Raw genomic sequence first — 57,671 nt, 5'->3', positions numbered from 1 at the left:
GGCGCGCATCGCCCAAGGGTAAGCCAGCCAAGGCACGCACTTGCTGCTCGAACTGGTTGGTGACACAGGCATCGATGGTGTAATGGCCTGAATTATGCGGTCTTGGCGCCATTTCGTTGACGAGTAATTGACCTTCGCTGACGAAGAATTCCACACCTAATACACCAACATAATTAAGCTTTTTCGCCACTTCAACGGCAAGCGCGCGTGCTTGTTCACGTATCGTCTCATCCCCACGGGCCGGGGCAATGCTCACGTCGAGGATGCCATTCAGGTGGGCATTTTCCGCCACTGGGAATGCAGCTACCTGACCATCTGCATCACGCGCCAATACCAGTGATACTTCGTAATCCAGCTTGAGCATACGCTCCAGCACGCAGATTTCCGCGCCGAATTTCTCAAAGGCAGCACGCGCCTCCTCGACATTGGCAACCCGGGCCTGGCCTTTGCCGTCATAACCAAAACGCGCCACCTTGAGAATGGCCGGATACAAGCCGCTGTCTGCCCCAGGAATGTCTGCCGCCTGCTGGATTACAGCATAAGGCGCTACTGGCAGGCCTGCATCACGGAAGAAATTTTTCTCGGCGACACGGTTCTGGGCAATGGCTACGGCTGAAGCTGCAGGGCGCACAGTGCGATGCTGGGCCAGGAATTCCAGCGTGGCTGCCGGCACATTCTCGAATTCAGTGGTAATGGCCGCGCATTGCTCTGCCATGCTGCGCAACGCTGCTTCATCATCATAGGCAGCACACAAGTGCACGTCTGCAATCTTGCCCGCTGGGCTGTTGCGATCCGGATCCAGCACAGCCACCTTATACCCCATTTCATGGGCTGCGATGACAAAAAAGCGACCCAACTGCCCTCCACCCAGCATCCCCAGCATGGCTGGAGGCAGAATTGTGTTTGCACGACTCACGCAAAACTCCTTAATTTTTGAGATTCAGTCTGATCAGGGCTGATCAGACAAGGACATTTCCAGCACCCGCGCCGTCTGCGTCGCACGGAAATCCGCCAGCTTCTGTGCCAAACCAGTGTCTGCAGTTGCAAGTATCGCTGCAGCAAACAAGCCTGCATTTGCCGCGCCTGCCTCTCCAATGGCAAATGTTGCCACTGGAATACCCTTGGGCATCTGCACAATGGATAGCAAAGAATCCTGCCCTTGCAAATGCCGGGAAGGCACTGGCACGCCCAGGACCGGCACTATCGTCTTGGCAGCCACCATGCCTGGCAGATGCGCAGCGCCACCAGCACCGGCAATAATGACTTTCACGCCACGTGCAACAGCAGTTTCTGCCACGTCAAACATCAGGTCTGGCGTACGATGTGCCGAGACTACCCTCGCCTCATACGCTACTCCCAGGTCTGCCAATATTTGCGCGGCAGCCCGCATGACGGGCCAGTCGCTATCGGAGCCCATGATAATATCTACCAACGGTTTGGACATGATTTTCCCTTACACCAGAATCAGGTTGTCCCGATGAATCAATTCCGCCTCATCGACATAACCCAAGATTTGTTCAATTTCATGACTGGGCTTACGCAGGATACGCGCAGTTTCCAGCGCGCTGTAATTCACCAGACCGCGCGCAATTTCCAGGCCTGCAGCGTTGACACATGCCACCACTTCTCCGCGCTCAAAGGCCCCTTCCACACCAGTCACTCCGATAGGCAGCAAACTCCTGCCACCCTGCAATAAGGCTTTCTCTGCCCCGTCATCAATCACAACCTTACCTGCCAGCCGCAAATGATCAGCCAGCCATTGCTTGCGCGCCATTGTCTTGACTTGCTTAGCCTGCAAGTGAGTACCTACCATCTCTCCTTGCGCCAGCTTGAGCAGCACATCCGGCTCACGGCCAGAAGCAATAATCGTATGGCCCCCGCTACGTGCAGCGCGTTTGGCCGCCAGGATTTTGGTCAACATGCCGCCGCTGCCAATTGCAGTCCCGGCGCCACCCGCCATCTTTTCCAGGGCTGGGTTCCCAGCGGTTTCCTGCTGGATGAATACAGCATCCGGATGCTTACGTGGATCGGCAGAATACAAACCTGGCTGGTCTGTCAGGATGACCAACGCATCAGCCTCGATCAAATTGGCAACAAGTGACCCTAGAGTATCATTGTCGCCAAACCTGATTTCATCGGTCACGACCGTATCGTTCTCATTGATCACAGGAATGACGCCGAAATCCAGCAGACTCCGCAATGTGGTACGTGCATTCAGGTAGCGTTTCCTGTCAGCCAGGTCCGCATGTGTCAGCAGGATCTGTGCGGTATGCAAGCCGTGGGAAGCAAAACAACTCTCATACATCTGCACCAGGCCCATCTGCCCGACCGCCGCAGCTGCCTGCAGCTCATTGATGGCGACAGGTCGCTTGCTCCAGCCCAGACGCTGCATGCCTTCAGCCACAGCCCCACTGGATACCAGCACTACCTGCTTTCCTGATCGCACCAGGCGGGCAATCTGGTCCGCCCAGGCGGCAATGGCATTCTTGTCCAGGCCGGTGCCATTGTTGGTCACAAGGCTGGAACCAACCTTGACTACCAGGCATTTGGCATTCAATAACAACGACGTCATGAATGTGACTCAACCCGTTCATGGCCTGCCAGCAGCTCTTCTGCCTGTACTGCCTCCACATGCTCCATGATGGCATATGTCAGCTCACGGCAGCCCTGTCCGGCAAGTGCTGATATGGCAAAATAACGTCCTTCCCAACCCAACGCCTTCACAAACTCAGCAACACGCTGCTGACTGTCTTCCAGCATATCCACTTTATTCAGTACCAACCAACGCGGTTTGTTATAAAGTTCTTCGTCATACTTGCGCAGCTCTTCAATAATCGCCTTCGCTTCACGCACGGGATCGACCGCCTCATCAAATGGAGCAAGGTCCACCAAGTGCAATAATAAGCGGGTACGGGATAGGTGTCGCAAGAACTGGTGTCCGAGGCCTGCGCCTTCAGCTGCCCCCTCAATCAAACCCGGAACGTCAGCAATCACAAAACTGCGGTTGGCATCAACACGCACCACCCCCAGATTGGGATGCAACGTGGTGAAGGGGTAATCCGCCACCTTGGGTTTGGCAGCAGACACTGAACGGATGAATGTGGACTTGCCTGCATTGGGCATACCGAGCAAACCGACATCAGCCAGTACTTTCAGCTCAAGGTACAGCTCAAACTCCTCACCAGCATCACCCTTGGTGCATTGGCGCGGCGCACGATTGACGCTGGATTTGAAATGGATATTACCCAGACCGCCATTACCGCCTTTGGCCACCATGAATTTCTGGTCATGCTCGGCCAGGTCAACCAGCACCTGCCCAGTTGCTTTATCACTGATAACCGTGCCTACCGGCACCCGCAACACCATATCCTCACCGCCGGCACCATACTGGTCGGAACCTCGTCCATTCTCGCCACGCTGCGCGCGGAAAACGCGGCTATATCGATAATCGACCAGGGTATTGATATTACGGTCAGCGATCATGTAAATTGACCCGCCACGACCGCCATCGCCACCATTCGGCCCACCCATGGCTTCATATTTCTCACGGCGGAACGTGGCAACTCCGTTGCCCCCATCACCGGCGTAGACCTTGATCGTAGCTTCGTCTATAAACTTCATGATCACTATCTAAATATTTATTAAAGCAGTCATCATACTGCCTGAAACAAAAAAGCCCTATCGATGCGATAGGGCTTTTCCCGATTCTCTTCAGAATTAAGCTGGGATGATGCTGACCAGCTTGCGGCGCAGAGCACCTTTCACAGAGAAGGCAACCTTGCCATCAACCTTGGCAAACAAGGTGTGATCCTTGCCGATACCAACATTTTCGCCAGGATGCATTTTTGTACCACGCTGACGTACGATGATGCTGCCAGCAGAAACAAACTGCTCGCCAAAAGCCTTAACACCCAGTCGCTGTGCGTTCGAATCGCGACCGTTACGGGAACTACCGCCTGCTTTTTTGTGTGCCATTTCTATTACTCCTTACTTAGCAGCAATCTTTTCAATCTGGATTTCAGTAAAACTCTGGCGATGGCCTTGAGTCTTACGATAGTGTTTGCGACGACGCATCTTGAAGATCAACACTTTGTCACCGCGGCCATGAGAAACAACCTTGGCCTGTACGCTCGCACCCTTAACCAGAGGAGCTCCGATCGTGGTATTTTCACCATCAGAAACCAACAATACCTTGTCGAGCGTGATTTCACTGCCGACATCGCCCGCCAACTTTTCTACTTTAAGCTTGTCACCAGCGGCTACGCGATATTGTTTGCCACCAGTTTTGATAACTGCATACATGGTTATGCCTCGTTTGCTACGCATTCAAATGAATCGGGCATTATACGGAAAACCATACGGAAAGCAAATGTTATTCACGCGATATTTAATAGCAGCAAATAAAAGCAAGACAGCACGCACCATACACTAGACGCCGCATTTAGGCAGTGCCTATGTTAGAATCGTCAGACTTATTTTTGGCAGCCAGATGTGTCCTTAGCTTTTATTCAATCATGTATCGCAGATGACATGCAGAAAGTTGATGCGGTCATCCGGAAATCATTACGTTCTGATGTCGTCCTGATCAATCAGGTGGCTGATTATATCGTCAATAGCGGCGGAAAACGTCTGCGACCTGCGCTGGTTTTGTTGTCTGCCGGCACTTTTGGACACATTCAGTCGCATCACCATGAGCTTGCAGCTGTCATTGAGCTCATCCACACATCGACACTACTACACGATGATGTGGTGGATGAGTCGGCCATGCGCCGTGGCAAAGCTACAGCCAATACCTTGTTTGGCAATGCCGCCAGCGTACTGGTTGGAGATTTTGTCTACTCCCGCACCTTCCAGATGATGGTGAATGTAAAGAATATGCGCGTCATGGAAGTACTCTCGGAAGCCACCAACACTATTGCCGAAGGTGAAGTGTTACAGCTACTGAACGTCCATGATGCTGATATCAGCGACGATGCCTATCTCCGCGTGATTCACTATAAAACAGCCAAACTGTTTGAAGCCGCCACCCGGCTTGGCGCCATCATCTGCAATGCCAGCACTGAGGACGAGACCGCCATGGCAGAGTACGGCATGCGTCTGGGCACAGCATTCCAGCTGATTGATGATGTATTGGACCTTAGTGGCGACAGCAATGAAATTGGCAAGAACCTGGGCGACGACCTGGCCGAAGGCAAACCCACGCTGCCACTACTTTACGCTATGCGACACGGCAATGAGGCACAAAGCAGAATAATCCGCGCAGCTATTGAAGAAGGCGGACTGGACGAGCTGCCGGCCGTACTGGAGGCTGTCAACAGCACCGGCGCACTGGAACATGTCCGCCAACTTGCCAGAACAGAAGCTGAACTCGGCTGTACAGCCATCATGCACTTACCGGATTCAGCTTACCGCCAGGCATTGCTGCAGTTGGCGCAATTTGCCGTCAACCGCAGCTTCTAGGCTCAGTTCAACGTAATCAGGTCTCCGTTGTCAGCCCGGTAATAGCTCAGATGAGCACAAGCGCTGGTAGCTGGCGTCAATGCGCCATCAAACAGTGATTCGCCATCTACGTCCACCATGGCGTAGCCGTTATGGTACAAAGTAACCTCTGCTGTTTTCCGCCCATGGCGCATGGCAAAACTCATGCAGTTTTCATCATCGGATTCATCGTAAACTTCCCAATCCGAATTGCCCGTCAACTGTTCCAGCCACCCGGATAAATCAACCTCAACGCGGCAAACAACGGGGGCATCCCATGCAGTGTGTGCTCCAGTTTCCTTCATATGCGTTTCCTTTCAGGTGATTGATGGTTTATCACTACTTACACTCGTGGTTACTCCACTATTAATTGACGGCATTTCTCCTGATTTCAAGTAGTCATGGCACACTGCCATTGCAGGTTGCCATAGTCATATAACGATGAGATGATGCAGAAAGTTTACCGTCAATCCTGCGCATGCCTGATTCAGTCTCCATATTCCTGACCTCCCTGCAAGACACACCCACTTTCTTGATTGTGCTCTCTGTCCTGCTGGGCGTGGTTGTAGGCAGCTTCCTCAATGTAGTCATTCACCGGTTGCCACGCATGATGCAGTTATCCTGGCAGCAGGAGCATCTGGCTGCCATGAACCAGCCAGCACAGGAATACCCCCGCTATAACCTGGCCCATCCACGGTCCCACTGCCCCAGATGCAAGCACACCCTCAGCACTCTTGAAAATATTCCGTTGCTCAGTTATCTGGCACTTGGGGGGAAATGCCGCACATGCAAGGCATCCATCAGCCTGCGCTACCCTGTTGTAGAAATACTTTCCGGTTTGCTGGCAGGCATGGTCAGCGTCCATTTCGGCTATTCTGCACTGACAGTGGCTGCCTGGATACTGGTTTTCGCCCTGCTTGCCCTGACATTCATTGATCTTGATACTTTTCTCCTGCCAGACAGCATCACCTTACCATTACTGTGGCTGGGATTATTGCTCAGCCTAAGTGGTCATGGCTTTACAGATATTTCCTCCGCTGTCCTGGGCGCCACACTGGGCTATCTCAGCTTATGGTCAGTATATTGGCTATTCAAACTGGCTACCGGCAAGGAAGGTATGGGGTATGGAGATTTCAAACTGTTAGCTGCACTGGGCGCCTGGTTTGGCTGGCAATTATTACCTGCCATCATCCTGATATCAGCCGCCATCGGGTCTATAATAGGACTCACCTTACTCATGTTTGCCAATTACGATCGTGAGACTCCTATCCCTTTTGGCCCATATCTGGCACTGGCTGGCCTGATCGTCATGTTTTTTGGCAAACATCTCTCGTAACACTGTACCGGAGGTTGAATCAATGTATGTAGTTGGACTCACAGGCGGCATAGGTGCCGGAAAAAGTGAAGCTGCAAGAATTTTCAGCGAACTGGGCGTCCCGGTGATTGACGTGGATGTGATCTCACGCCACCTGACCAGCGCAGGCCAACCCCTGGTTGCCAAAATCGCCGAAGTATTCGGCCCATCCTATGTTACTGCACATGGCGCCATGGATAGAAACAAGATGCGTGAGCGTGTCTTCAGCAGTACCGATGACCGACTGAGGCTCGAATCCATCCTGCATCCTGCCATTCATCGTGAAGCATTACGTGAACTGGATAGCCACAAGCAAGCCCCTTACCAGATACTCGCCATTCCGCTATTTTTTGAATCCAATCGCTACGAAGGCATTGTCAACCGCACTTTACTCATTGATTGTACAGAAGATAAACAAATCAGCCGCGTCGTGGATCGCAATAATTTCAGTGAAGAAATGGTACGCTCCATCATTGCCTCCCAGGCATCGCGCAGTTTCCGGCGTGCACTTGCAGATGACATTATCGACAATAATGGCAGCCTGGAAGATCTCAAGAATGACATTCGCCAGATGCATGAGAAATTCATTAAGACTTGCATAGTTAGCGAATAACTCTGATAATCCACAGCAACTATACTTCCCTGTCAGATCAGCCTCGAGAAGCCGTGCCTAGTTACGATTACCCTTTTAATGAACGCATTCGCACCCTGCTGCGTCTGGAAGACCTGTTTCTCAAGGTGCTGCACAATCTTGAAGGGGATCACGAGTTTCTGCACCATAATGTGCTGCTTTCCACTTTCCAGATACTGGACATCATAGAGCGGGCTGAACTCAAGATGGATCTGTTGCAGGAGCTGGATCGCCAGAAGATGGTGATGAATCATTTACGCGGCAATCCATCCATTGAAGAACAGGCGCTGGATGAGTTGATCGCCGACATTGACAATGCCGCTCATCCACTACGCAATATTGCAGGCAAGCTGGGTCAGCCCTTACGCGATAACGAGTGGCTCATGAGCATCAAACAGCGCACTGTCATTCCCGGCGGTGTATGCGAGTTTGACCTGCCGTCCTATCATTACTGGTTGGGGCTGAGCAGTGAGCGCCGTAAACATGACATCAGCATATGGATCAGCCCATTAATACCACTTTATAATGCCATACGCATTATCCTGCACATCCTACGTGGCAGCGGTGCTACTTCAAGGATGACTGCCATCAATGGCGCCTATCAGCAAATGCTGGGGGGAGCCAAACCGGCACAAATGCTGCGGGTGGAAACCAGCGATGACACGCCATGCTTCCCTGAAGTCAGCGCAAACAAATACGCCATCAACATTCGTTTCAACAGCCTGGATAACGCACAACGCCCGCGCCCGTGCGATACCGACATCGACTTCTCCCTGACCCTGTGCAACCTGTAAGCAAAAAAATGGTGCCCTGTCCGCAATGTGGCGAACAGGCAGAATATTCCAGCGAAAATCCATATCGGCCGTTTTGTTCCAAACGCTGCCGGCTGATTGACCTGGGTCAATGGGCAAGCGAGAGCTATCGTATTCCCGATACAGGCCCCAAGCCTGAAAACGATGAATAACTGGCACTGAACAACAGCCTGTCAAGGCTGTGCGCTGAACTCCAGTTGATAATGCCTGGACTGGCCTGCCTGTATTGTTTCAATCGTCATTGACCAATCGTTGCGCCCATGTGTGCATAGCGGCAATGTCACCATCGCCTGCCAGCTCCCGTCCGCTTGCGGCTGGAAGCGATATCGGTTCACTCCCATCTGCATATCCTTCATTTCAAAATTCGCCACTACCTTTTCTGCGCCTGCAGCATCAATCCGCATTTCAAACGGCTGCATGACTTTGGGAGTCGTCATGGCTCTGATGGTCAGATCGGCATTCTTACATCCTTGCTGAATGTCCTCGCACGCCAAAGGCTCAATGGCGACTGTAGCCACCGGCCTGGACCAGAAATAAGCAAATCCCGCACCTATTCCAACCACGATCACAATCAAGCCCAATACATTTCGACGCATCACTCCTCCCATGCCCTGCGCATCATGGCAATTCCGTGTGCACCATGTTGCCACGCCTTTTCAATGTCCATCGACTGCATGCCACCCAGCGCATAAACCGGCAGACTACTGCCCTGAGCCAAGGCGGAAAACCCGTCCCACCCGAGCACTTGGCTGTCTGGATGGCTCAAGGTTGGCAGCACAGGCGACAAAACCGCAAAATCCAGTGCCAGTCGCTGTGCCTGCTCCAGTTGCCGCCTATCATGGCATGATGCCGCACATAACATACCCTGCGGTCGCTCGGAAAGCGCCATCAAATGCTCTGACGATAAATGCACCCCTGCAAAACCCAGGTTTCTGGCCGTATCCACTTCTCCATTGAGTAACACTCTGGCCTGATAGGGCTGAGCCAAGGCCAGCACTTTTTCCGCCAGCGCCCTCAGCGCATCTACAGCCAATTGCTTTTCGCGCAATTGCAGCAGTTGCAAGCCTTGGTCCAGCACCCGCTGCAATGCAGCAAGAAAACGCTGCTCACCCAGCTCCAATACATTACTGATGGCATACAGCGACGGCAAATTCAACGCAGCCAGAATTGGCTCATTCGCTGGCAACATGGGCCCCACTGTCAGCAGATGCGGATTTTGCCAGCTCAAGCGTTGCCCCTCACATCCTGCTGGCTCACGCTGCCATGCACGCACAATAAAGAAATGTAACTCAACAGAACGGTCCGGATAATCGAACCGGCGCAACATCCACGGATAGGCAGTACTCACTTCAATGCCAAGCTCTTCATGCAATTCACGCACCAAGGCATGATAAGGCTCTTCACCAGCTTCGATTTTTCCACCCGGAAACTCCCACCAACCTTCCCACGGCTTTCCTGCCGGGCGCTCTGCCAATAACACTTGACCATCAGGCCGTTGGAGGATTGCCACAGCCGCGCGTACAACTTTCATAGTCATTGTTTTCCTGTCAGTGCCAGCCGCCCGACGTAGTCACGTGCAAATTGATAGGCCACCCGACCACTGCGGGCACCACGTGTATGTGAGAACAGCAGGGCAGCACTGCGTATTTCATCATCCAACTCCTCCACTCCATGCTGCTTAAGCCATTGCGCCACGACTGCCAGGTATTCATCCTGGCTAAAGGAATAGAAGGACAACCACAAGCCGAAGCGCTCAGACAATGATACCTTCTCTTCAGTAGTGTCACTGGGACGGATTTCATCGCCGTGACGGGTCACCTCGAGATTCTCCGACATATATTCCGGCATAAGATGGCGACGATTGGAAGTTGCGTAAACAACAACATTATCTGAAGTTGCAGCAATTGATCCATCCAGCACCACCTTAAGCGCCTTATAGCCAGGATCGCTGGACTCAAAGGACAGATCATCGCAGAAGATGATAAAACGCTCCTTGCGTTCACGTAACAAGGCAACAATTTCCGGCAAGGAAACCAGGTCCTGCTTGTCCACTTCGACCAGCCGCAAACCCTGGTCGGAAAATGCGCTCAGCACTGCTTTTACCAGAGATGACTTGCCAGTACCACGCGCACCGGTCAGCAATACGTTATTGGCAGGATAACCATGCACAAACTGTTCTGTATTGCGCACGATATCAGCCTTCTGCTCTTCCACGTTGCAGATATCATCCAAGCTGATATGGTGGGGATGTTCAACCGCCACCAGATGCCCACGCCCATTCAACACCTGCCAGCGCCAGGCAATGGCACTCCAGTCAGGCTCTGCTGCCGGTGGCGGCAGAAAGCTTTCCAACCGAGCCAGCACAGCCTCGGCGCGGGTAATCAATTGTTCAAAATCAGCCATGACACTCCTAGCTGCGGTAATCCGCATTGATACGGACATAGTCGTAGGAAAAATCACAGGTCCAGACCGTGGCATCGGTCTGTCCGCGGTTCAGCACCACACGCACAGTGATCTCTGCTTCTTGCATCACGGCAGCGCCCTGCTCCTCCACATAACTGACTGCCCGCCCGCCATGCTCAGCCACCAGCACATCGCCCAGGTAAAGCTGCATGGCATTCACGTCCAGGTCGTCCACACCGGCATAGCCGATAGCGGCGAGAATCCGCCCCAGATTCGGATCAGAGGCGAAGAAAGCAGTCTTGATCAAGGGCGAATGCGCAATCGCATAGGCGACCTTGCGGCACTCTTCCACATCCCGACCAGCTTCGACCTGGATCGTCATGAACTTGGTGGCGCCCTCGCCATCACGCACAATTGCCTGCGCCAGCTCAATTGCCACTTCGGTCACAGCATCTTGCAATTGGCTAAATTCTGCACTGGCAACATCGCTAATCTCGGCATTACCCGCCTTGCCAGTCGCCATGATGATGAAAGAATCGTTGGTCGAGGTATCACCATCGACAGTGATGCAATTGAATGAGCGGTTCACGGCATGATCGATCAATACTTCCAGCGCCTGTTGGCTGATCGCAGCATCCGTCGCCACATAACCCAACATCGTTGCCATGTTCGGGTGGATCATGCCTGACCCCTTGGAAATACCAGTAATCGTTACAGTCTTCCCACCCAGGGTGATTTGCCGTGAAGTACCCTTGGAAACAATGTCGGTCGTCATGATGGCTTCAGCTGCATCAAACCAGCGCTGCCCATTCAGGTCAGCCACACATTGCGGCAGGCCAGCCAGCAGGCGATCCATAGGCAATGGTTCCAGAATGACACCAGTGGAGAAAGGCAATACCTGTTCAGGTTTGAGTTGCAGCAATCTTGCCAGTTCAACACAAGTAGCACGGGCATTTTCCAGACCAGGCTCCCCGGTTCCCGCATTGGCATTCCCAGTATTGACCACCAGCGCACGGATATCACCACCAGCCTTGGCCAAATGCTCCTTGCAGACTATCACTGGCGCAGCACAGAAACGGTTCTTGGTGAACACACCTGCCACGCGCGCGCCTTCAGCCAGCTTGAGAACCAGCATATCCTTGCGGTCAGGTTTGCGGATATGGGCTTTGGCAACACCAAGTTCCACACCTGGAACCGGTAACAGGGAGTTTGCATCGGGTGCAATGAGATTGACTGGCATGATGAATAGCTTTTTCCGGAAGGCAAAAGCCTGATTCTACCGCAATCAGATAACGCTTACCTTAGCTGGTCAGGATAGCCAACAAGAAAAAAGCCGGGAAATCCCGGCTTGTATTCAATGTTTGCTGACTTGCCTGACATTGAGAAGTTGCAAGACCTGCAACTTCTCCTTATCTCCCATGCTACGCCAGGCACGAATTTCAGCGATGGTACGCAAGCATCCTGCACAGAATCCGCTTTCCTGGTCTATCCGACATACGCCGGTACATGGAGAAGTAATCCTGCTTTCAAGCTCCATCAGCTCAGCTTGCCATGGCACTGCTTGTATTTTTTGCCAGACCCACAGGGACAAGGGTCGTTACGGCCAATCTTGGCAGCCGCATTCGTTACTGTAGCCACTGCCGGCTGGGCAGCCTCGTCTTCTTCACTAATCACGGCTTCATCAAAATCAGCATGCTGATATTGCACGTTTTCCAGTTCAGCCGGCTTTTCCACCGCTTCAACATCAGCCTCGCTTTGCACCTTGACCAGCATGGTGACCTGGGTCACCTCACGCTTGATAGTATCCAGCAGGTTGGCAAACAGGGCAAATGCTTCACGCTTATACTCCTGCTTGGGGTTTTTCTGGGCATAGGAACGCAGGTGAATGCCCTGGCGCAAGTGATCCAGCGCAGCCAGATGTTCACGCCAATGGTTATCCACACTCTGCAGCATCACGGCACGCTCAAATTGGCGCATGACACTTGCAGAGGCCAGCTCCTCCTTGGCCAAGTACGCAGCATTGGCAGCGTCCACGATATGCTCGCGTATAGTTTCCTCATGCAGGTTGGCATTCTCTTCCAGCATGCTCTGCAATGGAACCTCCAGCCCGATATCTGCCTGCAACGCCCTTTCCAGCCCTGGAATATCCCACTGCTCTTCCAGACTCTCCGGCGGGATATAAGTGGCCACAAGATCATTGATCACATCCACACGCATGACTGCAATGGTTTCGCCCACATCTGCTGCTTCAAGTAGCTCATTACGCTGCTGGTAGATCACCTTGCGCTGGTCATTGGATACATCGTCATATTCCAGCAATTGCTTGCGGATATCAAAGTTACGGCCTTCCACCTTGCGCTGGGCGTTTTCAATCGCACGGGTTACCCAGGGATGCTCAATCGCCTCACCCTCTGGCATTTTCAGGCGCTCCATGATGGCAGCAACCCGATCCGATGCAAAAATACGCAGCAGCTGATCTTCGAGTGACAGGTAGAAACGGCTGGAACCCGGGTCACCCTGACGACCTGCACGACCGCGCAGCTGGTTATCCACACGACGGGACTCATGACGCTCGGTACCGATGATATGCAGGCCGCCAGCAGCCAGCACAGCATCATGCTGCACTTGCCATTCGGCCCTGATCTTGGCAATACGCGCAGCCTTGTCAGCCTCGGGAATCTCGGCATCTACTTCAATGGCGGTAATTTCGGTTTCCGGGTTACCACCCAGAACAATATCGGTACCTCGCCCAGCCATGTTGGTAGCAATGGTAATCATGCCTGCACGGCCTGCCTGGGCAATGATGTGCGCTTCACGCTCATGCTGCTTGGCATTCAGCACCTGATGCTCAAGCTTGGCTTGCGTGAGTACAGTGGAAATCAATTCGGAATTCTCGATAGACGTAGTACCCACCAGCACAGGCTGGCCGCGTTTCTGGCATTCCTTGATGTCCTCGATCACCGCCTGATACTTTTCCTTGGCGGTACGGTACACCTTGTCCATCTGGTCCTTGCGCTGCAAGCCACGATGGGTAGGGATCACCACAGTTTCCAGGCCGTAAATCTGGCTGAATTCATAAGCTTCGGTATCTGCAGTCCCAGTCATGCCGGACAGCTTGCTGTACATACGGAAGTAATTCTGGAAAGTGATGGATGCCAGTGTCTGGTTTTCCTTCTGGATCTGCACGCCTTCCTTGGCCTCGACCGCCTGATGCAATCCATCAGACCAGCGACGGCCTGCCATCATGCGCCCGGTAAACTCGTCCACAATCACAATTTCCCCATCGCGCACGACGTAGTGCTGGTCGCGGTGATAAAGTGACTGCGCACGCAAGGCCGCGTACATGTGATGTACCAAGCTGATATTGGCGGCATCGTAAAGGCTGCTGCCCTCTGCCAGCAATCCGGCTTCAGTCAGCAGAGCCTCGGCATGCTCATGCCCTTGCTCAGACAACAATACCTGGTGGGATTTCTCATCAACCCAGAAATCACCTTCGCCCTCTTCCGTTTCCTGGCGCACCAACTTGGCAGCAATGCTGTTCATCTGCAGATAGAGATCCACACTGTCATCTGCCTGGCCGGAAATGATCAATGGTGTCCGCGCTTCATCAATCAGGATGGAGTCCACTTCGTCAACCAGAGCATAGTTGAGGCTGCGCTGCACCCGCTCCTCTGCAGTGAACACCATATTGTCGCGCAGGTAGTCAAAACCGAATTCATTGTTGGTGCCGTAAGTGATGTCCGCAGCATAGGCCTTCTGCTTTTCATCATGCGGCATTTGCGAGAGGTTGATCCCGACGCTCAACCCAAGGAAATTATAGAGCTTGGCCATCCACTCGGCATCACGGCGCGCAAGGTAATCGTTGACAGTCACCACATGCACACCCTTGCCGCTCAACGCATTGAGATAGGCAGGCAATGTCGCCACCAGGGTTTTACCTTCGCCGGTACGCATTTCAGAAATCTTGCCGGCATTCAATACCATGCCGCCGATCAGCTGAACATCAAAGTGGCGCATACCCAACACACGCCGGCCACCCTCACGCACCACGGCGAACGCTTCCGGCAGTAATTTCTCAAGGGTCTCTCCTTGCTGGTATCGTTGTTTGAACTCTTCCGTCTTGGCCTTCAACTGCTCATCCGTCAAGGCCTGCATCGCATCTTCCAACGCATTGATCGCCCTGACATTCTGTGCGTACTGCTTTACCAACCGGTCATTGCGGCTACCGAAGATTTTTTTGAACAACGTGGATAACATGAAGTGGCACCAATTTTCCGACTAGACGGAAACCCTTAGCTTAGCTTTGATAATTGTTAATCTTAAAAAACCCCTGAGGATAAATCCCGGAGACTCATTTCATACTTTGCAGATATTTGCGCGGATCCAGTGCAGCACCGTTCAAGCGCACCTCAAAGTGCAGATGCGCCCCTGTAGACCGCCCGGTACTGCCCACCCTTGCAATCAATTGTCCCCGCTCCACATGCTCTCCCGGCTTAACCAGCAACTCAGAAGCATGTGCATAGCGGGTTTCCAATCCTGCGCCATGGTCAATCTTGACGATTTTACCATAGTCATGAGTCCGCTCCGCAGTGGTTACAATTCCTTCGGCAGAAGCATACACAGGTGTTCCTGTCCCGGCGACAAAATCCAGCCCTTCGTGAAAGGCCATCTGCCCGGAAAACGGGTCGACCCGCCAACCATAACTGGAAGAGTTATAGGCAACATCGGTAGGCATGGTACTTGGCAGTGTGCTTGCCTGCAGACGCTTCTGCAACATCACGGCTTCCAGCATACTGAATTTATCACTGCGCAGGTCAATGGATTGTGCCAGCTCATTCAGCTTGTCCTTCAACTCCTGCTCAGACATATGATGCGCATGGACAGCTGGCCCGCCACGACCTGGCGGCAAAGCATCAGCGGCACTTTCCTTGACACCAGCCATCGTGGCCAGCCGTGCGCTCAATGCGTCCAAACGTGTGATTCTGGCTTCCACTTCACCTAATTGCTGTGCCAATGCATCAATATGGGTCAACTCATTTGCCGACACCACATTCAAGATCGTCGGCAACTGTTTTTTTACCTCTTGGTGCTCATGTGAGCCATGTGGCACAATAAAAGCCAGAATCAATACCACAGGCAACAGAACCAACAGCCCAACAAGCAGCATGGCCGAACGCAGGGATATGCTTCTGGTCCTTGCCATGCCATCAGATACAAAAATGATGTTCATTGCTTCCCTTCGGGAGATTTATCGGCATGTTACGCGTTAGTACACTATTTACTGAAAATGCCGATCTGGCAGCCCTGTCGAAACAGGCTGAGAAACTGACCCTGTCGCAGCAGAAATGGAATGCTGTGGTACCGGCCGCTCTCAAGCCATACACACAAGCCGGGAATCTGAATCACAACCGGCTCACCGTATATGCAAACAACGGTGCTGTTGCTGCCAAAATTAAATTATTACTGCCCAGCCTGATAGTTGGGCTGCAAAAACAAGGGCTTGAAATTACTTCAATTCGCGTGGAAGTGCAAGTCAAATCTGCCCAGACACAAGCACACAGAAAGCTGCGAACATTAAGTCCTGCCGCCGCTGCCAGTCTGGAAAAGCTTGCAGCTGACCTCCAGGGCTCCCCACTGGGTGATGTTATCGCGCGACTGTCCAGCCGCCGCTGAGCCATATCAGTAGGTATTTCCGACAACAGGTTTCAGGTTTAGATTCAATATGGATTTTCTGCTTTACTTCATTGCAGGCGCAGGTGCCGGCATCCTGTCCGGGTTATTGGGCGTAGGCGGCGGCACCATCATCGTGCCCATTCTTGTATTCATCTTCACGTCACTGGCTTTTCCCGCGCAGCACATCATGCATCTGGCGCTGGGTACATCGCTGGCAACAATCATCGTCACCTCGATTTCATCTGCGCGCGCTCATCACCGGAAACAGAATGTGCATTGGCCGGTCGTCATGCTCATTGCCCCCGGCATTGTATTGGGCACACTGGTCGGTGCCTGGCTGGCCGGACAGATGGATACCTTCTTACTGAAATGCATTTTTGCGGTTTTTGTCCTGCTGATTGCCACGCAGATACTGCTGAACTTCACCCCTCCGGCCCATCGCCAACTGCCAGGGAACGTCGGGATATCGCTGATGGGAACCATTATTGGCGTCATATCCAGCCTGGTAGGCATAGGTGGGGGCTCACTTTCAGTCCCTTTCCTGATTTACTGCAATTTCAACGCACGTTATGCCATTGGTACATCTTCTGCCATTGGCCTGCCGATTGCTGTGGCAGGCACTATCGGTTTTATTGCCGCCGGCCTGTCGGCAGAGAATCTACCCGGGTTCAGCCTGGGCTATATCTACCTGCCCGCATTGCTCGGTATTGCCGTCGCCAGCATGCTGACTGCGCCAATTGGTGCTCACCTGGCGCACCGCCTCCCCGTGCCCATACTGAAAAAACTCTTTGCACTCCTGCTTTATATCGTCGGCCTGAAAATGCTGTGGAGCCTGCTATAACATGCATCCAGAATTCGTTATCGAAGTCAGTGGCCTGTATAAATATTTTGACCAGTTCTGCGCCATCAACGATCTCCAGTTCCAGGCCAGAAAAGGAGTCACGACCGCATTACTTGGCGGCAATGGTGCAGGCAAGACCACCACCATTGCCATGCTGCTGGGTTTATTGACTCCCAGCCAGGGCAAGATACATATCCTTGGTGAAGACATGCTCCAGCACCGCTATCGCCTGCTGCATCGCATGAATTTTTCCTCGCCTTATGTCGATCTGCCGCAACGACTCACCATTCGCCAGAACCTGACAGTCTATGGTCACTTGTATCGCTTGCCGAGACTAAAGGAGCGCATTGCCGAACTGGCGCAGGCATTGAATCTCGACACCCTGCTGGACAAGCGTTATGGCCAACTGTCGGCTGGGCAGAAAACACGGGTATCGCTTGCCAAATCACTACTCAACAAACCCGAGCTCCTGCTGATGGATGAGCCAACAGCCTCACTGGACCCTGATACTGCAGACTCGATCCGCAGCTACCTGGAACAATATCAGCGGGACACTGGCGCCAGCATCCTGCTTGCCTCGCACAATATGGCAGAAGTCGAGCGCATGGCCAGCGACGTCATCATGATGCGCAAAGGACAAGTCGTCGACACTGGAACACCTGACGAACTGCTTGCCAGATATGGACGGAACAACCTGGAAGAAGTCTTTATCGATATTGCCCGTCACAAGGAATCCGCCTGATGCAGGACATTCACTTCTCTCTTCGGCGTATTGGCGCAGTGGCATTGCGCCACCTCTACCTGATGCGCTCGTCATGGCCGCGCGTGCTGGAAATGGTCTATTGGCCCACGGTGCAGATGATATTGTGGGGCTTTATCACCCTCTACCTGCAAGGCAACAGTTCCCTGATCGCCCAGGCCAGTGGCCTGCTGCTGTCGGGCGTACTGCTATGGGATGTGCTGTTCCGCGGGCAGCTTGGCATTGCCCTGGTATTCATGGAGGAAATGTGGTCGCGCAACCTGGGACATTTATTTGTCAGCCCCCTGCGCCCTTATGAAATGGTCGTTTCCCTGCTGTTCATGAGTCTGTTGCGCACCCTGATCGGCATTGGTGGGGCCACGCTCATTGCCATTCCCCTGTTTCAATACAGTATTTATGACATGGGCCTGCCACTGATCGCATTCTTCCTCAACCTCATCATCATGGGCTGGGCCATCGGCCTCATGGTATCCGGTATCGTGCTGCGTTACGGCATGGGTGCCGAAAGCATTGCCTGGGTCAGTGTGTTTGCCATCCAGCCACTGTGCGCCATTTACTATCCGGTAGCCACACTTCCCAGCTGGCTGCAGCCCGTTGCGCTCGCCCTGCCCGCCAGCCATGTGTTCGAAGGCATGCGCGAACTCTTGCTGCAACACACGTTCAATGTCGCCCATATGCAATGGGCCATCGGCTTGAACATTGTCTTCCTCAGTGCCGGCATTGCTGTATTTCTTGGCTATTTCCGTGTCGCCCGCCGCCGTGGCTTATTGCTGCAGGTTGGAGAATAAGCCAATAAAAACGGCGCCTACGCGCCGTTTCTCTGACTGCATCGCAAGAAGACAAAGTTACTTGCCGTAACGCTCCACGCCAGCAACAATTTCCGCCTTGGCTTCTGCAACACCTTGCCAGCCACCGATCTTGACCCACTTGCCCTTCTCTAGGTCCTTGTAGTGCTCGAAGAAGTGAGAAATAGGCGCCAGCTGGAATTCAGGCAGATCCTGGTAACTCTGGATATCCTTGTATTGCGGGCAGATCTTGTCCACCGGCACTGCCAGCACCTTGGCATCCACGCCACCATCATCTTCCATGGTCAGCACACCAATCGCACGACAACGAATCACAACACCCGGCTGCAGAGGAATCGGGGTAATGACCAGGACATCAACCGGGTCACCATCTTCCGATAATGTTTGCGGGATATAGCCATAATTGCATGGGTAATGCATGGAGGTACCCATGAAACGGTCTACGAATACGGCGCCACTTTCCTTGTCCACTTCGAACTTGATAGGTTCGCCACGCATGGAGATTTCGATAATGACATTAAAGTCGTTAGGGACGTCTTTGCCTGCAGGCACATTAGAAAGGGACATGCGTTTATCCTTAAAATTTGATTTCAGTTGGGATTATCTTGAGATAACGCAGGATTTTAACGCAAATCAGGTGAAAAAATCATCCGTGACGTGCTTCCACTTGCCGGCGACAATCCACCATGACTTCCGACGGCACGCATTTGATACCCAGATAAAACAAAACAGGCACAATCAGTACATCATCCAGCTGCCCAATCACAGGGATGAAATCTGGAATCAGGTCAAACGGCAATAGCAAGTAACCCACTGCCAGACCTAGAAACACCCTGGCCAGCCAGGGTGTACGGGGATGATGTAACACTAGCCGATAAACATCCAGCTCTACCTTGAGCTGGCGCGCCAATCGTTTCAGCTTTTCCTTCAGAAAGGCTTTCCTGTGAGCCGCTCAAATGCTTCACGGTATTTCTCCGCAGTTCGCGTAGCCACGGTTTCAGGCAGCTCAGGACCAGGAGGAGTCTTGTTCCAGCCTGTCGATTCCAGCCAGTCGCGCACATACTGCTTGTCAAAACTAGGAGGATTGCTGCCGACCTGGTACTGATCCTGGGGCCAAAAACGTGATGAATCCGGCGTCAGCACCTCGTCGATCAAATACAGCTCGCCCGCTTCATCGAGGCCGAACTCAAATTTGGTATCGGCAATGATAATGCCGCGACTCAAGGCATACGCTGCCGCTTCCTTGTAGAGCTGCACACTGATGCGTGCCACCTTGTCCGCCAGTTCCTTGCCAAGCAATTGCGCACACTTTTCCAGCGTGATGTTTTCATCATGGTCGCCAACCTCTGCCTTGCTGGAAGGCGTGAATAAGGGTTCAGGCAATTGGGAAGCCTCTTGCAGGCCTGCCGGAAGGGAAATACCGCAAACACTTTGGCTCGCCTTGTATTCCTTCCAGCCAGATCCGGCGAGATATCCACGCACAATGGCCTCAATCGGCAACGGCTTGAGTTTCTTTACCACCAGCGCGCGCGGACCGAGTTGCGCCTGCTCCTCAGGGTCGTTCACCACTGTGTTGGGGTCGATACCGGTCAGGTGGTTGGGCACCACATGCTTGAGCTTGTCGAACCAGAAATTGGCAATCTGGGTCAGGATCGCGCCCTTGGTCGGGATAGGCGTCGGCAGGATCACGTCAAATGCGGAAAGGCGGTCGCTCGCCACCAACAGCATGTGCTTATCGTCAATATCGTAGATATCCCGCACCTTACCCTGGTTGATGAGCTTCAGGCTCTTGATGCTGGACTGCATGAGAGGAGTAGTCAAAACGCGTACCTTTATCAAACACTATGTCGAGTGATGACCCTGTTCAGGATCATCAGAATAAGAAAACTTCACATGCCGTAGCACATTTCCAGGATGGCGGTAGCTATCAGCAGGACAGAAACCGGCATGATAAAACGGGCTTTCATCCTATTTGCTTTCAGCATCCGTCAAACAAGCCGCAAGCAGCCAGAACCGGCAAATAATCTTGGCATTATACGCTGTAAATATCGCTCAACGTGCAGCGACATCCTCAGGAAACAGCATATCGCTGTGCCATCTTATTCAGCGCAACAGGCTGAATCCGCGCAGCGTGCCCGGCAGAGCCGAATGCCTCAAAACGCTCCTGACACAAGGCTTGCATACCGCTGGTCGCGGCCGCCAGTATCTTGCGTGGATCGAACTCCGCCCTGTGTTCCGACTGCCCGAGAAAGCAGCGCAACGCGCCAGTAAACGCCAACCGCAGGTCGGTATCGATATTCACCTTGCGCACCCCACTTCGGATGCCCTTGACGATTTCCTCCACCGGCACGCCGTAAGTCTCGGGAATCTCGCCGCCATATTCATTGATCACTCGCAGCCATTCCTGCGGTACAGAAGAGGAGCCATGCATCACCAGGTGCGTATTCGGCAATCGGGCATGGATCTCGCGCAGCCGACTGATGGAAAGTGTCTCCCTAGTGGGTGGACGCTTGAATTTGTAGGCGCCATGCGAAGTACCGATCGCAATCGCCAATGCATCCACACCTGTTTGCGCGACAAAATCCGCCGCCTCGTCTGGGCTGGTGAGCAACTGGCTGTGATCCAAGTGTCCTTCCGCGCCAACGCCATCTTCCTCGCCCGCCAGACCTGTTTCCAGTGAGCCAAGCACGCCCAGCTCACCCTCCACCGATACACCCACCGCATGCGCCGCCAGCACCACCTGTCGCGTCACTTCTACATTGTAGGCATAGTTGGCCGGCGTCCTGGCATCTTCCATCAGTGAGCCATCCATCATCACGCTGCTGAAGCCAGTGCTGATGGCATGCAGGCACACTGCCGGGCTGGCGCCATGGTCCTGGTGCAGCACAATGGGGATATGCGGATAAGCAGCGGCAGCGGCCTCGACCAACTTGAGCAGGAAAGCCTCGCCTGCGTATTTGCGCGCGCCGGCAGACGCCTGCAGGATCACCGGGCTATTACACGCATCCGCCGCGCGCATGATAGCCTGCACCTGCTCCAGGTTGTTGATGTTGAAGGCTGGCACGCCGTAGTCATGCTCGGCAGCGTGATCCAGCAATTGACGTAAACTGATCAGGGCCATCGTCATCCATCCTCAATATTGCTCACCGCGAATGCTGCTCGCGCTTGTGCTCACCTACCCTGACAATCTGCAGGGTATTGGTGCCACCTGCGTTGCCGATCGGCTCACCAAATGTCAGCATCATGAGATCATCACGTTGCACCGCTCCCAACCGCAGCAAAGTTTCTTCCGCATCATAGAGTATCTTACCCAGCTCCTGGCTGGGTAGCTCGATATGATAGGGATAGACTCCGCGATACAAGGTCAGCTTGCGCCGTGTATTGCGCTCCGTAGTCAATGCATAAATCGGCACATTAGTATTCGAGCGTGACAGCCAGGTGACAGACGAGCCTGAGCGAGTCAGGGCCGCAATCGCCTTCACGTTCAAATGTTCAGCCGCATACACCGACGCCATGGCAATCGCTTCATCAACAAACTCGAACTCGTCATTGATTGGCGCCTGCAAATGGTGGCTGTCGTACTCTTTTTCCGCTTCCAGACATACCCGGTGCATCGCCTGTATCGCCTCTACGGGATAATGTCCCACCGCCGTCTCGCCCGAAAGCATCACCGCATCGGTGCCATCCAGCACCGCATTTGCCACATCGGACACTTCAGCCCGGGTCGGGATAGGATTGCTGATCATGGATTCCAGCATCTGCGTCGCCGTAATCACCAGCTTGTTGCGCATGCGCGCCATGCGGATCATACGTTTCTGTAAACCTGGTACTGCGGCATCACCCACCTCGACACCGAGGTCGCCACGCGCCACCATGATCACATCGGCTGCATCGATAATTTCCTCCAGCGCGTCTATCGCTTCCGCGCGCTCAATCTTGGCCACAATTGCCGCATGTCCGCCCGCTTCCACCACTAACTGGCGTGCCAGCGCGATATCCTCGCCGCTGCGCGGGAAGGAAACAGCAATATAATCCGCCTCCAGCGCCACCGCCGTACGGATATCCTCCTGATCCTTCAAGGTCAATGCAGGTGCCGAAAGACCGCCACCTTGACGATTGATACCCTTGTTGTTCGACAGCATCCCTCCCACTGCCACCGTGCAATGCACCTCGCCACCATCCACGGCTTCGACATTGAGCACAATGCGTCCATCGTCCAGCAACAGCACTGCACCAGGCTCCACCTCGGATGGCAGGGTCTTGTAATCCAACCCCACCCGCTCCTGATTGCCCAGCTTGCACGCCGCATCGAGGATAAATTTATCACCTACCTTGAGCAGGATGCGGTCATTCTCGAACTTACCAATACGAATCTTCGGTCCTTGCAGGTCGCACAACACTCCCACCGGGCACCCACTGCGGCGTGATATGTCACGCACCAATTCAGCACGAGCAATATGATCCTGCGCAGACCCATGCGAGAAATTGAGCCGCACCACATCCATCCCGGCATCCACCAGTCGCTCGATCACCGCCTCCTCGCTAGATGCAGGCCCCAGCGTCGCCACAATCTTGGTTTTACGTAAAGCCATGACATCCTTTCCTTGCGATTGCTCTAGAACCCTTGTTTACTGACAGCACAAAAACTTGCATTCAGCTCCAAGCTTTTCTGTTACTGAGAGATTTCCAAAAACTCATGGAGTTTTCAATATTTCAGTACATAGCATTTAACACTTACATTAATTGCAAATAATGTTTTGCCCAACGACCTGACAACTCGCTCCATCAGAGCTAATAATAGTATTACCTACTCTACGATAAGTTACCGTACCAGATGCCCCATAAGGAGAAATAGGCTGTACCTGAGGCATAGTATATTGTTGGCTTTGGTTAAGAATTTGTTGTCTCGAATTTTGAAATGACTGCCCAATGTCATTAAGCTGCTGATTAATACTATGTATTTGGCTTTGCTGATTAATCAAATCAAGTTGATATGTCCTCATTTGTTCATCAGTCATAGCATATCTGGACCCAGTATGATTACCCTCTTTATCCACACAAATAGCTCTCTCACTTGAAACCGCCTTAAGACGAACACAACTTGGATCACCAGCCATATAATAATTTCCGTTAAAAAAATGTGGCGATGCAACACTTGTACACCCAGAAATTATTACCACAATTGCCGCAATAAATATGAATTTCATGCTTATTCTCTCCTAATTTTATTTAAAGACTACTATAAGTAACAATAACTGTAGCAACTATTGCCTCAATTGTCACTTATAGAGCGTCGCCTTATAGAAGCCATATCCATAGTATTTTTAATTTTGGAAATCGCTATGGATGTACAGCAGCGGTTTGGGGAAAGGCTAGCAACACTTAGAAAAGAAAAAGGGTGGAGCCAAGAGAAATTAGCGCTAGAGTCAGAAATCGCTCGTAGTTATCTGGGCGGGGTAGAAAGAGGCCAACGCAATATTTCTCTCATTAACATTTGCAAGCTAGCAAAAACTCTTGGAGTAACAACTTCTGAGTTAATGGACTTTTGAATCAAAAAACAACGCAACCATTAGCGCGAAAACGGACATTACAATAAAGATAAAGGAGCCCGCAGGCTCCTTTATTTAGTAGACCAAGCTAACAATCAACCTTTAGCACGCTGCTCCAAAATCTCCACCGCTGGCAGTTTCTTGCCTTCGAGGAATTCCAAGAATGCGCCGCCCGCTGTCGAGATATAGGACACCTTGTCATAGATGTCGTATTTCTGGATTGCGGCGATGGTGTCGCCGCCGCCAGCGAGGGTGAAGGCCTTGGTCTGAGCGATAGCATCAGCAATGGTCTTGGTGCCTGCGCCGAACTGGTCAAATTCAAATACACCGACCGGGCCATTCCAGACCACGGTGCCCGCGTTGAGGATAATCTCAGCAAGTTGCTTGGCGGATTCCGGGCCGATGTCGAAGATCATGTCGTCATCAGCCACTTCATCCGCTGACTTGAGCGCGGCAGGCTCATTCGCATCGAACTGCTTGCCGCAGACCACATCCACGGCAATAGGCACAGCTGCGCCGCGTTCTGCCATCTTGTTCATGAGGCATTGCGCGGTGGGCACCAGGTCGTCCTCGTTCAGCGAACGGCCAATCGGCTTGCCAGCCGCCTTAAGGAAAGTGTTGGCAATACCGCCACCGACCACGAGCTGATCAACTTTTTCAGCCAGGCTTTCCAGCACGGTAAGCTTGGTGGAAACCTTAGAGCCGCCGACAATGGCCACCATCGGCCGCGCAGGTTCTTCCAGGGCCTTACCCAGCGCATCTAGCTCACCAGTCAGCAGCAGACCAGCAGCGGCGACCGGGGCATATTGCGCCACGCCATAAGTAGAGGCCTCTGCGCGGTGAGCAGTGCCAAAGGCATCCATCACGAACACATCGCATAAGGCAGCGTATTGGCGCGCGGTTGCTTCAAGGTTCTTTTTCTCGCCCTTGTTGAAGCGGCAGTTTTCCAGCAAGACCACTTCGCCTTCCGCCACGTCAAAACCGCCATCCACCCAATCCTTGACCAGGCGTACGGGCTGGCCCAGTTTTTCAGCCAATACGTCAGCCACGGGCTGCAATGAGTTTTCGGCGGAGTAAATACCTTCTTCAGGACGCCCCAGATGCGATGTCACCATGACGCGCGCGCCAGCCTGCAACGCATGCTGTATGGTTGGCAGGGAAGCTGTGATGCGGGCATCCGAGGTGACCTTGCCATCGCTGACCGGTACGTTCAGGTCGGCACGAATGAATACGCGCTTGCCTTTCAGGTCCAACTCAGTCATGTGGATTACTTTCATGGCATGCTCCCTAGGTCAGCTGGCGATATGGCGCACCAGGCGCATCATATTGCAAGTGTAGCCATACTCATTGTCATACCAGGCCACGATCTTGACGAAAGTCGGGTCGAGCTGGATGCCGGCATCGGCGTCAAAAATCGATGGATAGGCATTACCGCGGAAATCCGTGGATACCACTTTTTCATCAGTGAATCCAAGTACCCCCTTGAGCGGGCCGCTCTCAGAGGCCGCCTTCATGGCAGCCACAATCTGCTCGTAAGTGGTTTCCTTGTTCAGCTCTACGGTCAGATCCACCACGGACACGTCGCTGGTCGGAATGCGGAATGCCATGCCGGTCAGCTTTTTGTTCAGCTCTGGGATCACCTTGCCCACGGCCTTGGCAGCACCAGTGGAGGAAGGAATGATGTTTTCCAGAATTCCACGGCCACCACGCCAATCCTTGTTGGATGGGCCATCCACAGTCTTCTGTGTTGCAGTGGCTGCATGCACAGTGGTCATCAGGCCACGCTTGATACCAAAGTTGTCATTCAGCACTTTGGCCACTGGCGCCAGACCATTGGTGGTGCAGGAGGCGGCAGAGACGATGGCTTGTCCCTGATATGTGTCATGATTGACGCCATAGACAAACATCGGGGTATCATCCTTGGAAGGCGCGGATTGCACCACCTTTTTCGCACCGGCATCAATGTGCTTCTGGCAGGTTTCTTCGGTAAGGAAGAAGCCAGTACATTCCACCACGACATCTACACCCGCCTCATCCCATTTCAGGTTGGCAGGATCACGCTCTGCCGTCAGGCGAATGGTCTTGCCATTCACGACCAGATTGTTGCCGCTGACGGACACTTCGCCATCAAAACGGCCATGCACAGAGTCGTGCTTAAGCATGTAAGCCAGATAGTCAGGCTCCAGCAGGTCATTGATCGCCACTACTTCGATATCAGTAAAATCCTTGATCGCGGCACGGAATGCCATGCGACCGATACGGCCAAAACCGTTGATGCCAACCTTGATTGTCATTGTGAATTCCTTTTTAAAAACAAAAAGGGAGCCAGTTCACACTGGCCCCCTTTTTTAACTTGCTACAGCGTCATTAAAGCACGGACTTGACGGTGTTCACTACATTTTCAACAGTGAAACCGAAGTGCTTGAACAATGCGCCGCCTGGAGCAGATTCACCGAAGGTGTCGATACCGACCACAGCACCTTCGAGACCTACGTACTTGCGCCAGAAATCGGTCACGCCAGCTTCAACAGCTACGCGCTTCACACCTGGAGTCAGGACGCTGTCCTTGTAAGCTTGATCTTGACGGTCAAACACGTTGGTAGATGGCATGGAAACCACACGCACCTTGGTGCCGGCAGCATTCAGTTCAGCAGCAGCCTTGATCGCCAGATCCAGCTCGGAACCTGTACCGATGATGATCACATCAGCCTTGCCTTCTACGTCGGAGAACACGTAACCACCCTTGCGGATCAGGTCGAAGTGCTTTTCGTCGTGCTTGATGCCAGGCACGTTCTGACGGCTCAGCACCAGGCTGGAAGGACCATCTTGACGCTCAACGGCAGCAACCCAGGAAATTGCGGTTTCAACGGAGTCAGCAGGACGCCATACATCCATACGAGGGATGTAACGCAGGCCAGCAGTGTTCTCGATTGGCTGGTGAGTAGGACCATCTTCGCCCTGGCCGATGGAGTCATGAGTCAGCACAGCGATAGTACGTTGCTTCATCAGTGCAGCCATACGCAGCGCGCTCTTGGCGTAGTCGGAGAACATGTGGAAGGTACCACCGAATGGCAACAGGCCGCCGTGCAGCGCCATACCGTTCATGATCGCGAACATACCGAATTCACGTACACCGTAGGAGATGTAGTTACCTGGCTTCTTGCCATCAACGTGCTTGAAACCGGAGTAGCTGGTCAGGTTAGAACCAGTCAAGTCAGCAGAACCGCCGAGGAATTCTGGCAATACTGGTGCCAGAGCAGCAATCGCGTTTTGTGAAGCCTTACGTGTAGCAACGCCTTCAGCCTTCTCGTTGGTTGCCTTGATGAATGCATCAGCGGCTTCTTTCCAGTTAGCTGGCAGATCGCCTGCCATACGACGCTTGAACTCAGCAGCCTCTGCTGGATATGCCTTGGCGTAAGCTTCAAACTTGGCATCCCAATCGCTTTCCAGCTTGGAACCCTTGGCCTTGCCATCCCAACCAGCATAGACTTCTTCAGGAATCACGAATGGCTCATGTGTCCAACCCAGCGCTTCGCGGGTTGCGGCAACTTCTTCCAGGCCCAGTGCGGAACCGTGGCAGTCGTGGGAACCACACTTGTTTGGAGAACCCTTACCAATGATAGTTTTGGCAGCAATGAAAGTTGGCTTATCAGTTACCTTTTTCGCCTCTTCAATCGCAGCGTTCACAGCATTAAAGTCGTGACCATCAACACTAATCACATGCCAGCCGTAAGCTTCAAAACGCTTAACTGTATCGTCTGTGTACCAGCCTTCGATGTGGCCATCGATAGAAATGCCGTTGTCATCCCAAATCGCGATCAGCTTGCCCAGACCCCATGTACCAGCCAACGCAGCAGCCTCGTGGGAAACACCTTCCATCAGACAGCCGTCACCAAGGAAGCAGTATGTATAGTGATCAACGATGTCGTGACCTGGCTTGTTGAACTGGTCAGCCAGCAACTTTTCAGCCATGGCAAAACCAACGGCATTGGTGATACCTTGGCCCAGAGGACCAGTAGTGGTTTCAACACCAGGTGCATAGCCGTATTCTGGGTGACCAGCGCAACGGGAATGCAGTTGACGGAAGGACTTGATGTCATCCATGTTCAGGTCATAGCCTGTCAGGTGCAGCAAGGAGTAAATCAACATAGAGCCATGGCCGTTGGACAAAATGAAACGGTCGCGGTCAGCCCAGTTAGGATTGGTTGGATTGTGACGCAGATGGTGGTTCCAGAGAACCTCTGCGATGTCTGCCATGCCCATCGGTGCACCAGGGTGTCCAGAATTTGCCTTCTGAACTGCGTCCATGGATAACACACGGATGGCATTTGCTAATTCTTGACGAGTTGCTGCCATACATATCTCCCTACGGTTGAAGAGAAAAAGGCTTCTCCAGCACACAAAGGCTGGAGGAAGCCTCACTCAAATTCTTGAAATCCCCTTGAAGTTCATGGAGCGTGGAAACTATCGCAACCGACAGCTCCGAAGAGGTATTTAGTCCGCAATTATTCCTTAGATAGGCGGTTTCAGCAATACCAACTTGGCGAATAATGTTTCCCATTACCTGCCAAACGATCCCTGAGCCCACCCTATTCCGCCGCCTCTCGCCACTTGATAGAGCAACCGATGGACGCTACTTGCTCCACTGGTCCACGTCCGGTTTGCGCCACATGCTTCATGGCATTGAAAAGGTCCCGTGTCGAACTCTCCACGGGCGTCATAACGCGCCCCTGATTATCGAACCTGCCGCGATACTGCAACTCATGGTGCGCGTTGAAGCCAAAGAAATCTGGAGTACAGACGGCACCATATGCCTTGGCAACTTCCTGGCTCTCGTCGAACAGATAGGGGAAAGGAAAATGGAACTCACGAGCAACTTCTGCCATGTGCGCAAATGAGTCTTCCGGGTATGCCACCGCATCATTCGAGGAAATCGCCACCGCATTGATGCCCAGCTCCCGCAACGCATGCATATCTGCCACCAGCCGCTCACGAATGGCCTGCACATAAGGACAATGATTGCAGATAAACATGACCAGCGTTCCGTTCACACCACTGGCTTCTTGTAGCGACCACTGCCGCCCGTCAACTCCCGGCAGATTGAAATCCGGTGCTTTCCAGCCAAAATCACATACGGGCGGATTCAGACTTGCCATAATTCATGCTCCTTACATTAGAATTCCTATTCACTCAATATTATCACTACCCAATGGCCACCCCACGCTTTTATCACCCAGCCGCCCTCCTGCCAGGACAGATGACTTCTCTGTCTGCCAATGCAGCCACGCACGCCAGCCGGGCATTGCGCATGCAGGCAGGAGACCGCGTCATCCTGTTCAATGGTGACGGCAAGCATTATCTGGGCAAGCTGGTTTCGATCAGCAAACATGAAGTCATCGCCGATATTCTGGAAGCAATTCCCTGCACCAGCGAATCACCATTAAACATCACGCTGGCACAAGCCATCTCATCGGGTGATCGCATGGATTTCACCATACAGAAAGCGGTGGAGATGGGTGTCACGGCGATTCAGCCAATCGCAAGCCAGCGCAGCATTGTGAAACTGTCTGGCGACCGCGCCGAAAAACGCCGGGAGCACTGGCAGAATGTCGTCATTTCTGCCTGCGAGCAATCCGGGCGCGCCACCATTCCTCATGTCGCCATGCCAGTCAGCCTGCATGAGTGGTTGAGCCAAACCACAGAAAAGCAAGAGACATTGATCACCTTGGCTCCCGATGCCCAGATTGCATTACCAGAAATGACAATTTCAGCACACAAAAACATTTCCCTGCTGATAGGCCCCGAAGGCGGACTCTCTGATGATGAAATCAGGCTTGCCTCCCAGCATGGATACACTTCCGTGCGCATGGGACCTCGCATTCTGCGAACAGAAACCGCAGCACTCGCCGCTATTGCCAGCATGCAAGCATTATGGGGTGATTTTGTACGCTGACACATAAAAATTGCATTTTCAGCCCACTTATTATAAAAATATGCCTTAAACGCAAAACTGGACATCGAGCATATGGCTTTAGGCAATGCAATTCGCAAACGGCGCAAAGCGCTGCACATGACTCTCCAGGAGCTTGCCCGCAGGGTCAATGCCAATAGCGGCAATCTCTCCCGCATTGAACGGGGGGCACAAGGGGTTTCGGAATCCATGCTGCGCAAGTTGTGTGCAGCACTGGATTGCACTGCGGCCCATTTATATGCTCAAAGTGAAGCGGAGAGTGGCAACAGCACCAACACATCCCGCCTGACACTGCACCAGCCACAGGAGTTTGTGCGCTGGTTCCGCGCTGCCGCACCTTACATACATGCCTTTGGCGGACGCACCTTTGTCATTGCCTTTGGTGGCGAGGTTGTGGACGATGGGCAGTTCGTTGCTCTTTCGCACGATCTCAACCTGCTTGCCAGCCTGGAAGTACGACTGGTGCTGGTACACGGCGTGCGCCCGCAAATCGATAGCCGCCTCCGGCGTGCCAAGCTACAGAACAAGCTGGTCAATGGCCTGCGCGTCACGGACGATGAAGTCATGGAGGCAGTGAAAGAAGCCAATGGCGCAGTCCGCGTCGAAATCGAGTCTTTGCTTTCCATGGGATTGATCAACTCCCCGATGGCAGGTGCAGATATCCGGGTAGCCAGCGGCAATTTCGTTACTGCAAAACCATTGGGCGTGCGTGAAGGTATAGACCTGCAACATACCGGTGAAGTGCGCAAGGTTGATGCGATCGGCATCCAGAAGCGTCTGGATGACGGCGAGCTGGTACTACTATCCCCACTGGGTTACTCGCCCACGGGAGAAGTATTCAACCTGACACTGGAAGATGTTGCCACCAGCGCCGCTATCGCCCTTGATGCCGACAAACTCATCTTCCTAATGGACTCCAACGGGGTACACAATATCCGCGGAGAATTACTGCGGGAAATGACCACCGACAAAGCGAGGAACCTGCTGCGCCATATCGGCGATAATGTTACCCAGCAGATTACCGAAGATGAATTCTATTATCTCCCCGCCGCAGTCCGCGCTTGCGGGCAGGGCGTAGCACGCACGCACCTGATCAGCCGCCATGTGGACGGAGCCATCCTGCAGGAACTCTTCACCCATGACGGCATCGGCACCATGGTGACCGAAGACTCACTGGAAGCCATGCGTCCTGCGGACATTGGCGATGTGGGCGGCATACTGCAATTGATCGAGCCGCTGGAGAACGAAGGAATATTGGTCAGGCGCGGGCGGGAACGCCTGGAAATGGAAATAGACCGGTTCCACGTCATGGAGCACGACGGAAAAATCATAGGCTGCGCCGCACTCTACCCGTTCCCTACAGAAAAAACCGCAGAACTGGCCTGCATGGCAATTCACACAGCATTCCGCCGTGGTGGCCGCGGAGACCGGCTGCTCACTTATTGCGAGGAGCAAGCACGCGGACTTGGCATGCAATCCGTATTTGTCCTGACCACCCGTACCGAACACTGGTTTCTTGAGCGCGGGTTCACGGAAACCGATGTGGAAAAACTGCCAGGAGAAAAGCAGAAACTGTATAACCTACAGCGACGCTCCAAGGTATTCAGCAAGCGGCTATAAATTCCCTGACCGGTGGCTGACAATTCTTATTGACACAATGAATGATAATAATTACGATTCAATACACCCACAGAATAATGAACAGGTTTGCATAACTTCACTCCTGTTTTGGTCAGCTCCCGCTAGTTACCCCGGTCGGCAGTCTTCATACGCAACACCCTGAAGACTGCCGCTTTATTTTTTGTTAATACAAGCCACTGATACGTCCGTCATCATCAACATCAATATTGTTGGCACAAGGGTGTGGCGGCAACCCAGGCATGGTCATGATATCGTCACAGATCATCACTACAAATTCGGCCCCGGCACACAAGCGCACCGCTCTCACTGTCACCACATGCTCATGCGGTAAACCACGTTGCGCAGCATCGGTGGAAAACGAATACTGGGTCTTGGCAATACAGATCGGATAGTGCCCGAAACCATCGGCCTGCAATTTATCGATAGTGGCCCGGATACGGCGCGGTGCATAGATATCGCTGGCTCCATAAATATTCACTGCCACCTTACGCAGCTTATCCCACAAGCCATCAGCATTTTCATAAACATAGCGCATGGTCGAGCCACCTGCTTCGGCCAGCCTGACCACCTCCCTGGCCAGGTCAATGGCTCCCTCACCACCTTTGGCCCAGTGATCAGCCAGCACCACCTTGACACCAAGCTCCTGCATGTGGCGCTGCACCAGCGCAATTTCCGCCTCCGTATCATGGCTGAAACGATTGATCGCCACCACACAGGACAGGCCATAATGGCGCGTGACATTTTCCACATGCTTTTCCAAGTTAGCCAACCCGGCCTGCAGGGCAGCAAGGTCCTCAAGGTCAAGCATTTTCACATCCGCCCCACCGTGATATTTGAGGGCCCGCATAGTCGCCACCACCACACACGCATCCGGCCTGAGCCCGGATTTTCTGCATTTGATATCAATAAATTTTTCTGCACCCAGGTCCGCACCAAAACCGGCCTCCGTCACGACATAATCTGCAAGCTTGAGTGCTGTCGTCGTTGCAATCACTGAATTACAGCCATGGGCAATATTGGCAAAAGGGCCGCCATGCAGCAATGCCGGCGTATGTTCCAGGGTCTGCACCAGATTGGGCTTGATCGCATCCTTGAGTAAGGCCGTCATGGCGCCATGCGCCCGCAAATCACGAGCAGTGATGGCCTGCCCGGCATAACTGTATCCAATGATGATATTGCCAAGCCGCTCACGCAGATCCTTGAGGGATGAGGCCAAGCAGAACACGGCCATCACCTCAGAGGCAACGACAATATCAAAGCCGTCTTCACGTGGCTGGCCATTGACCTTGCCTCCCAGGCCGATCACTACCTGGCGTAATGCGCGATCATTCATGTCCATCACCCGTTTCCAGCTGACCTGGCGCGGGTCTATCCCCAGAGCATTACCGTGATGGATATGGTTGTCTATCATGGCGGATAGCAGGTTATGCGCAAGCGCAATAGCCGCAAAATCTCCGGTGAAATGCAGATTGATATCTTCCATGGGTACCACTTGCGCATACCCGCCTCCAGCAGCGCCACCCTTCATGCCGAACACCGGCCCCATGGAAGGCTCGCGCAGACAGATCACCGTCGATCTCCCTATGCGGTTAAGGGCATCCCCCAGGCCGACCGTAGTCGTGGTCTTGCCTTCCCCAGGAGGGCTGGGGCTGATTGCCGTGACCAGGATCAGTTTGCCATCAGGCCTGGACTTTAATTCCGGGTTGGCCGCAAGATCTATCTTGGCCTTATAACGACCATAGTGCTCGATGGAGTCTTCCTGCAGCCCAAGTTTGAGGGCAACCTCCCTGATATTCAACAACTCTGCCTGTTGGGCAATCTCTATATCACTGGGCATACCAAATCCTTTTAGCAACCTGAAGGCGACATTGCAGAAATCATGCCGAAAGATAATGGCAGTCTACCTGCCGTCTCCCTGCTTTAACAGCAAGTTTGTCACGCTGACGCACGATTTTCATATCAATCAGGGTAAAATAAAGGTTTACTCATTCACGCTCAGCAGAGAGAGTCAATGCTCAACCAAACCAGTGCCGTACAGAAAGCCAAGACCCTTGCCGAAGCGCTTCCCTACATCAAGCGCTTTTTTGACAAGACCATTGTCATCAAATATGGCGGCAACGCCATGACAGACCCGTATCTCAAGGAATGCTTCGCCAGTGATGTAGTGCTGCTTAAGCTAGTCGGCATGAACCCGGTCGTAGTCCATGGCGGCGGCCCGCAGATCAATGAGTTGCTCGACAAGCTGGGTAAAAAAGGTGAATTTATCCAAGGCATGCGTGTCACCGACGAAGAAACCATGGATATTGTGGAAATGGTGCTGGGCGGCCAGGTCAACAAGGAAATCGTCAATCTGATCAACCGTAACGGCGGCAAGGCCGTTGGCCTGACCGGGCAGGATGGCAACTTCATTCATGCCCGCAAACTATTGATCCAGGACAATGAGAAACCAGACCAGATGATAGATATCGGCCAGGTTGGTGATATCAGCGGCATAGATCCGAGCCTGATTCAGTTCCTGGATAGTGGCGACTTCATTCCTGTCATTGCGCCTATCGGCGTAGGCGAGAATGGCGAAACCTATAATATCAATGCCGATGTGGTGGCGGGCAAGCTCGCAGAAATCCTCGGTGCCGAGAAACTGATCCTGCTGACCAATACGCCTGGAGTGCTGGACAAGGAAGGCAAGCTACTGACCGGCCTCACACCCAAGCAAATCGACGACCTGGTAAAAGACGGCACCTTGTCTGGCGGCATGTTACCAAAAATCAGCTCTGCCCTGGATGCTGCCCGCAGCGGCGTGAAGTCCGTTCATATCATCGATGGCCGGGTGGAGCATGCATTGCTGCTGGAAGTGCTGACCGACGCTGGTGTCGGCACCATGATTACTGCCAAGTAATTACATCCAGACATCTTTCCTATGTCTCGCAAGGTCTGGATTTTCGATCTGGATAATACGTTGCATGATGCAGATGCGGAAATCTTTCCCCATCTGCACATCGCCATGACGCGCTACATCATGAGCGAACTCAGCTTGAAAGAAGAAGCAGCCTGCTTGTTGCGGCAGCATTACTGGCGCCTCTACGGAGCCACCCTCAAAGGCCTGATGCGCCACCACCAGGTACACCCGCACCATTTCCTGCAACAGACACACCCACTGGATGAGCTTCCGCGCATGGTGAGAACTGTCAAGCGATTGCGGCATACGCTGCAACAGCTTTCTGGACGTAAGGTAGTATTCACTAACGCGCCCATGAATTATGCAAAAAGAGTGTTAGAATTACTTGCGATCGACGACTTGTACGATCAGGTTTTCAGTGTGGAATCTTCGGGATTTCACCCCAAACCTGCCATGAGAGGTTTTCAACATTTACTGCAAACCCTCAAGGTCAATGCCAGCAACTGCATTCTGCTGGAAGACAGCCTGCCGGCATTGATGACCGCCAAACGCCTGGGCATGAAGACTATCCATGTCTCATCCAGGCCAAAGCGCCCCAGCTATGTGGATGCCCGTATTTCCAGCGTATTGGAATTGCCATACACTTGGCTTTATAAAACATACAACAATGCGGAATGCGCGCCAGATTGAAAGCTTACTCCTGGCTTTCCGCCTGATCACGAGGTAAAGAAATGGCATTAAAACCCGGTGAACGCAAACAACAAATCCTGGAAACCCTGGCCAAGATGCTGGAGTCACCCAAACGCGAAAAAATCACGACAGCCTCTCTTGCCGCCAGGCTAGAAGTCAGTGAAGCCGCACTGTACCGCCACTTTCCCAGCAAGGCCAGAATGTTCGATGGTCTTATCGAATTCATTGAGCACACACTATTCGGCCTGATCAATAAAATCACATCAGAAGAAGAAGAAGGCCTGCGTCAGGCACGCCGCATCGTGACCATCCTCTTGCTGTTTGCGGAAAAAAACCATGGCATGACCCGTGTACTGACCGGTGATGCGCTCGTGAACGAAGACGCGAACCTGCAGGCCCGCGTCAACCAGTTGTTCGACCGTATCGAATCCACCCTGAAGCAAAGCCTGCGTATTGCCGAAACCCAGACCGGCCGCAAGTTTGATCCAGAATCCCAGGCCAACCTGCTGCTGTGTTTCGTCATCGGCCGCTGGCACCAGTTTGCCAAGAGCGGCTTCAAGCGCAAACCCATGGAATTTGTGCAGCAACAATTGACGCTGCTATACGGTCTGGAAGAATAGAAGCTAGCTGCATCCAGTGGCGTTAAGCCTCTCTTGCAGAGGCTTAACGCGGATGAGAGACATACTGCCGGATCGCTTCCGCCCGCGCAGCAAATACTGCATCCTTGATATTGGCTGGGTTTTCCTGACTTGCCGCAATGGCGCCTGCGTCAACCTGGCTCACCACATTCAACACATCAATCAGGAATTGGAAATGTGGCAATTCCTGCTGCTCAAAAGAGGTCCGCCCGCGCGCATCCGCCTCACACGCGGAAAGGAAATCCCGAAAACGCTGCGGCTGACGCACAGCATCAACATCAAGTAAAAAACGTAATATCGTATCAGGGCGCATTTCACTGACCTGGTGTACTTTGCCATGAAATTTCGCGACGACCTGCGCCAGCTCCCTGCAATCATTCGGCACGCGCAGGCGCGTGGCAAGCTCCTTGAGTAAACCCACACTGCGGTCTTCATGGCCGATATGGCGCGGTAACATCTCTGCAGGAGTGGTGCCTTTCCCCAGATCATGCGTCAACGCTGCAAAGCGGATAGGCAGGGAAAACCCCTGCCCTGCCGCATAATCAATCACCATCATCACATGGATGCCGGTATCAATTTCCGGGTGGTACCTGGCGGCCTGCGGTACTCCAAACAGGCGATCCAGTTCCGGCAATAAGCGTTTGAGCGCGCCACAAGCGCGCAGCACATCAAACATGCGGCTGGGTTTTGTCTCCATCAGGCCTTTTGCCAACTCCTGCCAGACCCGCTCCGGCACCAGCGCATCCACTTCACCATTTTCCACCATCTCCTGCATCAGGCTCATGGTTTCATCCGCCACGGTAAAACCAGTAAAGCGGGCTGCAAATCGTGCTGCACGCAGGATGCGGACCGGGTCTTCACTAAAGGCCGAGCTGACATGGCGCAATACCCTGGTATGAATATCTGCCACACCCCCAAAGGGATCAATCAATTCACCATGTTCATTCTCGGCAATTGCATTGATAGTCAGGTCGCGGCGGGCAAGGTCCTGCTCAAGTGTGACACCTGGGTCCGCATAAACATGAAACCCCTTGTAACCCTTGCTGATCTTGCGCTCGGTACGCGCCAGGGCATATTCTTCATGAGTGACCGGATGCAGGAATACGGGAAAATCCTTGCCTACCGGGCGGTAACCGGCTTGCACCATCTGTTCTGGTGTAGTGCCAACCACGACATAATCTCTATCCTTGACCGGCAGCCCCAGTATCTTGTCACGAACCGCTCCACCGACCTGGTAGACTTGCATGACTCAGCGCTTGCCCATCGCCCGCCCAGCCAGGCTGCGGAAGCGGTCATATGCACTTCGCGGCGTGTCACCACCGATATATTCTGGAGCAATGGCCTCCAGCGCACTGGTTGGCACACCAAATAACTCTTTCACCGGCTGGGCGCAAACGCTGTCCACTTCCATGCTGAATAAGTTGTCGCGCGTCATCAACTTGACCGGCAACTTCTCCATCACATAGGCCTGGTAATAGGAGAGCTTGTCACTCAGGGCAATAATACGGCGCTTTTTCCCCAGCAGGAAGGCAATGAAGCTGATGAGCGCCTGTAGGGTATATACCTGCGGTCCACCCAGTTCCATGCTACGTCCATAGGTGCTGACATTTTCCAATGCAGCAACACATACATGGGCCACATCTTCCACCCAGATCGGCTGGAAACGTGCGTTAGGTTTTGCAACAGCGATTACTGGCAACACTTTGACCACACTGGCAAACAAGCTCAGGAACTGATCTCCGCGCCCAAAAATAACCGAAGGACGCAATATCGTCACATCCAACTCGCTACTACGGTCCAGCACTGCCTGCTCTCCCGCCGCCTTGGAGCGCAGATATGCACTCTTGGCATCGCTGCTCGCCTTGAGTGCGCTCATATGCAACAGCCTCCGCACTCCCTGTTTACAGCAGATATCTGCAATACGGCGCGGCAACTCAACATGCAATGCTTCAAAGCTTGCATGTCTGCTTTCATTCAGGATACCCACCAAATTGACCACGGCATCTTGTCCATGAATCTGGCCTGCCAGCGCGGTATCATTAAACACATCGCACTCCACGACCTGCACATTCGGCAATAAAATCAGGTGCTTGCTACTTTCACGCCTGCGTGTCAGCACTTTGACATCATAGCCCGCTGTGCTGAGTTTTTGCACGATGGCACTACCGACAAAACCGGAGCCACCAATGACACATACTTGTCTGATACGTTGCATGTCTTCCCTCTACTGCATGCCAGATAACTGGCTTAATCTCGTTCTGGATTGACTGGAGCACCTATGCCCGGGACTACCCCTAGGCGTTGCTTCAATGTTTGCGGCTTGGAGCCCAGTTGCTGGGAATAATAAATTGAATTCCCCAGTACCTTCTTCACATAATCACGCGTCTCGCTGAATGGAATCGTCTCGGCATATACGGCACCTTCCAATGGCTTGTCAGAGGCCCAGCGCTTGGGACGCCCTGGCCCGGCATTGTAGGCTGCCGTCGCCATCAGCGGCTGCTCGTTCATCATATCCATGGTATAGCGCAGGTAATGCGTGCCAAATTTGAGATTGGTATCCAGCTGATTGATCATGGCAGGCTTGAAATCCCCCATCCCCATCCGCTTGGCAATCCATTTGGCAGTATCTGGCATGATCTGCATCAATCCCGAAGCCCCTGCCACGGATTTGGCCCAACTGACGAAACGACTCTCCTGCCGGATCAGGCCATATACCCAGGCTTCATCCAATGCATTATCCGCCGCATATCCATGCATCATATCGCGGTACGGAGTGGGATAGCGCAGAGCAAAATCATGCAGAGCCTGGGTACGATCTGCTGTATTAATGGCCACATCATACCAGCCCTCACGGAATGCCACTTCTGCCGCGGCCAGTAGTTGCTTGTCATCAAAATCACGGCTGGCCAGGCGCCATTCTTCGCGCGCCTCCCATTTCATATCCAGCCTGCGCAAAGCCAGGCCCCGCTGTATTCCCGGGTTATTCAAGGCTACGCGTATTTCTTCAGCATCTGGTTTGTAAGCAGCTGGCAGGGCGGTGACGACATCGCCAAGCTCCTCCTCCGCCAATATGCCGTAATAGGTGTTATTTTTGGATAAGGTCACCAGGATTGCATTCGCAGCAGCCACTTGCTGTTGTGCCTTGAATGCCCGGGCTTTCCAGTACTGCCAGACCTGTTCACTCTGCTGGGTTTCAGGCATGGCGGCAATGATGGATTCGAGTGCCTTCCAGTCGCCGATACGCATGGCGGCCCGTGCCTTCCATTCCTGTTGATCCTTATCCAGTGGTGTATTGCCCGCCCGCTGGAAATACGTCAATGCCGCAGGGTCATGCTTGCGCGCCGCATGCAGGGCAAAACGCCCCCATAGATAATTCCGGTCCGCGGCATCAAAGTTGCCATGCAATTTTTCCCATAAATCCAATGCCAGTGCAGGCTGACTTCGACTCAAACGTTCCAGGGCATATAGGTTCAGCTCTTTTCCCAACCTGCTCACAAAACTAATCTGACGCTTTTCCAGCACTTGCTGCGGATTCTGGTAGACGCGGTCAAGCAATTTGAGGTTGGCCTTGTCCACACCCGGCAGGCGTTGCAATACCCCTTTGGACACGGTGATACGTGACCCCTGCAACAATAACCTGACACGAGCCCAGATATCTTCTGCCCGCAGCACCCCACCTTGCTGCAAGCGATCAAAAACTGCTTCACAGTTTGCGGGTAGCTCAGTTCCTGTCATCCACAATGCCTTGCCATCCAGCACTGCGGCTTCCTGTCCTTGTTGAATACCGCCATCTGCGGCATAGCAGCTGACCGCCACATCATCACGCTTGAATTTGGGATATTCCTCGAAGAAGGTTTTCCATTCCTGTCGACGCGCCAAGGCTTTCAGCCATTCACCACGCGCCCTGTCTGCAAAAGGGAAAGCATCATATTGAGCCAGGAAGCCCTGTACAGTCTCTTTATCCGCCTGGTTCAGCACCAGCAACAATCGCCAGTACTCCGTGTATGGCGCCAGAATATAGTGTTGGGATTGCAGACTTTGCGCTGCAGCATCCAGTGCCGCGCTATTACGCTCGTTATAAGCGGCGCGAGCGCTCAGGAACAATTCATCTGCGTTATCTGCATGGGCGGAATGCCCGTATATCATGACCCCAGCCAACAGCCAGCCCACAACAGCCCGACTGAGATGACGATTGCTAATTGCGCCTGGTTTTCCCCGTTTAGCTACCAGATCAGTGTTTTTTTTTGCTGACCACATTTGTTGTACCCGAACCATGATAAAGCTTGATCAAGCATAGCATAGCCATCGCAAGATAGCGGCGGCAATCAAGCAACCTAGAAAAGAATGATACGGCCCATGGCAATGACCAGCGCGATCACGGCCAGAGCAACCACAGTGAACTTGATAAGTTGCCAGGTGAACTTGAGATAGCGCTTATCTCCCGAAACAAGATAAACGCCGAAAGACACGGCTAGTGAAATCAGCCACAGAACCAGAAGAACACGCAATATCACCATGTATGGCAACTACACATACTGTAATGCGGGAGGAAGGCCGATAGGTGTCTGGAACGCTCCAGGCGCCTCTTCGAACTTATCAAAAGTCGCGTACTCCCACGCATCACTGTCAGCCAACAATGTTCGCAGCAACTGGTTATTCATGTAGTGTCCAGCCTTGTAGGCACTGAACGCAGCAATCAGAGGGTGCCCCAGCACATATAAGTCGCCAATGGCATCCAGCATCTTGTGTTTGACGAACTCATCGTCATAGCGCAAACCGTCGCTGTTCAACACACGATATTCATCCAGCACAATGGCATTATCCAGACTACCGCCACGCGCCAGTCCCATGGATCGCAATGCCTCGACCTCATGCATGAAGCCGAAAGTGCGGGCACGGCTGATTTCCTTGATATAGGAGTTATCCGCGAAATCAATACTGATCTGCTGCCCAGTATGCTCAACGGCAGGATGGTCAAAATCAATGGTAAAGTCGAGCCTGAAGCCAAAATAAGGGTCAAATCTCACCCATTTATCGCCTTCGTGGTACTCAACCGTTTTCTTGATGCGAATGAATTTCTTCATCGCAGGTTGTTCGACAACGCCAGCCTGTTGCAGAAGGAAAACAAAAGGTCCGGCGCTACCGTCCATAATAGGTACTTCACCAGCATTGAGCTCGACATGGACGTTATCTATGCCCAGTCCAGCCAGTGCAGACATCAAATGCTCAATTGTGGCAACACGCGCACCATTGCATTCCAGCGCGGAACACAATTTGGTGTCGGTAACAAGATGAGGTTGAACCCGAAACTCCGCAGTATCGGGCAGATCAATCCTGCGGAAAACAATCCCGGTATCCGGCTGCGCTGGGCGCAAGGTCAGGGTAACCTTATCACCCGAATGCAAGCCCACACCAGTAGCGCTAATCGGCTTTTTCAGTGTTCTTTGTTTAAGCACTGTCGTCCCTCTCGCGAGAGTCCTCATCAATATTCATCTACCAAATTATAGCATGTGATACTGCACCTGCCGGAGCAGGCACACGTCTCACGCACTCAGGCCTGGCGAACCCGCAGTCAGTTAGTCTGCCTGTTTACGCAGGAATGCAGGAATATCCAACTCCTCCACGCCCGACATCTTCATGGCTTCGACTTGTGCCCGACGACCATTGGAGCTGAATACCGCAGGACTGTCATCATCCATAAAGATAGGTTGGTTGGTTGTACCATCACGTGTCATCACACGCAACTCAGGCTTTTGCTGACGACGTGCTACCGCACCATTCAGGCCTGTAGCCACCACAGTGACACGCAATTCATCACCAAGTGACTCGTCAAATACATTACCAACAATCACAGTAGCATCTTCTGCAGTGAACTCCTTGACGGTATTCATCACATCGTAATATTCCTTCATCTTGAAAGAAGTGCTGGCAGTAATATTGACCAGTACACCGCGAGCATTCGCCAGATTGACATCTTCCAGCAATGGACTAGCCACGGCCTGTTCCGCAGCAATACGGGCACGACCGCTACCGTTGGCAGTTGCAGATCCCATCATTGCCATTCCCATTTCTGACATGACAGTACGAACGTCAGCAAAGTCAACGTTCACCATGCCTGGGCAATTGATGATTTCCGCAATCCCGGAAACCGCATTATGCAGCACATCATTGGATGCTTTGAATGCTTCCAGGAAAGATACGTCGTCACCCAGCACCTGCATGAGTTTTTCATTGGGGATGACAATTAGAGAGTCAACGTGCTTGGAAAGTTCTTCCAGGCCTTCCTGTGCTACCTTGGTGCGCTTGCCTTCAAATATAAATGGCTTGGTCACCACTGCCACGGTCAGGATACCCATTTCCTTGGCCACTTCAGCAATGATAGGCGCTGCACCAGTACCTGTACCGCCGCCCATGCCGGCTGTGATGAACAGCATATCAGCACCGTCAATCACTTCTGCAATCTGGTCACGATCTTCCAATGCTGCTTCACGCCCGATTTCAGGACGTGCGCCAGCACCCAGCCCTTTAGTAATGTCAGTTCCAATCTGCAATACTGTCTTGGCTTGGCTCTTTTTCAAGGCCTGGATATCCGTATTGGCGCAAATAAACTCTACGCCACCCACTTCTTTGGCAATCATGTGGGCTACAGCATTACCACCACAACCACCAACACCAATCACCTTGATCACGGCCTCTTGAGAGTCCCTATCCATAATCTCAAACATGTCATTCCTCCTTAGTTACGTCTGCCTGAACGCGAAAAAAACAATTAAAACAAATGAGTACTTCTAAAAATTCCCCTGGATCCAGCTCTTCATCCGGCTAAACACCTGACTCAATGAGTTGGACTCCATTTCCCCTTGGAACTGACGTTCCACCTGCTGCTTGCCCATCAATACCAATCCCACCCCAGTGGCATACCGCGGATTACCTACCACTTCGGACAAGCCTCCCACATTGCGCGGCATACCAAGGCGTACCGGCATATGGAAAATTTCTTCACCCAGCTCCACCATCCCTTTCATGAGTGAGGAGCCACCTGTAATAACAATGCCGGAAGCAATCATTTCTTCCATACCGCTACGGCGCAATTCAGCAAGCACAAATTCATACAGCTCAACAATTCTTGGCTCGATGACCTCTGCCAGCGTCTGTACTGAAAGCTGGCGTGGCTCACGTCCATCCACACCCGGCACTTCCACCACCTCGCGCGCATCAGCCAGCTGGCGCAATGCACAACCGTGCTTAATCTTGATCTCTTCAGCAGACTGGGTTGGCGTACGGAACGCCACCGCCACGTCATTGGTCATCTGATCACCTGCAATCGGTATCACAGCCGTGTGCCGAATTGCCCCTTGCTTGAATACTGCGATATCAGTGGTTCCGCCACCGATATCCACCAGGCATACACCCAGCTCTTTCTCATCCTCGGTCAATACGGCCATGCTGGATGCCAACGGTTGCAGACTGAGGTCTATCACTTCCAGACCACAACGCTTGATGCACTTGACAATGTTCTGGGCCGCAGACACGGCGCCAGTAACGATATGCACCTTGACCTCCAGCTTCATGCCGCTCATGCCCAATGGCTCACGTACATCTTCCTGTCCGTCAATAATGAATTCCTGGGTCAGGATATGCAGAATCTGCTGATCTGACGGCAAGGCAATCGCACGCGCCGTTTCCACCACCCGGTCCACATCCATCTTGGTCACTTCGGCATCCTTGATTTTCACCATGCCGTGTGAATTAAGGCTCTTGATATGGCTGCCAGCGATGCCGGTCAACACGGTGCTGATTTTGCAATCTGCCATCAACTCCGCTTCTTCCAACGCGCGCTGGATTGCCTGCACCGTGGAGTCGATATTGACCACCACGCCCTTTTTCAGGCCGCGCGATGCGCTCTGCCCCAGGCCTATGACCTTGAGTGACCCATCCAGCTGCAATTCCGCAACAATGGCTACAATCTTGGATGTCCCAATATCCAGCCCGACAATCAGATTTTTATCTTCCCGGACCCTGCTCATTTATATTTCTCCAAATTTTTCATGTTACTCAGGCTGCTCCTGTCTTGCGTTTGGATGTTGTAACCTCGGGCTTGCGCACGGCAAAGCCATTGGGGTAGCGCAAATCAACGTAAGTAATCGCCACTTTCACTCCACCCAATGTATGACTATATGCATTTGCAAATTTCCGCAGACGCTCTTCTACTTGCTCCCGTCCCAGTTCAATCACCAGACCTTTATCCGTTTTTATCTGCCACGCCCGCCTCGAGGTCAATGCAAGCTGGGTAATGTGTGACCCGGTTCCACCTGCCAGTATCTGGCTATACACACCGTATTGCTTAGCTACTTCCGCCACTGCATCACCCGGCCCGTAAAACACTGGCAAATCACTGTCTGAAGCAGCATGGAACAACTCACCATAAGTATTCACCAATGCAATATTCCCCCAGCGCGCCAACTCATGCTGTTCCTCGATCACCACTTCCAGCCTGTCCGGCCAGCGTTTGCGCACGCTGACTTTACGGGCCCATGGCAACTTCTGGAAGGCATCCCTGGCCTTCAATACATCCACAGTGAAGAAGTTTCCCTGAAGATGCCGCTCCGCAATCAGCTTGATCTGCTCACGGGTCACATGCTCCAGCTGCCCATCCACTCGTACTTCCCTGAGCGGGAAAATCGGCAGATGTACAACTACATACACCAGGCCATACAAAAAAATCACTGCCGCCAGCGCATTGAGAAAATTCGCAATCCAGTTGAGGACGCGCGGCTTATCCCACATGCGCGGACTCCAGCACTTTGAGCACCAACTCATCAAAACTCAGCCCAATCGCCTTGGCTCCCATAGGCACCAGACTGTGATCCGTCATACCGGGAGAAGTATTCACTTCAAGGAAATAATGCTGCCCGGATTCATCCATGAGAAAGTCCACTCGCCCCCAGCCCTGTCCGCCTACAACACGGAAAGCCTGCAGTGCCTCTGCCTGTATCCGCTCTTCCAGCTCCGCGTTCAATCCACACGGGCAGAGATACTGGGTATCATCACGCAGGTACTTGGCCTCATAGTCATAAAACTCGTTTGCAGGCACGATACGGATCACAGGCAAGGCTTCTTCACCTAGAATCCCAACGGTATACTCTCCGCCCCCGATAAACTGCTCTGCAATCACCAATGGATCCGACTGTGCCGCCAACTCATAGGCCGCCTTCAGGCCACCAGCCTCCTTCACCTTACTGATACCGATGCTGGAACCTTCATTGGCGGGCTTCACGAACAGCGGCAACCCTAATTGCTGCTCTATTGCAGAAAAATCACTATCCGCTGTCACCAGCGCAAAATCCGGCGTTGCCACGCCGGCGGCACGCCATAACAATTTGGTGCGCCATTTATCCATACCCACACTGGAAGCCATGACGCCACTGCCGGTATAAGGAATTCCCATCAATTCAAGTGCCCCTTGAATCGTACCGTCCTCACCATGGCGCCCGTGCAAAGCGATAAATACACGGTCAAAACCTGCCAGTTCATCCAGCGCGCGTTCTGCGGTATCAAATGCATGCGCATCCACACCACTTTTTTGCAAGGCAGCCAGGACTGCGGCGCCACTGTTGAGCGACACTTTGCGCTCACCAGAGGTACCGCCTAATAACACTGCCACCTTGCCAAACCTGCTACTCATGCATACTCTCCAATAATCCTTACTTCCTGCTGCAACTCCACTTTTTGCTCACGCTTGACCGTCTGGCGTACATAGGCAATCAGCTGCTCGATATCGGCAGCAGTAGCATCGCCTGTATTGACGATGAAGTTGGCATGCTTCTCCGACACTTGGGCACCGCCCATGCGATATCCCTTGAGCCCGCTGGCTTCGATCAGCCTTGCTGCATGGTCACCTGCAGGATTACGGAATACCGATCCGGCATTCGGCAGGTTCAACGGCTGCGTCTCCAGGCGCCTGGCCAGCAATTGCTTGATTTTTGCTTCGGCACTACCGGCATCGCCATGCTCCAACCGGAACCAGGCGGCAATAAACCATTCATCCGCGACTGGCATTTCCACATGACGATAGGCAGTCGCAAAGGCCTGGCAATTGCGCTCATGCACCTTGCCCTGGCGGTCTATCGTCAACACCCGATCCACGATTTCCCAGGTTTCACCGCCATGGCAGCCAGCATTCATGGCAAGTGCACCACCCACGGTTCCAGGAATGCCGGCCATGAACTCTGCGCCATGCTGATGTTGCCGTGCCGCAAATTTTGCCAACTTGGCACATGTCACACCTGCTTCGGCATAGATAAACCCATGTTCTGCAGCTAATGTGGTCAATGCGCCATGCATCAGGACCACAGTGCCTCTGACACCACCATCGCGCACCAGCAGGTTGGAGCCCAGTCCAATGAAATGCAGCGCTTCGTCCTGTGGCAAACCGGCAAGAAAATGCTGCAGGTCCTCAAGACCAGCTGGAATATAAAGCTGATCTGCAGCTCCGCCGACACGCCAGCTCGTATAGCGAGCCAATGGCTCATGCTTCAACACGCTGCCTGTCATAAGCGCGGCCATCACTGCGCCATCTCCCTGGTATTGGCAGCCACCTGTCCGATGGAGCCTGCTCCCATCACGATCACGACATCATCCGCCTGGGCCATATCAATAATGCTCTGCGGCAATTCCTGTGGCGTTTCCACAAATAAGGGTTCCACTTTGCCGGCCACCCGGATCGCACGTACCAGCGAACGGCCATCGGCAGCCACGATAGGCGCTTCGCCAGCCGAATACACTTCTGTCAACAACACAACATCTGCACTGGACAACACTTTGACGAAATCCTCAAAGCAATCCCGGGTTCGGGTATACCTATGCGGCTGGAAAGCCAATACCAATCGACGTGCAGGGAAAGCATCGCGTGCTGCTGCGATGACGGCATTCATTTCGACCGGATGATGTCCGTAATCATCGATCAGGGTGAAATGGCCACCACCCTTGGCAGGCACTTCGCCATAACGTTCAAAACGGCGCCCTACGCCTTTGAACTCCGCAAGTGCCTTGATGATGGCTTCGTCCGGCACATTCAATTCGCTGGCCACTGCAATGGCTGCCAATGCATTGAGCACATAATGCTTGCCAGGCAGGTTCAGGGTGACATCAAATGTTGTCGTTACCCCATTGATCCGGCTGACGGTGAAATGCATGCGCCCAGCCTCTGCGCGCACATTACTAGCGCGGATGCGGGCTTCTTCCGAAAAACCATATGGCATGACTGGCTTTGAAACCTGAGGCAGAATGGCGCGCACATTCGGGTCATCGATGCAGACCACAGCCATGCCATAAAACGGCAGGCGCTGCAGGAATTCGACAAATGCACCTTTCAGCCTTTCAAAATCATGCCCATAGGTATCCATATGATCAGCATCAATGTTGGTGATCACGGCGAGGATAGGCGTGAGATGCAAGAAGGAGGCATCCGATTCATCTGCCTCGGCCACGATATATTCACCCGTACCCAGGCGTGCATTACTACCTGAAGCTTCCAACCGCCCACCGATCACAAACGTAGGATCCATGCCGGCTTCAGCCAGGATGCTTGCAATCAGGCTCGTCGTGGTGGTCTTGCCATGAGTACCAGCCACGGCAATACCCTGGCGGAAGCGCATCAGTTCTGCCAGCATCAAGGCACGCGGCACGATAGGAATACTCCGCTCACGCGCGGCCATGACTTCCGGATTATCATCCTTGACCGCGCTGGAAATCACCACGACATCTGCTGGCCCAAGATTTTCTGCAGCATGGCCTTGATACAGCCTGGCACCAAACCCAGCCAGACGACGTGTGGTTGCATTGTCAGCAAGATCGGAGCCACTGACGCTAAACCCGAGGTTCAGCAATACCTCGGCAATACCACTCATACCAGAACCGCCGATGCCGACAAAATGTACGTGTTTTACTTTATGCTTCATGAGTAACTACCTCCCCGCGCCGGCAGGGCAATACTTTCCAGTTCGTTCGCAATAATCTCTGTTGCCCTGGGCCGCCCCAACTCCCGCGCCGCATGCGCCATGGCGAGCAGGCGGTTACGTGTCAGCTCTTGCAACAAGCTGGCCAACACTTGCGGTGTCATTTCCTGTTGTGGCAAATGAATTGCCGCATTGTGTTCAGCCATCCAGCGCGCATTGTCACGTTGGTGTGATGTAGTCGACACCACCAGCGGAACCAGGATACTAGCCACGCCCGCTGCTGCCAGCTCACTCACCGTGATCGCCCCGGCACGGCACACCAGGACATCCGCCCGCGCATAGGCATCTGCCATGTCATCAATAAAAGGCACAACATCTGCCTGCACGCCGGCATCCACATACGCCTGCCGTAATGCTTCAATATGCTGCGCCCCGGACTGGTGGGTGACGACAGGTCTATCTTCGGCTGGCAACAGGGCCAACGCCTTAGGCAGCATGGCGTTCAACACCTGCGCTCCCAGACTCCCGCCAACCACAAGCAAATGCAATGTCCCTGTACGTCCGGCGAAGCGTTGCTCAGGGGCCGCAACCCTGACAATCTCCTCTCGCACAGGGTTGCCTGTGACGCGTGCCTTGAATGCCAGTTTCCCCAACGCATCCATACCACCTTCAAAACCGAACAATATCCGCTTGGCATGTTGAACCAAGGCCTGGTTGGACATCAGCAAGGCCGCATCCGCATTGACCAGTGCCAGAGGCAATCCGCGCACCCGGGCTGCCCATCCGCCCGGCACAGTGACATAGCCACCCATACCCAATACGATTTGTGGCTTCAGCCTGCCCATTAGGCGCCAGGCACTGAAAGTAGCCGTCACCAGGCGGAACACTCCAGCGACTGAATGCTTCCAGCCCTTGCCACGCAATCCGGAAAATTGGAGCTGGGTCATCTGGAAGCCATGAGGTGGCACCAGGCGATTTTCCATCCCATGTGCTGTACCCAGCCAGTGAACATCCCAACCACGCGCCCGCATGGTTTCAGCAATCGCCAGCCCGGGCATGACATGCCCGCCTGTGCCAGCTGCCATGATAAGTAAGGTCTTACTCATGCTGGCAGCCCTTTTTGAAGCCGGCGATTTTCCCAATCGATCCTGAGCAGGATCGCCAAGGCAACGCAGTTAGCCAGAATGCCGCTGCCACCAAATGACAACAATGGCAGTGTTAGCCCCTTGGTAGGCAGGACGCCCATGTTCACACCGATATTGATCATGCTCTGCACGCCAATCCAGACACCTATTCCTTGTGCCAGCAAGGCAGAGAAATAACGTTCGCTACTCATGGCTTCCTTGCCAATACGGAAAGCCCGGATCACCAGCCAGGCAAACAGGCCGATCACGACCATGACCCCTATGAATCCCAGCTCTTCAGCAATCACAGCCATCAGGAAATCGGTATGTGCTTCAGGCAGGTAAAGCAGTTTTTCCACACTGGCTCCCAAGCCGACGCCCAGCCACTCCCCTCGGCCAAACGCGATCAGGGCGTGAGACAGCTGGTAGCCTTTACCGTATGGGTCGGCCCATGGATCCATGAAGCCGATCACGCGTTGCAAGCGATAAGGCGAACTCCAGATCAGGCCAATGACCGCTACCGGCAATAAAGCCACCAGGCCACCAAAAATGCGTCCATTGATCCCACCCAGCCAGAGGATTGCCATGGAAATAGCCACAATCACACTGAATGCGCCAAAGTCTGGCTCACGCAGCAACAGCCAGCCAACCAGCACCATGACCAGTACCATGGGTAGAAAACCACGCTTGATGCTATCCATCACCTCTGCCTTGCGAATGGTGTAGTCCGCCACATAAATGGCCGCAAACAGCTTCATGAACTCAGAAGGCTGGAGATTGATCACAAATAATGACAACCAGCGCTGGCTGCCATTCACGTTGCGCCCGACACCGGGAATCAGCACCAACACCAGCATGAACAAGCCCAGCATGAATAAATGAGGCGCTATTTTCTGCCAGAGATGTGTTGGCACCTGGAATGCCACAAAGCCAGCCGTCAAACTGATCACAAGGAATATGGCGTGACGGATCAGGAAATATGTTGGCTGGTGCCCTGTCATCTTGTCTGCCTCTGCCAATGCGATAGAGGCGGAATACACCATGACCAGGCCAATACCCAGCAAGATCAATGTCACCCAGACCAATGCCTGGTCATAAGTGGATGTCGATATCAAACGTTCACGGCCACTCAACCTGTACATCATATTCATGGCTGCACCTCCGCCTGCAATTGCTGTACGGACTGTACGAATACCTCTGCACGGTGCACGTAATGACGGAACATATCCAGACTGGCACATGCGGGAGAAAGCAATACTGCATCCCCAGCCTCAGCCAGCTCAAATGCCATGCCAACTGCACTTTCCAGGTTTTGGGCATGCTCCAGCCTCACATCGGTATTCTTGAGCGCCTCAGCGATCAGGGCTGCATCCCGCCCAATCAACACCACCGCGCGCGCATGCTCGGCCACTGGTGCCTGCAAAGGCGTGAAATCCTGCCCCTTGCCATCACCACCGGCAATCAGCACCACCCGGCGCGACAACCCTGTCAGGGCAGCACACGTAGCACCGACATTAGTGCCTTTGGAATCATCATAGAATGGCACTCCAGCCACTTCAGCCACCCATTGCACACGATGCGGCAAGCCCTTGAAATCCCGTAAAGCCTGCAGCGCCACATTTTCATCAATCTTGAGGGCACTACACAATGCCAACGCAGCCAACGCATTGGCTGCATTATGCAACCCAGCAATACGTAGTTCAGCCACAGGCATCAGCCTGCGTTTTCCTTTTGTCAGCCAGTACTCACCAACTTCATGTGCCAGACCGAAATCCTGTTCAGCATCGGGCATTCCCAGGCCGAAATTTATATGTTCGACACCAGGAATTGCCATACTCCGGCTCCAGGTATCGTCGACATTGATAACCTGTAACTTGGCATGAGAGAAAATACGCGCCTTGGCATCAGCGTATGCCTGCATACCGGTATAACGATCCATATGATCTTCACTGATATTCAACACCGTGGCAGCATCTGCCACCAGGCTATGCGTGGTTTCCAGCTGAAAACTGGACAACTCAAGCACATAGACATCTACGGCACTATCCAGAGCATCCAGCACTGGCAAGCCGATATTGCCTGCGACCACAGTCCTGAGTCCGGCAGCCTTGCAGATCTCCCCAACCAGGGTAGTGACAGTGCTTTTGCCATTGGCGCCAGTAATGGCAATGACCTTGGCCGTCTCCGGTCGTGCCTGTGCAAACAACTCGACATCACCCACCACTGGGATACCGCGCTGTATTGCCGCCTGTATTTCAGGTTCGGCAAGCGGTACGCCCGGACTGATCACAACCAATTCAATGTTCTGGAATATTGCTGCATCCAGAGGCCCCAGATGCACACGCACCTCTGGCAACTCCTGTTGCATGATCTCCAGCCCTGCTGGGGATTTGCGTGTATCTGCGGCAGACAAGTGTGCACCCTGGCGCTTGAGCCAGCGCAATGCCGAAAGACCGGTATCACCCAGCCCCAGCACCAGCACTTGTTTGTCTTTTAATTGCAGCATCTTTTTACCCGGTATTACTTATCTCAGTTTCAAAGTGGACAGGCCGACCAGCACCAGCATCATGGTGATGATCCAGAACCTCACCACCACTTGTGTTTCTTTCCATCCCTTGAGCTCGTAATGGTGGTGCAAGGGCGCCATGCGGAAAATCCGTTTGCCGGTCAGCTTGAATGACGCAACCTGCAACATCACCGAAATTGTCTCCATGACGAACACACCACCCATGATAAACAGCACAATTTCCTGCCGCACGATCACGGCAACCGTTCCCAAGGCGGCGCCAAGGGCCAGTGCCCCGACATCACCCATGAATACTTCTGCCGGATACGCATTGAACCAGAGGAAACCCAGCCCGGCTCCGCCAATCGCCGCACAAAACACAGCCAGCTCCCCGGCGCCAGGCACATAGGGCACCCCGAGATATTTGGAAAAGTACAAATGGCCTGCCACATAGGCGAATACAGCCAGGGCACTCGCCACCATGACAGTAGGCATGATGGCCAGGCCATCCAGGCCATCTGTCAGGTTGACTGCATTACTGGTACCGACAATCACGAAATAGGTCAGCACAACAAAACTGACCACGCCCAATGGCAGCATCAGGTGCTTGAAGAAAGGCACGATCAATTGGGTCTCAGCAGGTGTAGTAGCCGTCTGGAACAGGTATATGGCGACACCGGCGCCGATCAGTGATTGCCAGAAATACTTGGCCCGTGCTGACAAACCCTTGGGATTGCGGTACACCACTTTGCGCCAGTCATCTATCAGGCCGATCACGCCGAATCCAAGGGTGGTGATCAATACCACCCAGATAAATCGATTGGAGAGATCAGCCCAGAGCAATGTCGATACGGCAATCGCAATCAGGATCAACGCCCCGCCCATGGTCGGTGTACCGGCCTTGACCAAGTGGGTCTGCGGACCATCGTCACGCACAGCCTGCCCTACTTTGCATTCAGTCAGCTTGCGGATCAACGCCGGGCCAACCAGAAATGAAATGGCCAGCGCCGTCAGCGTGGCCATGACAGCACGCAGCGTAATATAGTTGAACACATTGAAACCGCGGATATCCTGGGCCAGCCAGCCAGCAAGTTCAAGCAACATATGATTTCTCCTTGTTATTATCTTGCAGCTGCTCCACGACACGCTCCATACGCATGAAACGCGACCCTTTGACCAGCACACTGGTATTCGCGTCCAATACTGGCAGCAATGCTATGACCAAATCCTCCACACTCTCATAATGGCTGGCGCCATCGCCATAGGCCCGAACAGTCTCAGGAGTCAGGGTACCCAGCGTATACAACCCGTCCAATCCAGCCGCTTTGGCATATACGCCAAGCTCAGCATGCAGGGCTGATTCATCTGCACCAAGCTCACCCATGTCACCCATGACCAATAAGCGCTTGCCAGACTGGCTAGCCAGTACATCAATCGCTGCCCGCATGGAAGCCGGATTGGCGTTGTAGGTATCGTCAATCACCAATGCCCCTTGTTTTCCGTACCGGCGCTGCAATCGGCCCTTCACTCCACCGAAACTGGCAAGTCCCGTGACAACAGCATCCAGCGACACCTGCATGGATAGAGCAACAGCACACGCTGCCAAAGCGTTCCTGACATTATGTAAACCAGCCACATGCAATCGTAGTGACCGCTCACCCTCTGGCGTATGCAATTGCAAGTCACTTCCCTCAGGATGCAGGACATATTGCGCTGTCACCTCAGCTTCGGCATTGAGGCCAAAACGCACAATACGGTGCTGCTGCGCCAGGGATTGCCACAAGCCGGAAAATGCATCATCTGCATTGATGACAGCAGTTCCCCCTGCGGCCAGGCCTTCAAATATCTCGCCTTTCGCCTTGGCCACCCCTTCAACAGATCCCAGGCCACCCAAGTGCGCGGATGTCGCATTGTTGACCAACGCTACATCCGGGTGGCCGATATGAGTGAGATAACGGATTTCGCCAGCATGGTTCATCCCCATTTCCACCACGGCATAGCGATGCTGCGCACGCAAGCGCAACAATGTCAGCGGCAGGCCAAGGTCATTGTTGAGATTACCTTGTGTCGCGAGCACAGCACTCTCCGAACCTGCGGCGACTCGCAGAATGGAGGCCAGCATTTCCTTGACGCTGGTCTTGCCATTGCTGCCGGTAACAGCGGCCACAGGAATATTGAATTTTTCACGCCAGTGAGCGGCCAGTTTGCCCAATGCAAGACGGGTATCCTCGACCAACACCGCAGGCCCCACCCCAATGGCATCAGATATCAGCACAGCTGCTGCGCCCTGGCGCAATACGCCCCTGGCATAATCATGTCCGTCAAAATGCTCGCCCTTGATCGCGACAAACAATTGGCCAGCCTCCAGCCTACGGCTGTCGGTCCCGACAGATTGCACCAGCACGTCCTCCCCGATCAGGGTGCCGCCGGAAGCCTGGGCAATTTCTGACATGGTCATCATGCCGCAGCTCCCAATACCCTGGCTGCCACGGCAGCATCATTAAACGGATGCCGAACCCCAGCAATTTCCTGATAATCCTCATGCCCCTTACCGGCAATCAACACCACATCCCCGGCATCTGCCGACATAACTGCCTGAAGAATGGCATTCTCGCGATCAAGCTCCACCTGCGCTGGTCGGTGCAAGCCTGCAACCACATTGGCAACGATGGTTGCCGGATCCTCATCGCGTGGGTTATCAGAAGTCACAATCACTTTATCTGCCAGTCTCGATGCCACTTCTGCCATAAGTGGGCGCTTACCTTTATCCCGATTTCCGCCACATCCAAATACGCAGACCAAACGGCCTTTAACCTGCTCTCGCAAACTCAACAAGGCTTTTTCCAGAGCATCAGGTGTATGAGCGTAATCGACGACTACCAGAGGTTGATGGCCACCACCCAGCTGCTGCATGCGCCCGGGCGCTGGCGTCATATCCGCCAATACACGCACGGCATCTTCCAGCGCCACGCCAGAGACAAGCAAGGTTGCCAACACAGCCAGCAGATTGCTGGCATTGAACCTGCCAACCAGCTTGGCATGCACAGTCGCTGCACCTTGTGGCGTCCGCACCTGCATGCTCATTCCGTCATCATCAAAACATACATCATGGCCGTGCACATCACCGCCATTCAGCCCATAACTGAGAACCGGACGACCTTCAGCCTTGAGCTCATTCAGCACTTCCCGGCCAAACACATCATCATGATTGAGAATGGCAAATTCCAGGCTGGAAAAATTGAACAACTGACGCTTGGCAGCAGCATAGCTGGCCATATCGCCGTGGTAATCAAGATGATCACGCGAAAGATTGGTCAACAAGGCAACCTTGAAAGCAATGCCGCTGACACGCCCCTGGTCCAAGCCATGCGATGAAACTTCCATTGCCACTACTTCAGCGCCACTGTCCACATATTCAGACAATATGCGCTGCAACTGCACAGGATCTGGCGTCGTGTTAACAGCAGCAGATAATGCGCCGGGAAATCCATTACCCAGGGTTCCAATCATGACGGCCTTGCGCTGCAAGGCATTGAATGATTGCGCCAGCCAATGGCTGCATGAGGTTTTGCCATTGGTACCTGTCACGCCGATCGCCCAGAGTCGACGTGAAGGATGGCCATAAAACTCCCCAGCCAACACACTGGCCTGCTGACGCAATGCTGCAACAGGCTGATTTTCAATATTCCAGGCAGGGTTCCATTCAAACCCCTCTTGCTCCCACAGCACGCCAGAAGCCCCATCTGCAATTGCCTGGCCGATGAACTGGCGGCCATCCACCCGCTCTCCGGGATAGGCCAGGAACAAACTTCCTGCAACAACCTGACGGCTGTCAGTGGTCATGTGTGTGAACTTGCTGAAATCAAGGCTAGCCTGGCTCATACCATCTCCTTGACTTCAGGCAGATCATCCGCCGGAATCACGATATTATTGTTTGGCGCATCCTGCGGCACTGCCAACATGCGCAACGCACCCGCCATGACTTTGCTGAACACAGGTGCGGCCACGGTGCCACCGTAATATTTACCACCACTGGGGTCATCAATCATCACGGCAATGATCAAGCGCGGATTAGAGGCGGGTGCGAACCCCACAAATGACGATACATAATGATTGGCCTGGTAGCCGCCGACGCCCGGCTTATGCGCAGTGCCTGTCTTGCCTCCCACACGATATCCCAGCACCTGTGCCCGCAATGCCGTTCCACCAGGCTGAACTACTGTTTCCATCATGGCTTTGAGGCTATTGGCTGTGGCAGGGGTATATACTTTATGACCGACCGGGGATTCCTTGAGCTTCAGCAAGGAGACGGGCAACAACACACCATCATTGGTAAATACTGTATAAGCACGTGCCAGTTGTAGCAGGGTCATACTCAACCCATGGCCATAAGACATGGTAGCCTGCTCAATCGGGCGCCATGTCTTGTAATTACGTAACCTCCCTGATGCCTCCCCGGGGAATCCTACCCGGGTAGGTGTGCCAAAGCCCAGCTGGTTGAATACACCCCAAAGATATTGCGGCTCCAGGCTCAATGCCATTTTGGCCGAACCGATATTGGAGGACTTTTGTATGACCTGCGCCACTGTCAGCAAACCTTGAGCGTGCGCATCACGAATTGTCGCCCGCCCGATACGCATGGAGCCGGGTGCTGTATCGATCACGGTATCGGCCCTGTAGCGCCCACTGTCCATAGCAGCCGCTGCTGTAAATGGCTTCATGGTGGAACCAGGCTCAAACGTATCCACAATGGCACGGTTACGCGAGCGTCCACCGGTCAGATTCACTGGGTTATTCGGGTTGTAGCTTGGCAAATTGGCCATGGCCAGAACTTCACCCGTTTTCGCATCCAACACAACGGCAGAACCAGCCTTGGCTTTATGCTCTTCCACTGCAGCGGCCAGTTCACGATATGCCAGATACTGGATTCTTCTGTCGATGGAAAGCGTGAGATCACGGCCATCCTGAGGCACTTTGACAGCTTCGAGATCCTCGACAATTCTGCCCTGCCTATCCTTGATTACACGTCGACTGCCAGCCTTCCCGGACAACCAAGCCTGGGAATGCAGCTCAAATCCTTCCTGCCCATTGTCATCAATTCCAGTAAACCCGACCAAGTGAGCCGTTACATCCCCAGCCGGATAGTAGCGTCGATACTCGCGCTGCATGAATACCCCCGGAATGCCGATACTCATCACCTTAGCCGCTGTTTCTGGCGACAAACGACGCTTGAGGTAAACAAACTCACGCTGTGTATTATCAAACTTAGATTTGATTACATTAGGTTTGACCTTGAGGATGGAAGCAAGCTTCGCCAACTGCTCAGGCAGCACTTTGACATCTGGCGGACTTGCCCAGATAGACTCTACTGGCGTGCTGATGGCAAGTGGCTCACCATGCCGGTCAGTAATTTTGCCTCTATGGGCAGGTAATACCAGCACTCGACTATAGCGTGCATCGCCTTTCTGCTGCAGAAAGGACTTATGGACACTTTGCAGGTAGACGCTGCGTCCCAGCAGGATACCAAATCCCAGCAACACGCATCCCAACAGAAAACGTCGACGCCAGACAGGCAGCCGGACTATCGCACGCGGTTTTGAGCCATGGTGCATGCGCATGGAATGCATCATGGTGCAACCACCTGTATCCGTTTGGCGTCAGGCACCTGCATATTAAGACGCTTCTCTGCAATCCGCTCGATACGGGAATGCATCGCCCAGGTACTCTGTTCCAGCTGCAATTGCCCCCACTCAATCTCATACTGTTTAGCATTGTCTTCTTGCTGCTGCAGCTCTATATAAAGCTTGCGCGCCTTATGCTGGGACGTAATCACTCCCAGTGCGGTCACTATCAAGACAAAAAACAGGATCAAGTTCAGCTTGGTCATCATTGTATTGCCGTCCGCTCTGCCACTCGCAATACCGCACTGCGCGAACGCGGG

60 protein-coding genes (2 of these 60 only partly in view) are annotated in these 57,671 nt (G+C 53.3%); 15 read left to right on the top strand and 45 right to left on the bottom strand.

Annotated elements, in window-relative coordinates; translation table 11 throughout:
* From CHB59_RS01720 to rplU, 6 genes are all read right to left on the bottom strand, one after another.
* Positions 1-916 carry the 5' portion of a 5-(carboxyamino)imidazole ribonucleotide synthase gene (locus CHB59_RS01720; protein WP_089374492.1) on the bottom strand. It extends 230 nt beyond the left edge of the window, so 916 of the gene's 1,146 nt are visible here — the first part of the coding sequence; the start codon lies at positions 914-916; its stop codon lies beyond the left edge, outside the window.
* Between the two features lie 33 nt (positions 917-949).
* Positions 950-1,444: a 5-(carboxyamino)imidazole ribonucleotide mutase gene (gene purE / locus CHB59_RS01715; protein ID WP_089374491.1), complete on the bottom strand. Its 495-nt coding sequence runs from the start codon at positions 1,442-1,444 to the stop codon at positions 950-952.
* A gap of 9 nt (positions 1,445-1,453) precedes the next feature.
* Positions 1,454-2,572, bottom strand: coding sequence for a glutamate 5-kinase (gene proB / locus CHB59_RS01710; RefSeq protein ID WP_089374490.1), 1,119 nt, complete (start codon positions 2,570-2,572; stop codon positions 1,454-1,456).
* Complete coding sequence (gene cgtA, locus CHB59_RS01705; RefSeq protein WP_089374609.1) at positions 2,569-3,621, bottom strand: Obg family GTPase CgtA; 1,053 nt, start codon at positions 3,619-3,621, stop codon at positions 2,569-2,571. The genes proB and cgtA overlap by 4 nt, the downstream gene beginning before the upstream one ends.
* Before the next feature lie 96 nt (positions 3,622-3,717).
* Positions 3,718-3,975 carry a 50S ribosomal protein L27 gene (gene rpmA, locus CHB59_RS01700; RefSeq protein WP_089374489.1) on the bottom strand — a complete coding sequence of 86 codons (258 nt, stop codon included), beginning with the start codon at positions 3,973-3,975 and terminating at the stop codon, positions 3,718-3,720.
* A gap of 12 nt (positions 3,976-3,987) precedes the next feature.
* Positions 3,988-4,302 (bottom strand): 50S ribosomal protein L21, encoded by a 315-nt coding sequence (gene rplU / locus CHB59_RS01695; RefSeq protein ID WP_089374488.1) that lies wholly within the window; start codon positions 4,300-4,302, stop codon positions 3,988-3,990.
* A gap of 189 nt (positions 4,303-4,491) precedes the next feature.
* Here rplU and ispB point away from each other — a divergent pair, with 189 nt between their 5' ends.
* A complete protein-coding gene (gene ispB / locus CHB59_RS01690; RefSeq protein ID WP_089374487.1) occupies positions 4,492-5,460 on the top strand; it encodes an octaprenyl diphosphate synthase in 969 nt (322 codons plus the stop codon).
* 2 nt (positions 5,461-5,462) lie between these two features.
* On the opposite strand, the gene CHB59_RS01685 is transcribed toward ispB, so the two are convergent.
* Entirely contained in the window at positions 5,463-5,783 is a 321-nt protein-coding gene (locus CHB59_RS01685) for a hypothetical protein (protein ID WP_089374486.1), read from the bottom strand.
* Positions 5,784-5,956: 173 nt separating this feature from the next.
* On the opposite strand from CHB59_RS01685, the gene CHB59_RS01680 reads away from it, so the two are divergent.
* The 4 genes from CHB59_RS01680 to CHB59_RS01665 are packed head-to-tail and all read left to right on the top strand — an operon-like array spanning position 5,957 to position 8,427.
* Positions 5,957-6,814 (top strand): prepilin peptidase, encoded by an 858-nt coding sequence (locus CHB59_RS01680; protein WP_089374485.1) that lies wholly within the window; start codon positions 5,957-5,959, stop codon positions 6,812-6,814.
* A 22-nt stretch (positions 6,815-6,836) separates the two neighbouring features.
* Positions 6,837-7,445: a dephospho-CoA kinase gene (gene coaE, locus CHB59_RS01675; protein WP_089374484.1), complete on the top strand. Its 609-nt coding sequence runs from the start codon at positions 6,837-6,839 to the stop codon at positions 7,443-7,445.
* A 53-nt stretch (positions 7,446-7,498) separates the two neighbouring features.
* A complete protein-coding gene (gene zapD, locus CHB59_RS01670; protein ID WP_089374483.1) occupies positions 7,499-8,257 on the top strand; it encodes a cell division protein ZapD in 759 nt (252 codons plus the stop codon).
* Between the two features lie 8 nt (positions 8,258-8,265).
* Positions 8,266-8,427: a DNA gyrase inhibitor YacG gene (locus CHB59_RS01665; protein ID WP_089374482.1), complete on the top strand. Its 162-nt coding sequence runs from the start codon at positions 8,266-8,268 to the stop codon at positions 8,425-8,427.
* Between the two features lie 21 nt (positions 8,428-8,448).
* Here the strand turns inward: CHB59_RS01665 and CHB59_RS01660 are convergent, their stop codons facing one another.
* The 7 genes from CHB59_RS01660 to CHB59_RS01630 all read right to left on the bottom strand — a co-directional run bounded on the left by CHB59_RS01660 (position 8,449) and on the right by CHB59_RS01630 (position 15,908).
* Positions 8,449-8,871: a hypothetical protein gene (locus CHB59_RS01660; RefSeq protein ID WP_089374481.1), complete on the bottom strand. Its 423-nt coding sequence runs from the start codon at positions 8,869-8,871 to the stop codon at positions 8,449-8,451.
* Positions 8,871-9,806: a Nudix family hydrolase gene (locus CHB59_RS01655; RefSeq protein ID WP_245834994.1), complete on the bottom strand. Its 936-nt coding sequence runs from the start codon at positions 9,804-9,806 to the stop codon at positions 8,871-8,873. The genes CHB59_RS01660 and CHB59_RS01655 overlap by 1 nt, the downstream gene beginning before the upstream one ends.
* Before the next feature lie 2 nt (positions 9,807-9,808).
* Positions 9,809-10,678: an ATP-binding protein gene (locus CHB59_RS01650; RefSeq protein WP_089374479.1), complete on the bottom strand. Its 870-nt coding sequence runs from the start codon at positions 10,676-10,678 to the stop codon at positions 9,809-9,811.
* Between the two features lie 7 nt (positions 10,679-10,685).
* Positions 10,686-11,918 carry a bifunctional glutamate N-acetyltransferase/amino-acid acetyltransferase ArgJ gene (gene argJ, locus CHB59_RS01645; protein ID WP_089374478.1) on the bottom strand — a complete coding sequence of 411 codons (1,233 nt, stop codon included), beginning with the start codon at positions 11,916-11,918 and terminating at the stop codon, positions 10,686-10,688.
* A gap of 114 nt (positions 11,919-12,032) precedes the next feature.
* Positions 12,033-12,215, bottom strand: coding sequence for a DUF1289 domain-containing protein (locus tag CHB59_RS01640; RefSeq protein WP_089374477.1), 183 nt, complete (start codon positions 12,213-12,215; stop codon positions 12,033-12,035).
* Positions 12,215-14,935, bottom strand: coding sequence for a preprotein translocase subunit SecA (secA, locus tag CHB59_RS01635; RefSeq protein ID WP_089374476.1), 2,721 nt, complete (start codon positions 14,933-14,935; stop codon positions 12,215-12,217). The genes CHB59_RS01640 and secA overlap by 1 nt, the downstream gene beginning before the upstream one ends.
* A gap of 94 nt (positions 14,936-15,029) precedes the next feature.
* The gene (locus CHB59_RS01630; RefSeq protein ID WP_089374475.1) at positions 15,030-15,908 is read right to left on the bottom strand and encodes a M23 family metallopeptidase; all 879 of its coding nucleotides are present in this window, start codon (positions 15,906-15,908) and stop codon (positions 15,030-15,032) included.
* 26 nt (positions 15,909-15,934) lie between these two features.
* Here CHB59_RS01630 and CHB59_RS01625 point away from each other — a divergent pair, with 26 nt between their 5' ends.
* Genes CHB59_RS01625 through CHB59_RS01610 form a run of 4 tightly spaced genes read left to right on the top strand, consistent with a single transcriptional unit; the run spans position 15,935 to position 18,740 of the window.
* The gene (locus CHB59_RS01625) at positions 15,935-16,351 is read left to right on the top strand and encodes a DciA family protein (RefSeq protein ID WP_089374474.1); all 417 of its coding nucleotides are present in this window, start codon (positions 15,935-15,937) and stop codon (positions 16,349-16,351) included.
* A gap of 49 nt (positions 16,352-16,400) precedes the next feature.
* Complete coding sequence (locus tag CHB59_RS01620; protein ID WP_089374473.1) at positions 16,401-17,192, top strand: sulfite exporter TauE/SafE family protein; 792 nt, start codon at positions 16,401-16,403, stop codon at positions 17,190-17,192.
* A 1-nt stretch (position 17,193) separates the two neighbouring features.
* The gene (locus tag CHB59_RS01615; protein ID WP_089374472.1) at positions 17,194-17,934 is read left to right on the top strand and encodes an ABC transporter ATP-binding protein; all 741 of its coding nucleotides are present in this window, start codon (positions 17,194-17,196) and stop codon (positions 17,932-17,934) included.
* Entirely contained in the window at positions 17,934-18,740 is an 807-nt protein-coding gene (locus CHB59_RS01610) for an ABC transporter permease (protein WP_089374471.1), read from the top strand. Before CHB59_RS01615 ends, CHB59_RS01610 begins: the two co-directional genes overlap by 1 nt.
* 57 nt (positions 18,741-18,797) lie before the next feature.
* Here the strand turns inward: CHB59_RS01610 and ppa are convergent, their stop codons facing one another.
* The 6 genes from ppa to CHB59_RS11625 form a co-directional block, all read right to left on the bottom strand.
* The gene (gene ppa / locus CHB59_RS01605; protein ID WP_089374470.1) at positions 18,798-19,325 is read right to left on the bottom strand and encodes an inorganic diphosphatase; all 528 of its coding nucleotides are present in this window, start codon (positions 19,323-19,325) and stop codon (positions 18,798-18,800) included.
* A 79-nt stretch (positions 19,326-19,404) separates the two neighbouring features.
* Positions 19,405-19,668, bottom strand: coding sequence for a YkvA family protein (locus CHB59_RS01600; protein ID WP_245834992.1), 264 nt, complete (start codon positions 19,666-19,668; stop codon positions 19,405-19,407).
* Between the two features lie 17 nt (positions 19,669-19,685).
* Entirely contained in the window at positions 19,686-20,579 is an 894-nt protein-coding gene (locus CHB59_RS01595) for a phosphoribosylaminoimidazolesuccinocarboxamide synthase (RefSeq protein ID WP_089374608.1), read from the bottom strand.
* A gap of 250 nt (positions 20,580-20,829) precedes the next feature.
* A complete protein-coding gene (fba, locus tag CHB59_RS01590) occupies positions 20,830-21,879 on the bottom strand; it encodes a class II fructose-bisphosphate aldolase (RefSeq protein ID WP_089374468.1) in 1,050 nt (349 codons plus the stop codon).
* 22 nt (positions 21,880-21,901) lie between these two features.
* The gene (pyk, locus tag CHB59_RS01585; protein WP_089374467.1) at positions 21,902-23,350 is read right to left on the bottom strand and encodes a pyruvate kinase; all 1,449 of its coding nucleotides are present in this window, start codon (positions 23,348-23,350) and stop codon (positions 21,902-21,904) included.
* 147 nt (positions 23,351-23,497) lie between these two features.
* Positions 23,498-23,965: a hypothetical protein gene (locus tag CHB59_RS11625; protein WP_143738677.1), complete on the bottom strand. Its 468-nt coding sequence runs from the start codon at positions 23,963-23,965 to the stop codon at positions 23,498-23,500.
* 135 nt (positions 23,966-24,100) lie between these two features.
* Between CHB59_RS11625 and CHB59_RS01580 the strand changes: the two genes are divergently transcribed.
* Positions 24,101-24,307 carry a helix-turn-helix domain-containing protein gene (locus CHB59_RS01580; RefSeq protein WP_179212029.1) on the top strand — a complete coding sequence of 69 codons (207 nt, stop codon included), beginning with the start codon at positions 24,101-24,103 and terminating at the stop codon, positions 24,305-24,307.
* A 95-nt stretch (positions 24,308-24,402) separates the two neighbouring features.
* Here CHB59_RS01580 and CHB59_RS01575 read toward each other — a convergent pair whose 3' ends face one another.
* The 4 genes from CHB59_RS01575 to CHB59_RS01560 form a co-directional block, all read right to left on the bottom strand.
* Positions 24,403-25,584, bottom strand: coding sequence for a phosphoglycerate kinase (locus tag CHB59_RS01575; protein WP_089374466.1), 1,182 nt, complete (start codon positions 25,582-25,584; stop codon positions 24,403-24,405).
* 15 nt (positions 25,585-25,599) lie between these two features.
* Positions 25,600-26,601 carry a type I glyceraldehyde-3-phosphate dehydrogenase gene (gene gap, locus CHB59_RS01570; RefSeq protein ID WP_089374465.1) on the bottom strand — a complete coding sequence of 334 codons (1,002 nt, stop codon included), beginning with the start codon at positions 26,599-26,601 and terminating at the stop codon, positions 25,600-25,602.
* A gap of 73 nt (positions 26,602-26,674) precedes the next feature.
* Positions 26,675-28,663 (bottom strand): transketolase, encoded by a 1,989-nt coding sequence (gene tkt, locus CHB59_RS01565; protein WP_089374464.1) that lies wholly within the window; start codon positions 28,661-28,663, stop codon positions 26,675-26,677.
* Positions 28,664-28,896: 233 nt separating this feature from the next.
* Positions 28,897-29,463 carry a thioredoxin family protein gene (locus CHB59_RS01560; RefSeq protein WP_089374463.1) on the bottom strand — a complete coding sequence of 189 codons (567 nt, stop codon included), beginning with the start codon at positions 29,461-29,463 and terminating at the stop codon, positions 28,897-28,899.
* 53 nt (positions 29,464-29,516) lie between these two features.
* Here CHB59_RS01560 and CHB59_RS01555 point away from each other — a divergent pair, with 53 nt between their 5' ends.
* Both CHB59_RS01555 and argA read left to right on the top strand, forming a co-directional pair.
* Positions 29,517-30,260: a 16S rRNA (uracil(1498)-N(3))-methyltransferase gene (locus tag CHB59_RS01555; protein ID WP_089374462.1), complete on the top strand. Its 744-nt coding sequence runs from the start codon at positions 29,517-29,519 to the stop codon at positions 30,258-30,260.
* Positions 30,261-30,332: 72 nt separating this feature from the next.
* Positions 30,333-31,898 (top strand): amino-acid N-acetyltransferase, encoded by a 1,566-nt coding sequence (gene argA / locus CHB59_RS01550; RefSeq protein WP_089374461.1) that lies wholly within the window; start codon positions 30,333-30,335, stop codon positions 31,896-31,898.
* Positions 31,899-32,082: 184 nt separating this feature from the next.
* On the opposite strand, the gene CHB59_RS01545 is transcribed toward argA, so the two are convergent.
* Positions 32,083-33,756 carry a formate--tetrahydrofolate ligase gene (locus tag CHB59_RS01545; RefSeq protein ID WP_089374460.1) on the bottom strand — a complete coding sequence of 558 codons (1,674 nt, stop codon included), beginning with the start codon at positions 33,754-33,756 and terminating at the stop codon, positions 32,083-32,085.
* Positions 33,757-33,930: 174 nt separating this feature from the next.
* On the opposite strand from CHB59_RS01545, the gene argB reads away from it, so the two are divergent.
* From argB to slmA, 3 genes are read left to right on the top strand one after another with little or no spacing between them, the layout of a single operon-like run.
* A complete protein-coding gene (gene argB, locus CHB59_RS01540) occupies positions 33,931-34,815 on the top strand; it encodes an acetylglutamate kinase (RefSeq protein ID WP_089374459.1) in 885 nt (294 codons plus the stop codon).
* 21 nt (positions 34,816-34,836) lie between these two features.
* Positions 34,837-35,505: a pyrimidine 5'-nucleotidase gene (locus CHB59_RS01535; protein WP_089374458.1), complete on the top strand. Its 669-nt coding sequence runs from the start codon at positions 34,837-34,839 to the stop codon at positions 35,503-35,505.
* Between the two features lie 41 nt (positions 35,506-35,546).
* On the top strand, positions 35,547-36,125 hold the full coding sequence (gene slmA / locus CHB59_RS01530) for a nucleoid occlusion factor SlmA (protein ID WP_089374457.1): 579 nt from the start codon (positions 35,547-35,549) through the stop codon (positions 36,123-36,125).
* A gap of 43 nt (positions 36,126-36,168) precedes the next feature.
* Here the strand turns inward: slmA and CHB59_RS01525 are convergent, their stop codons facing one another.
* The 20 genes from CHB59_RS01525 to rsmH form a co-directional block, all read right to left on the bottom strand.
* Positions 36,169-37,389, bottom strand: a complete 1,221-nt coding sequence (locus CHB59_RS01525) for a multifunctional CCA addition/repair protein (protein WP_089374456.1) — start codon at positions 37,387-37,389, stop codon at positions 36,169-36,171.
* A 3-nt stretch (positions 37,390-37,392) separates the two neighbouring features.
* Positions 37,393-38,358 (bottom strand): complex I NDUFA9 subunit family protein, encoded by a 966-nt coding sequence (locus CHB59_RS01520; protein WP_089374455.1) that lies wholly within the window; start codon positions 38,356-38,358, stop codon positions 37,393-37,395.
* Between the two features lie 32 nt (positions 38,359-38,390).
* Positions 38,391-40,289: a lytic transglycosylase domain-containing protein gene (locus tag CHB59_RS01515; RefSeq protein WP_245834991.1), complete on the bottom strand. Its 1,899-nt coding sequence runs from the start codon at positions 40,287-40,289 to the stop codon at positions 38,391-38,393.
* Positions 40,290-40,477: 188 nt separating this feature from the next.
* Complete coding sequence (locus CHB59_RS01510; protein ID WP_089374453.1) at positions 40,478-40,660, bottom strand: hypothetical protein; 183 nt, start codon at positions 40,658-40,660, stop codon at positions 40,478-40,480.
* A 9-nt stretch (positions 40,661-40,669) separates the two neighbouring features.
* Entirely contained in the window at positions 40,670-41,599 is a 930-nt protein-coding gene (gene lpxC / locus CHB59_RS01505; RefSeq protein ID WP_089374452.1) for a UDP-3-O-acyl-N-acetylglucosamine deacetylase, read from the bottom strand.
* Between the two features lie 120 nt (positions 41,600-41,719).
* The gene (gene ftsZ, locus CHB59_RS01500; protein ID WP_089374451.1) at positions 41,720-42,868 is read right to left on the bottom strand and encodes a cell division protein FtsZ; all 1,149 of its coding nucleotides are present in this window, start codon (positions 42,866-42,868) and stop codon (positions 41,720-41,722) included.
* Positions 42,869-42,931: 63 nt separating this feature from the next.
* On the bottom strand, positions 42,932-44,170 hold the full coding sequence (gene ftsA / locus CHB59_RS01495) for a cell division protein FtsA (RefSeq protein ID WP_089374450.1): 1,239 nt from the start codon (positions 44,168-44,170) through the stop codon (positions 42,932-42,934).
* 28 nt (positions 44,171-44,198) lie between these two features.
* Positions 44,199-44,930: a cell division protein FtsQ/DivIB gene (locus CHB59_RS01490; protein ID WP_089374449.1), complete on the bottom strand. Its 732-nt coding sequence runs from the start codon at positions 44,928-44,930 to the stop codon at positions 44,199-44,201.
* The gene (locus tag CHB59_RS01485; protein WP_089374448.1) at positions 44,920-45,828 is read right to left on the bottom strand and encodes a D-alanine--D-alanine ligase; all 909 of its coding nucleotides are present in this window, start codon (positions 45,826-45,828) and stop codon (positions 44,920-44,922) included. The genes CHB59_RS01490 and CHB59_RS01485 overlap by 11 nt, the downstream gene beginning before the upstream one ends.
* The gene (gene murB / locus CHB59_RS01480; RefSeq protein ID WP_089374447.1) at positions 45,825-46,709 is read right to left on the bottom strand and encodes a UDP-N-acetylmuramate dehydrogenase; all 885 of its coding nucleotides are present in this window, start codon (positions 46,707-46,709) and stop codon (positions 45,825-45,827) included. The genes CHB59_RS01485 and murB overlap by 4 nt, the downstream gene beginning before the upstream one ends.
* Positions 46,709-48,103: a UDP-N-acetylmuramate--L-alanine ligase gene (gene murC / locus CHB59_RS01475; protein WP_089374446.1), complete on the bottom strand. Its 1,395-nt coding sequence runs from the start codon at positions 48,101-48,103 to the stop codon at positions 46,709-46,711. Before murC ends, murB begins: the two co-directional genes overlap by 1 nt.
* Complete coding sequence (murG, locus tag CHB59_RS01470; RefSeq protein WP_089374445.1) at positions 48,100-49,206, bottom strand: undecaprenyldiphospho-muramoylpentapeptide beta-N-acetylglucosaminyltransferase; 1,107 nt, start codon at positions 49,204-49,206, stop codon at positions 48,100-48,102. Before murG ends, murC begins: the two co-directional genes overlap by 4 nt.
* Positions 49,203-50,369, bottom strand: a complete 1,167-nt coding sequence (gene ftsW / locus CHB59_RS01465; protein ID WP_089374606.1) for a putative lipid II flippase FtsW — start codon at positions 50,367-50,369, stop codon at positions 49,203-49,205. The genes murG and ftsW overlap by 4 nt, the downstream gene beginning before the upstream one ends.
* Before the next feature lie 2 nt (positions 50,370-50,371).
* Positions 50,372-51,730, bottom strand: coding sequence for a UDP-N-acetylmuramoyl-L-alanine--D-glutamate ligase (murD, locus tag CHB59_RS01460; RefSeq protein WP_089374444.1), 1,359 nt, complete (start codon positions 51,728-51,730; stop codon positions 50,372-50,374).
* A gap of 18 nt (positions 51,731-51,748) precedes the next feature.
* Positions 51,749-52,834 carry a phospho-N-acetylmuramoyl-pentapeptide-transferase gene (gene mraY, locus CHB59_RS01455; protein ID WP_089374443.1) on the bottom strand — a complete coding sequence of 362 codons (1,086 nt, stop codon included), beginning with the start codon at positions 52,832-52,834 and terminating at the stop codon, positions 51,749-51,751.
* Entirely contained in the window at positions 52,824-54,191 is a 1,368-nt protein-coding gene (locus tag CHB59_RS01450; protein ID WP_089374442.1) for a UDP-N-acetylmuramoyl-tripeptide--D-alanyl-D-alanine ligase, read from the bottom strand. Before CHB59_RS01450 ends, mraY begins: the two co-directional genes overlap by 11 nt.
* A complete protein-coding gene (locus CHB59_RS01445; protein WP_089374441.1) occupies positions 54,188-55,612 on the bottom strand; it encodes a UDP-N-acetylmuramoyl-L-alanyl-D-glutamate--2,6-diaminopimelate ligase in 1,425 nt (474 codons plus the stop codon). The genes CHB59_RS01450 and CHB59_RS01445 overlap by 4 nt, the downstream gene beginning before the upstream one ends.
* Complete coding sequence (locus tag CHB59_RS01440; protein WP_089374440.1) at positions 55,609-57,360, bottom strand: peptidoglycan D,D-transpeptidase FtsI family protein; 1,752 nt, start codon at positions 57,358-57,360, stop codon at positions 55,609-55,611. Before CHB59_RS01440 ends, CHB59_RS01445 begins: the two co-directional genes overlap by 4 nt.
* Positions 57,357-57,617, bottom strand: coding sequence for a cell division protein FtsL (gene ftsL / locus CHB59_RS01435; RefSeq protein ID WP_089374605.1), 261 nt, complete (start codon positions 57,615-57,617; stop codon positions 57,357-57,359). The genes CHB59_RS01440 and ftsL overlap by 4 nt, the downstream gene beginning before the upstream one ends.
* A protein-coding gene (rsmH, locus tag CHB59_RS01430) for a 16S rRNA (cytosine(1402)-N(4))-methyltransferase RsmH (RefSeq protein ID WP_089374439.1) crosses the window boundary here: on the bottom strand, positions 57,617-57,671 show its 3' end. The gene runs 980 nt beyond the window's last position; the window shows 55 of its 1,035 coding nt (coding positions 981-1,035); its start codon lies off the right edge, out of view; the stop codon is at positions 57,617-57,619. The genes ftsL and rsmH overlap by 1 nt, the downstream gene beginning before the upstream one ends.

Source organism: Methylobacillus rhizosphaerae (assembly GCF_900187985.1).
Classification (GTDB): domain Bacteria; phylum Pseudomonadota; class Gammaproteobacteria; order Burkholderiales; family Methylophilaceae; genus Methylobacillus; species Methylobacillus rhizosphaerae.
Note: the sequence above shows the minus strand (reverse complement) of the source record. Positions and strands in the feature narration are given on the sequence as shown.

Coding starts and splice junctions, on each gene's coding strand:
- CHB59_RS01445 (WP_089374441.1), bottom strand. CDS start 55,612: ATGAGCCAGGCTAGCCTTGATTTCAGCAAGTTCACACACATGACCACT.
- cgtA (WP_089374609.1), bottom strand. CDS start 3,621: ATGAAGTTTATAGACGAAGCTACGATCAAGGTCTACGCCGGTGATGGG.
- CHB59_RS01440 (WP_089374440.1), bottom strand. CDS start 57,360: ATGATGCATTCCATGCGCATGCACCATGGCTCAAAACCGCGTGCGATA.
- CHB59_RS01560 (WP_089374463.1), bottom strand. CDS start 29,463: ATGGCAAGTCTGAATCCGCCCGTATGTGATTTTGGCTGGAAAGCACCG.
- CHB59_RS01490 (WP_089374449.1), bottom strand. CDS start 44,930: ATGTGGGATAAGCCGCGCGTCCTCAACTGGATTGCGAATTTTCTCAAT.
- CHB59_RS01685 (WP_089374486.1), bottom strand. CDS start 5,783: ATGAAGGAAACTGGAGCACACACTGCATGGGATGCCCCCGTTGTTTGC.
- mraY (WP_089374443.1), bottom strand. CDS start 52,834: ATGTTGCTTGAACTTGCTGGCTGGCTGGCCCAGGATATCCGCGGTTTC.
- CHB59_RS01555 (WP_089374462.1), top strand. CDS start 29,517: ATGGCCACCCCACGCTTTTATCACCCAGCCGCCCTCCTGCCAGGACAG.
- secA (WP_089374476.1), bottom strand. CDS start 14,935: ATGTTATCCACGTTGTTCAAAAAAATCTTCGGTAGCCGCAATGACCGG.
- CHB59_RS01610 (WP_089374471.1), top strand. CDS start 17,934: ATGCAGGACATTCACTTCTCTCTTCGGCGTATTGGCGCAGTGGCATTG.
- argB (WP_089374459.1), top strand. CDS start 33,931: ATGCTCAACCAAACCAGTGCCGTACAGAAAGCCAAGACCCTTGCCGAA.
- murC (WP_089374446.1), bottom strand. CDS start 48,103: ATGAAGCATAAAGTAAAACACGTACATTTTGTCGGCATCGGCGGTTCT.
- CHB59_RS01620 (WP_089374473.1), top strand. CDS start 16,401: ATGGATTTTCTGCTTTACTTCATTGCAGGCGCAGGTGCCGGCATCCTG.
- CHB59_RS01680 (WP_089374485.1), top strand. CDS start 5,957: ATGCCTGATTCAGTCTCCATATTCCTGACCTCCCTGCAAGACACACCC.
- pyk (WP_089374467.1), bottom strand. CDS start 23,350: ATGGCTTTACGTAAAACCAAGATTGTGGCGACGCTGGGGCCTGCATCT.
- CHB59_RS01655 (WP_245834994.1), bottom strand. CDS start 9,806: ATGAAAGTTGTACGCGCGGCTGTGGCAATCCTCCAACGGCCTGATGGT.
- CHB59_RS01545 (WP_089374460.1), bottom strand. CDS start 33,756: ATGCCCAGTGATATAGAGATTGCCCAACAGGCAGAGTTGTTGAATATC.
- CHB59_RS01625 (WP_089374474.1), top strand. CDS start 15,935: ATGTTACGCGTTAGTACACTATTTACTGAAAATGCCGATCTGGCAGCC.
- CHB59_RS01525 (WP_089374456.1), bottom strand. CDS start 37,389: ATGCAAGTCTACCAGGTCGGTGGAGCGGTTCGTGACAAGATACTGGGG.
- rplU (WP_089374488.1), bottom strand. CDS start 4,302: ATGTATGCAGTTATCAAAACTGGTGGCAAACAATATCGCGTAGCCGCT.
- rpmA (WP_089374489.1), bottom strand. CDS start 3,975: ATGGCACACAAAAAAGCAGGCGGTAGTTCCCGTAACGGTCGCGATTCG.
- ftsA (WP_089374450.1), bottom strand. CDS start 44,170: ATGAGCAGGGTCCGGGAAGATAAAAATCTGATTGTCGGGCTGGATATT.
- CHB59_RS01535 (WP_089374458.1), top strand. CDS start 34,837: ATGTCTCGCAAGGTCTGGATTTTCGATCTGGATAATACGTTGCATGAT.
- proB (WP_089374490.1), bottom strand. CDS start 2,572: ATGACGTCGTTGTTATTGAATGCCAAATGCCTGGTAGTCAAGGTTGGT.
- CHB59_RS11625 (WP_143738677.1), bottom strand. CDS start 23,965: ATGAAATTCATATTTATTGCGGCAATTGTGGTAATAATTTCTGGGTGT.
- CHB59_RS01640 (WP_089374477.1), bottom strand. CDS start 12,215: ATGGAGCTTGAAAGCAGGATTACTTCTCCATGTACCGGCGTATGTCGG.
- purE (WP_089374491.1), bottom strand. CDS start 1,444: ATGTCCAAACCGTTGGTAGATATTATCATGGGCTCCGATAGCGACTGG.
- ftsZ (WP_089374451.1), bottom strand. CDS start 42,868: ATGTTTGAGATTATGGATAGGGACTCTCAAGAGGCCGTGATCAAGGTG.
- CHB59_RS01515 (WP_245834991.1), bottom strand. CDS start 40,289: ATGATATACGGGCATTCCGCCCATGCAGATAACGCAGATGAATTGTTC.
- CHB59_RS01510 (WP_089374453.1), bottom strand. CDS start 40,660: ATGGTGATATTGCGTGTTCTTCTGGTTCTGTGGCTGATTTCACTAGCC.
- coaE (WP_089374484.1), top strand. CDS start 6,837: ATGTATGTAGTTGGACTCACAGGCGGCATAGGTGCCGGAAAAAGTGAA.
- fba (WP_089374468.1), bottom strand. CDS start 21,879: ATGGCCCTGATCAGTTTACGTCAATTGCTGGATCACGCTGCCGAGCAT.
- ftsL (WP_089374605.1), bottom strand. CDS start 57,617: ATGACCAAGCTGAACTTGATCCTGTTTTTTGTCTTGATAGTGACCGCA.
- murG (WP_089374445.1), bottom strand. CDS start 49,206: ATGAGTAAGACCTTACTTATCATGGCAGCTGGCACAGGCGGGCATGTC.
- argA (WP_089374461.1), top strand. CDS start 30,333: ATGGCTTTAGGCAATGCAATTCGCAAACGGCGCAAAGCGCTGCACATG.
- slmA (WP_089374457.1), top strand. CDS start 35,547: ATGGCATTAAAACCCGGTGAACGCAAACAACAAATCCTGGAAACCCTG.
- CHB59_RS01630 (WP_089374475.1), bottom strand. CDS start 15,908: ATGAACATCATTTTTGTATCTGATGGCATGGCAAGGACCAGAAGCATA.
- CHB59_RS01520 (WP_089374455.1), bottom strand. CDS start 38,358: ATGCAACGTATCAGACAAGTATGTGTCATTGGTGGCTCCGGTTTTGTC.
- murD (WP_089374444.1), bottom strand. CDS start 51,730: ATGCTGCAATTAAAAGACAAACAAGTGCTGGTGCTGGGGCTGGGTGAT.
- ppa (WP_089374470.1), bottom strand. CDS start 19,325: ATGTCCCTTTCTAATGTGCCTGCAGGCAAAGACGTCCCTAACGACTTT.
- CHB59_RS01580 (WP_179212029.1), top strand. CDS start 24,101: ATGGATGTACAGCAGCGGTTTGGGGAAAGGCTAGCAACACTTAGAAAA.
- CHB59_RS01450 (WP_089374442.1), bottom strand. CDS start 54,191: ATGATGACCATGTCAGAAATTGCCCAGGCTTCCGGCGGCACCCTGATC.
- CHB59_RS01650 (WP_089374479.1), bottom strand. CDS start 10,678: ATGGCTGATTTTGAACAATTGATTACCCGCGCCGAGGCTGTGCTGGCT.
- gap (WP_089374465.1), bottom strand. CDS start 26,601: ATGACAATCAAGGTTGGCATCAACGGTTTTGGCCGTATCGGTCGCATG.
- tkt (WP_089374464.1), bottom strand. CDS start 28,663: ATGGCAGCAACTCGTCAAGAATTAGCAAATGCCATCCGTGTGTTATCC.
- ftsW (WP_089374606.1), bottom strand. CDS start 50,369: ATGATGTACAGGTTGAGTGGCCGTGAACGTTTGATATCGACATCCACT.
- CHB59_RS01615 (WP_089374472.1), top strand. CDS start 17,194: ATGCATCCAGAATTCGTTATCGAAGTCAGTGGCCTGTATAAATATTTT.
- CHB59_RS01485 (WP_089374448.1), bottom strand. CDS start 45,828: ATGAGTAGCAGGTTTGGCAAGGTGGCAGTGTTATTAGGCGGTACCTCT.
- CHB59_RS01575 (WP_089374466.1), bottom strand. CDS start 25,584: ATGAAAGTAATCCACATGACTGAGTTGGACCTGAAAGGCAAGCGCGTA.
- murB (WP_089374447.1), bottom strand. CDS start 46,709: ATGGCCGCGCTTATGACAGGCAGCGTGTTGAAGCATGAGCCATTGGCT.
- argJ (WP_089374478.1), bottom strand. CDS start 11,918: ATGCCAGTCAATCTCATTGCACCCGATGCAAACTCCCTGTTACCGGTT.
- CHB59_RS01660 (WP_089374481.1), bottom strand. CDS start 8,871: ATGCGTCGAAATGTATTGGGCTTGATTGTGATCGTGGTTGGAATAGGT.
- CHB59_RS01665 (WP_089374482.1), top strand. CDS start 8,266: ATGGTGCCCTGTCCGCAATGTGGCGAACAGGCAGAATATTCCAGCGAA.